The following is a 57326-nucleotide window of genomic DNA, read 5'->3' as shown; positions in this document are numbered from 1 at the left end:
GGTGTCGACGCGGTGGATCGGGGCCTGCGGCAGGATGCGCAGAGCGAGGCGGTCGAGGCGCGCGAGGCGCCCGAGCGCGCGCGGCACGACCTCGGCCGGCGCTTCGAGCTGGCGGGCGCGCAGCGCGAAGGCGGTGTCGCTCATCGGCACCAGCACCATGATGTCGCAGTCGGCGTCGCGTTCGAGGTCGATCGGCGCGAGGTGGGCGGAGTCGGCGAGCACCGCGGCGAGCTCGGCGCGGCGCACCGGCGCGATGCTGACCTCGTAGTCCTTGGGGAAGAATTGCTGGCGGCCGCCGACCGGGTCGATGCAATCCTGCGGGATCGGCCCCCAGGGCGGCAGCACGCGGAAGTACTGGCTCGCGGCGAAGGCACCGCGCAGGCCCGCGCTCTGGCGGCTCGCGAGCACCGCCTGCATGAGTTCGAGGTAGTGCGTCGCAAGATCCTGCTGGATCGCGTTGGGGGTGTTCAGCGCGCGCTGCGGGCGGCGCAGCAGCCCCCGGTCGAGCCACAGGATGCGGCCGCGCTCGACGGCGATGAGGCCCAGCGGCACGGCGTCGTCGGAGGGCAGCGCGAGGCGCTCGCCGCCGGACAGCAGCTCGCGCGCGAGGGTCGCGCGCACGGCGATCTCGTCCTGGCGCGGCAGCGGCAGGGGCAGCGGCATCAGGCGCAGCTCGACGCCTTCGGCCCAAGCGGCGACGTGCGGGCGGCGCGGTGCGGCGAGGTCCTTGGGGAAGGCTTCGGCGACGCCGTCGACGACCTCGGCGTGGGTCAGCGCCAGCGCGTAGAGGCCGCGCGCGTAGCTGCGGAAGCGGCCGTCGTTGAGCGTCGCGATCAGGCCGCTGTTGAGGAGGTCTATCGTCAGCGGCTGGTTGTTGAGTTGCAGCACGCGACCCGAGGGGGCGATGGCGATGCCGGGCTCCACCTGCAGGACGTGGCCGGAACGCAGGCTCAGTTCCAGTCCGCGCACGATGCCGGCGCCGAACACCTGGCCGAGTTCGAGCAGGCGTTCGTCGAGGTAGATCTGGTCGCGGTTGAGGTCGGAGGCCTTCAGCAGCTGGCCGTCGAAGTAATTGGTGCGCGACAGCAGCGGGTCGATGCTGGAGATGCGCTCGCCGGCCGCGTTGGTGGTGCCGATCCGGAGCGGAGTGAAGCGGATGTTGGCCATGGCGGTTCCCTTTTAAGCGCGGATCAGCCGGGCGAGCGCGGCGGCGTTGAAGAGGAAGGGGCGCACGAGGTTGTCGACCTCGATGCGGCGCGGATTGACGATCAGGTCCGGCTCGGGCGCGGGCGGCGTGAGGCGGATCGCGATGCGCGCGAGCAGCGTGCGGGCGAGCACCGCGGGGTCGGTGAGGAAGGCCTGGCGCGCGACCAGCGCCTGGTTGTCGTCGCCGAGCGAATGCAGCAGGCGCGCGCCGAGTTCGAGCTGGGTGCGCGCGGCGCCGGCGGCGGCCTCGACCTGCGCGCGCTCGCGCTCGCCGAGGTTCGCTTCGATCTCGTCATAAGGCTTGATGCGGCTGTGCGCGGCGAAGAGGTGTTCCTCGGTGGGCGCGTCGTCGGGGCGCTCGGCGACGAGTTCGAACAGCACGCAGTCGGCGACGCGGCTGGGTTGCACCGGGTCGGTGCCGGCATTGACCTCGGTCGCGAGCACCGGCTGCAGGCCGCTCGCGCAGTCCTGGTAGCGCATCGTGACCTTCAGCCACAGCAGGTTGTCGGCCGCGGCGTAGCCGTCGCGGATCAGCGCGCCCCACAGGTCATCGTCCTCGTGCTGGGCGGTGAGCCAGGCGCCGAGATCGACGCAGTAGGGCTCGGGCACGCCGATCTCGCGCCCGAGGCCGTCGACGCCGACGCCGGGGCTCACGACGAGGCGCACGCGCACCGGGTCGGTGTCGTTGCCCGGATCCTCGGCGCGGATGCTCACGCGCAGGCCGGCGACCGTGCCGGCGCCGTGCAGCCAGTAGCCGTGGCGCGTCGCGCGGCGCCGGTGGTAGTCCTGCTCGGCGCGCGTCGCCTCCAGCCCGAGCAGCATGCCGGGCTCGTAGCTCACGCGCTTTAGCGCCTCCTCGAAGCGGCCGTCGCCGGCAAGGCTCGCGTCGCAGTTGTCGTCGGGCTGGCTCATGCCCTTTCTCCTTCGCTATTACTCAGCGGGTAATGAGGTGATGTAGGTCGAGAGCAGCACGGACGCTCCCTCCCCTTCAAGGGGAGGGCTGGGGTGGGGATGGGTTGCGCTGTCGGGACCGAAACCCATCCCCCTCCTAACCTCCCCCTTGAAGGGGGAGGAACCACAGCGTGCCGCGGCAGACTTCGCGCCGTCGATCGCCGCGTACTGAAAGGAACATCGTTTATTTGCCCTGACCCACTTGACCGTTGCCAGTGGGATTGGGCTTCGACAGGCTCAGCCCGAACGGTTTTGAGCTGCCCGGTCATCGCCTTGCCTCGCTCGCGGTCGCGTCGATCGCCACGGCCCGCTCCGGATCGAGGGCGACCGGGTTATGCAGCAGATCGCCGCGGCCGAGGCGGGTGCGGTCGAGCACCACGGGTCGGGGCGGCGGCTGGGTTTCAAGCCAGGTGTCGATGCCCAGCAGCGGCGACAGGCCCAGCACGAAGGGATGCTCGCTCCTGCGGATCGCCCATTGCACGGTGGCCGGCACGAGTGCGGGGAGCGCGTCGCGCACGACCGCTTCGAGGCGCTTCGCCGGGCCGTGCAGGATCACCGTCATGCGCCGCGAGGCCTCGTCGAAGAAGCGCGCGACGACTTCCGCCTCTCCCTTGCGCTCGGCCACTTCCGGCGCGAACAGCGCGAGGAATTCGCGCGCCTGGTCGTCCGAGAGGATCAGGCTGTCGCCGACGATGCTGTTGCCGGAAAGCCCCGTGCCGAGCGTCAGCGGGTGGTCGCGGTCGTCCATGTCGATGCCGAGGATGGTCGCCATGGTGCGGCGCAGGCGGAAATGCTCGACCGGGATCACCGCGCCGCGCGCGACCGCGCCGTCGGTGAGGATGTCGAGCGCGAGCAGCAGCCCGCGGTAGCTGCCGTGCGTCTGCTGCATCGTGCCCTGCGCGGCGAGCCAGCGGCGGCGGCGCGCGTCGGGCCAGTGGCGCGGCAGCGTCGTGCCGAGCAGACCGGCGAGCCAGGGCAGGCGCTCGCCAGGCGTCGCGGCGGGGTCGAGCAGGATTTCGCTCGCCGCGATGCGGTCTTCGAGCGGCGTGAGCAGCCCCTCGAAGCTCGCCAACAGGCGTTCGCGGAAGTCGGCGCCGTTGGCGGCGATCGGGTCGGCGTCCTCGAGCGGCAGCGGGCGTTCCTGCTGCTGGAAGTGGTCGGGCAGGTAGTGGGTCTGCCACGAGAAGCGCGGGTAGTAGACGCGTAGCGCGAAGATCGCCGGGCTGTGGCGGCCGTCGCCGTGCAGTGTGATGCGCAGGCGCAGATACCGGCCGCGCACCTCGCGCACCGCGCCGTTGCTGCGCTGGAGCAGAAGTTCGTACAGGCCGGCGTGGCCCGCGTGGTCCTCGCCCTGCGGGGCGCGGCCGGGCGCGAAGGGGAGTTCCGAGGCGTGCGGCGTGTGCATGGCCTGCGGCTGGGCGATCCATTCGTCCGGCAGGTGCTCGCGGTCGTCGCCCGCCTGCACGGCGAAGTCGATGCGGCAGCCGGGCGGGACGCAGGCGTCGAAGCACAGGCGGTCCCACAGCGTGTCGGGCATCGCCGAGTCGAGGATCTCGGTCAGCGTGACCGTGCCGCGCGGCGCGAAGTGCGCCTGGGCGAGGCGGTAGAGGCGGATCGGGCCGTCCTGCGTGAGCGTGCGCACGGCGCCGTCGCGGTGGCGCACGAATCGCACTGCGGCGGGCAGCGGGGCCTCGGAGCGGCGCGGCCAGCGTTCGGCGAGGAGTTCGGCGGTGGCGGCGTCCTCATCGTCCTGCAGGGCGAACAGCGGGGAGTCGCGGCGTTTGCCGCGCTCGGCGCCTTCCTCGAAGGGCAGGAGCAGCAGGAAGCGTCCGTCGCCGATCGCGGCGAGGTCGGTCGCCAGCGGAAGGTTGTCCGGCAGGCGATGGATGCGGAAGTCCTCCGTCGGGCCGGCGGCGAGCGCGCGCGTGAAGACCTGCATGCGCGGCGCGTCGGCGGTGCTGTCGGCGGTTTCGCTCAGCACGTAGAGGCGCTCGTCGTCGGCGGCGAGGCCCAGCAGGCCGCCGTGCGCGGGCAGGTCGACGTCCCACAGCAGGCGCAGCGGATCGGGGTTGGCCTGCAGCGGTTCGAAGCGCTCGGGGCGGCCGACGTAGGGCTGGGGCAGCGGCGTGCCGCCGGCCAGTCCCAGCCGCGTCTCGCCGAGCAGCCAGATGCGGTCGGCGCCGGTGGTCGCCTCCACGCACGCGCGGCGCGGCGCGAAGGGCAGGGTGCAGCGCGTCTGCCAGCGGCGGCGCAGATGCACCGCGGTGAGGCCGTTCGCCGTGCCGCCGTCGCTCCACGGCAGCGCAACGAGGCCGCTGCCGCCGAAGGCAAGGTCGGTGAAGCGGCCGGCGGGGGTATCCACCGGGTCGAGCACCAGCGCTTCGAGGTCGGGCGCGCCGGTCTCGGCGTCGTCGAGGGCGGCGAGCACGGGCTGCCAGTCCGCCGGGGCGCTCGCCGGCCAGCGCAGCGCACATTCGAAGCGCAGGCCGTCGGCGGACAGCCGCCCGAGCTGGCCGTGGTCGTCGAGGATCAGGGGCATCGCCGCAGCGAGCAGCTCGCGTGCGCGCGCCGGTGGCATCTGCGGCAGGCGCGGCGCGTCCTGGCGCGTCAGCGTGAAGGCGCGCTGCTCGACGTCCCAGCTGCACTGGCGGCTTGCGTTGCGGAAATCCGCGGCGCCGTCGAGGAGCAGGAAGCGGGTGCCGTTGCTGTTCATGTCAGCACAGATCCGGAATCACAGGGACAGGGACTGCCCTCGGGCCGTCCTCGGGCGGCCTGCCGGGGCCGAAGCCGCGCGGCGGGGCGGGGCGGTCTTCGCCCGGGCGGATCGCGACGGCCATCAGCTCCGGCAACTGGAAGTCCAGCAGCGGCAGCGCCTGCGCGCCGGTGAGTTCCAGCCACACCGGCGGGTTCTGCTGCTGGTCCTGGTAGAAGAGGCGCAAGGCGTTAACCGCCTCGACGCCCTCGACGCGTCCGGCCTGGGTGCGCAGTTCGTTGATCTCGACCGCCTTGCCGCGCGGCCAGCCTCCGGCGCGCGGGCCGCCCGGCGGCAGTGCCCACAGGTAGCGCAGCAGCGCGCGCTCGACCTCGGCATGCACCTGCTGCTCGGTCGCGGGATCGACGACTTCGAGCGACACCGCGACGGCGACCGGCACGAACTGCGGCGACAGCACGTAGAGCTCGGTACCGAGCATGCAGCGCGCCGCGAGGTAGTCATGCACGTCGGCGAGCAGGCCCGCGTTCGGGCGCGGCGCGGCGGCCATCGCCTGCGGCGCAGGCGGCATCACGAACACGCTGACCACGCCGGGGACGTTGCGGCGCACGGCGGTGAGGCTGGCGCCGGGGAAGAAGCCGGCGACGGCTTCGGCGCGGGCGACGGGATTGATCGGGTTGTCGCGCGCGATCACGCCGAAGTCCTCGGCGGTGACGGCGCGGTCGCGATGGCTGAGGAAGGCCGGTATGCGGCGCTCGGCCTCGTCAAGCGTTTCGGCGTCAACCCCGCCGCGGGTCGGCCATTCGTGGCGCAGTGCGAGGCGGGCGCCGTTGCCGTGGATCTCCTTGATGCTCTCGGGCGGCAGGTTGCCCTGGCTGCCTCCGCCATGGCGGTAGAAGGCCGCGCGGATGCGGGCGTTGGCGGGCGGACGCTTGCCGCGGATGCCGTCGCCGAAGCGCACGCTGCCGTCGGCCGCATCGACGACGAAGACGGTGTCGTCCGGCCCGCTGCCGGCGAAGTGTGCGACTCGTGTCCAGGGACGGAAGGCGTGCAGGTGCTCGACCTCGACCTGCACGCTGGCGAGTTCGACGTCGGCGTGCGGCAGTTCGAAGCGCTGGTCCGGGCGGCCGGTGCCGGCGCCCAGCACGATGTCGCGCGCGATGCCCTGGCCGATCACGTCGACGGCATTCACGCCGAGGTAGCCGAGCGCGAGGTTCGGCTCGTCGGCGCAGGACACGCGCAGCCAGAAGAGGAGCTGACCGGGGCGCAGGTCGGCGGGGGCTTCGGGCGGGGTGTCGCCGAGGCCGGCGAACTGCGGGTCGAGGGCGGCGGTGGCGCGCAGCAGGTCGGCGTTGCGTGGCAGGCGCAGGCGCGCGACGCCGGTCCTGCGCCCGCCGGCCGAGCTGTCGGCGACGACTTCGAGGGGCAGGTACTGCACGTTCTGCGGCGCGTTGTCGGGGTCGGGCCACCACGCGAGTTCCCACGCCAGCTTGCGCGGGCGCAGCCCGGTCGCGAGCAGTCCCTCGAGTTCGGTGAGCGGGGCGAGGCCCACGTTCAGGATGATGCCCGCGAGTTCGCGCCGCACCAGTTCCGCCTGCGCGACGAAGGCGGGCTTGGCGAGGCAGATGCCGAGGTGGAAGGCGCCGTCGCGCGTGCCCGCGGTGGTGAGCGCGTCGTGGCCGGGCACCAGCGTCACCGGGCGGAAGGCGGCCGGTTCGACGCCGTACTGCGCGCGCAGCTGATCCAGGCTGATGCCTTCGGCGGCGAGCGCGGCCTCGTCGAGCGTGCGTTTCACGACGACGCGCAGCGCGAGCGGCGTTGGCTGCACTTCGCCGACCGTCGAGAAGCTCGTCGTGCCGGCCTTGAGCGCCGATTCGGTGGCGATCAGCGGCGGCAGCGAACGGCCGGAGGCGTCGATGCTGACGATGCCGGTCGCCGGCCGCGCGGGGCGCAGCGGAATCTGCAGCAGGTTCAGGAAGGCGCGGCGCTGGCGCTCGGGGATCTGGTTCGCGCGGTAGATGACGGTCTCGGTGAGCCACGCGAAGAGGTCCACCAGCGCATGCACCGGATCGCCCGGTGCGAGCGGCGCCATCTCCGGCACGTGGCGCGCGAGGCGGGCCTGCAGCTCGGTGACCAGCTCGTCGAAGCGTCGGTCGTCGAGGTCGGGGACCGGGAATTGACCAAAAAGTGAAGTGGGAAGCGCCATGGGTTCGGTTCCCTCGTTACATGGGGCGGGAAGGCCGGGTGTCGGTGGGAGCGGCTTCAGCCGCGAATGGACGCCGATTCGCGGCTGAAGCCGCTCCCACTGTCATCCTTCCTGCGGGTTGCGATGTCTTCATGCGCTTCACCCCAGATCCAGCGCCAGTTCGAGCGTCTCGCGACGGCCGTCGGCGAGCAGGCGGTAGCGCACTTCGAGATTCACGTGCGACAGGCGTTCGCGGTCGGGCACCGCGCGCACCTCCTCGATCGTCACGCGCGGTTCCCAGCGCGTCAGCGCACGCAGTGCGGCATCGGCGATCAGCGCGCGGGTGGTCTCGTTGTTCGGGTGGTGGATGAAGTTGCGGATGCCGGCGCCGAACTCGGGGCGCATCAGGCGCTCGCCGGGGCGCGTGAGCAGGATGTTGAGCATCACCTCGCGCACGCTCGCATTGCCGCGCCGCCATTCCGGGGTGCCATCGTCGGCGAGGCCGGCGAGCAGCGGAAAACTCGTGAGCAGGGATTCGGGAGTCGGCATCGTCATTGACCCTTATTTGCCTTTCAGCGCCTTCAGGCACAGCCGCGGCAGCGCGAGGAAGGCCCACGGCAGCCAGCCGAGGAAGAGGTTGAGCAGGTTGATCACGACCATCAGCATCAGCATCGCGCACAGCGTGATCGCGGGCAGGCTGAAGCTGAAGCTCCAGCACGCGCCGGAGCGGTTGCCCGGGCCGTCGCCCTTCATGTCGATGCCGGGGCTGATCTTGCGCAGCACGTCGGCGAGCGACTTCGGCGCCAGCATCGCGACGCCGCGCGGCAGCCCGCGCTTGAAGTCGTCGAGCGAGGGCAGCACGACGGTGGTCGGGCGCTGCGCGTCGGGGTCGAAGGGTGAGGCGACGCGGAACACGCGGCTCGCCGGGCCCCACGCGACGCGCTCGCAGCCGCAGTCGTCCAGCCAGCGCACGAAGGGGAGGGCGACGAAGCGGTCGCCGTCGGTCTGGCCGTAGCGCGGCAGCGGCAGGCCGTCGTCGAAGCGCACCTGCGCGCGTGCCGTGCGCAGCGCGACGAGGCTGCGCAGGTCGGCCGCTTGCTGCTCCGAGATCAGGAGGCGATCGTCGCGCGTGCCGCCGAAGCCGTCGGGCAGCGCGACGCTGCCGGCAACCGCCTCGCGGCGCACGATGCGTGCGAAGAGTTCGACCAGTGCCGGCGCGCTGCGGTCGAGCCAGGCCAGCACGGTCTCGCCGGATACCTGCACGGGCTGCGGCAGGATGTTGTCCCCGAAGACTCGCCACTCGATGCGGTGGAAGCGCAGCTGGCCGAGCAGGGTGCGCAGGCCGGCGTTGTCGCCGTCGGCCGCATCGTCGGTGCGGAACTGCGCGACGAGCGTCTGCAGCAGCTCGATGAAGCCGACGGTTCCGACGCCGTTGTCCATCACCAGCCCGTCATTGTTGTCCCACGCCTTCGCGCCGCGGCTGCCGAGCGGCCAGGGGTGCTCCAGGCCGAAGTCCGGCACCTCGGTGCCATTCGCCTGCGGTAACGGCGCGTCGGCGCTCTCGCGCGCGGAGCCGCCGAGCGGCAGGTAGCCCCACAGCAGCGTGTGGCTGCGTTCGATGCCGCGTGCGTCGCGGCGGCGCACGAGCAGCGGGTGCAGCGGCACGACCTCCTCGCCGGAATAGGGCGGCTCGGGGAAGCGCGGCGGCAAGAGGCCGCGCGCGGTGAGACGGCGCACGTCGTCGGGGTCGTGATCGGGGATCTCGCCGCTGCGCCAGCCCACCGGTTGGCCGTCCGCGATCATCCAGCGCTGCGGCGTGCCGTCGGCGGGCACGCGGCGCACCACCATGCCGGCGCCGAGGATCTTCTTCGGGTCGAAGGCCGGCGCGCCCGGCACGGCGCAGTTCACCTCGGCGCAGGCGAGGTAGAAGCTGCGGTGCATCGGCAGGCGCAGCGTCGGTTCGTCCTTGAAACGGCCGAAGCGGTCCTCGCGGAACCAGGGCTGCGCGGCGGTGCCATTGAGCCGGCCGGCCTGCGCGTCGTTGAGGAAACGTGCGACGAAGTCCTCGTCGAGGTAGCGGTGCAGCGTCAGGCCGTCGCCGTCGTTGGCGAAGAAGGGCGCGACGAGGCGCGGTTGGTGCGCGCCGGCGAGCCCGGCGGGCTTCGGCGCGCGCATCGGCCGCTCGGCGAGGAGGGCAGCGTCGAGGGTACGTGTCACGCTCACCATATGTTCCCCGCCCCCGGCGTGTAGCTCGACGAGATCACCGCGTTGCTGATCAGCGTGTCGCACTGCACGACGCCTGAAAACTTGCTCATGCCGGCATCGACCTTGACCATCCCGGCGGACACCGTCACCTGCGCGGCCTCGATCTTCACGATGCCCGAACCGGTGACCTTGATGTTGCCGGGCGACATCTCGACCTTCTCGCCGCCCTGCTCAATGGTGACCTTGCCGCCGCCCTGGTCGGTGATCGTGAGGTGGTTGCCGGCGGGCGTCTCGATCTTCACCTTCGGCTCCTGGTCGTCGAGCAGCACCTTGATGCCGGCCGGGCTCTGCACGAAGTAGCGTTCCTCGACCGGGCGCGCGTCGTCGGGCTGGCTGCTGCCGCCGCTCCACACCGCGCCGAGCACGATCGGCAGGTCCGGGCTGATGAAGGCGACGACGACCTGCTCGTCCAGGCGCGGCAGCAGGCTCACGCCGTAGCCGCTGCCCGCGCTCGGCACCATCACCGCGGCCCACATCTCCAGCCCGGTCGCCGGCAGGCGCAGCTTCACGCGGCCGCGGTTGTCCGGGTCGGCGTTGTCGAGCACGACGCCGAGGTGCAGGTCCTGCAGGGGGCCGGGGCTGTGGCGCGACATCGTCAGGGATTCCAGTCCGGCCGCTCGACGCGCAGCCGCGTCGCGAGCCCCTGCGCGTTGTCGAAGTGGTGCCAGCACTCGGCGATGCGGTAGCGCCCGGCGAACCGCGGTGACACGCCGGCGAGCTCCACCTCGCGCCCGACGCCCAGCTCCGGCGTGCCGGTGCATACGATCTCGCCGTGCAGGAAGCGCTGCGCGTCGCGGCGGAAGGCGCCCTGCGCGAGCGAGTCGGCCTCGGCCTGGGTGCGCGCGAAGGGATGCGGGCGCGGCGAGCGGCCGTCCCAGCCGAGTTCCTCGAGCGTTGCCGCCGCGGTGCGGCCGGCCGGCGCCGGCGACAGCGCCGCATTGCGACCGCTCGCGGCCGAGTCCGCGGCGAGGTTGTAGCCGTCGGCCAGCACCTCGCGCGGCTGGCGGTTGAGGTCCGCGATGATGCGCACGCGCTGCGCATTGGTGCCGGCATCGATGCGCACCGGGTTCGCGTCGGCCTCCTCGGGCCGCGCGCGCAGCCGCCCGCCCTGCATGCGCAGCGGGATGTCGTGCGGCGCGAGCACGCGCAGCAGGAAGGCGAGGTGGCTCTCGTTGTGCTGCAGCCAGTCCGCGCTGCCGGCTTCGACGCTGACGTCGGCCTGCAGCCCGGCATCGCTGGCGATCTCGCGCACGACGTCGGCCAGGCCCTTGTTCTCGAACACCCGGCTCGCGCGGCTGCGGGCGAGCTTGTGCAGCGGATCCTCGGCGAGGATCACGAGCTGCGGTGCGCCATCGCCGTAGCGCTCCTCGAAGGCGGTGATGTCGCCGGAGAACACCGCGCTCTCCGCCGTCTCGCCGAGCAGGAATTCGATGCGGCTGCCCAGACGCAGGTCGAGGAAGGGATAGCCCGGCTCGCCACCACTGGCCGGCCCCCAGTTGATCACCCGCAGCTCCGCGCTCGCCATGCCGCTCGCCGGCAGATGCACCGACAGCGCGGCCGCCGCCTCGCCCAGCGCGGGGCGGTCGCTGCCCTCCACGCGCACGCGCGGCCGGGCGCTTACGATGGCCGGATTAGTCGATGGCAAGGCGCGCCTCCCGCTCGCGGGTCACGGTCAGTAGGTCGAGCAGCGTCTCGCCCGGCCGGCCCTCGGGCGGGCGCGGCTCGGCGCCGGCGGTCTGCGCCGGGTTGGGTTCGGGCTGCACTTCGGCGACGAGTTCGTCGATGATCACGGGCATCAGCGGCCTCCGGTCGGGATCAGCAGGGTGCCCAGCGCGGTGAAGCGCGGGTTGTCGAGGCCGTTCAGGCCGGCGATGCCGCGCCAGTCGCGCGGGTTCTGGCCCGCGGCCTGGGCCGCGCTGGCAGCGTTCTGGCCCTCGCCGCCGGGCGCGAAGGCGGGCATCGGGCGTTCGGCGGCCTGCACCGAGGGGTCGAGCGCGAACTGGTAGCGGTCCTCCTTGAAGGTCAGCGCGAGGGTCGCGCGCAGCGGGATGCCCTCGGGGGCGAAGAAGTCGAGCGTCTCCGAGTAGCTCGACAGCATCCCGGTGAACTGGAAGCTGCCCCACTGGAAACGGCAGCGCTTGGGCGCCTTGGGCTTCTTCGACTCGGCGTCCTGCGGCTTCATGAAGGCTTCCGCGATGCGCTTCGTCAGCGTGCGCACGTCGGTGTTGGCACTGAGCGTCTCGCGGTCCTCGCGGCTGTCCGAGCCGAGCTTGGCGGCGATGCTGGTGTCGAACACCAGCTCCACCGCGAGCGTCGATTCGCTCTTGTCGATGAACTGCGCCGCCGCGCCGCTGCCTCCGCTGCCGCCCTTGTTGTCGGCCTTCAGCGTGTTGGCGAGCGTCACGCGCAGGGTGGCCGGGTTGAACTGCACGTCGATGTGCTTCGACTCGTCGGTCTCGACCTGATCCCCGTTCATCGGGATCAGCTTGGCACGGGCGATCTGAAGGGCGGGCATGGTTGTCGTCCTCAGAGCCCTTGAATAAACCTACTGCGCGCACCGATTGCGGCGTTACTCACTCGCTCACTCCTCGCCTATCTGTTCGATATGTCTCGTCGTTCGCTCAATCGCGCCTTGCACTCGGCGCCGCTCGCTACGGTTTCTTCAAGGGCTCGAGCCGCGTTCCAGTTCCAGCCCTTCATGCACCAGCTGCAACTCCTCGATCGCGACCTGACTGGCGGTCGAGGAGAGGTCCGGCCCCTTGAACTTGGTCGGCAGCGCGTTCGTGATGCGCCAGCGCAGCAGTGGCTTGTCCGGATCCTCCGGGTGGAAGACGTCGATCGTTCCGCTCACGCGCAGCGCATAGTTCGATTGGCGCGTGCTCATGTCGAACCACTGCCACAGGTCCGCAAGCTCGGTGATGCCGCGCTTGAGGATGACCGGCGCGAAGGTCGTCGGCCCCGAAAGCTGCACCTCGCCCCAGTTGCGCCCGCCTTCCTTCAGCGCCTTGGGCGCCATCGTCGCCTCCAGCCCCGACACCTCGCTGAAGGCGCCGCGGCACAGCAGGTTGCCGCCCGCGCCGTCGTACAGCGCGACGCGGAAGCGGAAGGGGATGAACTCGCGTGGCGCGTCAGCCATCGACGGCCTCGATGCGGGTGTCCGTCACGGCGGCGTGGCGGTCGTGCAGGAAGGTCAGGCGCAGCCGGTCGATCGGGTAGGCCGGCGCGATCTCGATCTCGAACGCGATCGTCGACTCGGCCGACGGAATCGCGCGGATGCGGTAGGCGCTCTCGGGCCGCGCACCGCGCAGTGCCCCCGCCTCGTGCAGGCGTTCGAAGAAGGCGCGCAGCGCGAGCTCCGGGCGCGGATCGCGCGGATCGGTGTCGAACAGCAGCTGCTCGCCCAGCGCCTGCAGTCCGCGCCGCAGCCAGCCCATGAAGCGCATCACCTCCGCCGAACGCCAGTGCTCCTGCGCGCGCTGCGCGGCCGTCATGCGGCGCAGGTCCGCGGCCGGCAGGCAGGGGGCGCACAGCGCCTCGTCATCCACCTGCAGCTTGCCTGCGCGGGTGAGCAGCACCGTCACGCCGGGCGCCTCGCGCAGCGCGGTGGCCTGCTGCTGCGTCACCGGCGGCCACGGCAGCGCCGTGCCGGGCAGCGGGCGACCGGCGATCGAGCGCCATACGCCGTGGCGTTGCGACACGCGCGCCTGCATGCCGGCGACCAGCCCGCAGGGCGAGGCGAGCGGATTCTCCTCGCTGCGCAGGTAGGGCCACAGGAGCTGCAGGTGGCGCAGCTTCTCGGCGAGTTCGACATGCGGCGAGACGGCAGCGCCGCCGCCGGCTTCGCTGCCGATCTCGCCCGCGATGCGCGCAAGGTGCTCGAGGAAGTCGCGCGCCGGCGCGGGCAGCTCGTCCTTCGGGCGCTGGTCCAGCGGCAGCGTCAGCAGGCACTGGATGTCCGGGCGCAGGCGCGCCAGCGTGCGGATGATCGGCGGCACGATGTCGATCGGGTCGAGGGCTGTTTCCGCGCCGAGCAACTCCTCCGAACGGCGGCGCTCGCGATGGGTGTCGTCGATCTCGGTGCCGCAGGGCAGGAACACCGCTTCGGGGTTGCCGAGGCGCACGCGCGGGATGTCGGGCAGCGCGCGCGGCACCAGCAGGCGTTCGAGGTCGGGGAGCGCCAGGATGCCGGCGCGCTCGATCAGCAGGGCACGCTCGAAGGCGCCCAGCTCCGAGGGTTCGATCAGGCTCGCGTTCGGCTGCGGCAGGAAGGCGCGCACGCCCTCGGACTCGGGCACGCGGATGATCCACAGCGTGCGCGTGTCGCCGAAGCCGCGGTCCTCGCCGGCGAAGAAGTCCTGCACCGCCGCCGGCAGCCAGGCCGCGCGGCCGGCCAGCGCGCTGCGGTAGGCGCCGTCGGTGTCGAAGGCCTGCGGGAACAGCGCCTGGAAGTAGCCCAACGAGCGGATCGGGATCGGTAGCCGGTACAGCGCGAACAGCGCGCCGTCGCCGGGTTCGGCCTCGATCGCGCCATCGTCCAGCGCGCGCAGGCGCTCGACCTCGGCCGTGAAGCCCAGCGCCGCGATCTCCGCGAGCACCGCGAGGTCGCGCGCGAGCCGCTTCCATTCGGCGCTGCCGTCGAAGGACGGGCAATGGCCGATCATCACGACCTCGACCGGCGCGAGCCGCCGCGAAGCGGGGCGCGCGTCCAGTTCGATGCGCTTGTCGGCGAGCAGCACGGCCTTACTCCTGCTCGATCGTCTCGACGGAGAGCACCAGCTCTTCGATCGCGACGTCGCCGCCACCCTTCGCGGTGAGCGTCGGCCCGGTCCACTTGATCGGCATCGCGCCGCGCAGCTTCCAGCTCACGACGGTGTCGGCGCGGTCCTCGGACTGCAGCTTCACGACGATGTCGCGCTTGGCCTCCGAGATCTTGCCGGTGCGCCCCTTCTCCAGCCACTCGTAGAGGTTCTGCGCACCGATCACGCCGCGCTTGAGCGTGACGTCGCCCGCCTTGTGGATGCCCGGCACCTTGCGCACGTAGTTCACGCGGTCGTTGCCGGCGCGGTACTCGGCGACCGTGACTTCGGCGTTGAGCCCCGACACCTCGGAGAAGCCCGCCTGCACCTCGCTGCCCTGGCCGGGTTCGAGGTCGACCAGGAAGTTGAACGCGGAATACGGGGTTTCACGAAAAACGGCCATGACTGTCTCTCCTCAAGACTCAGGCGTCGGCCGTCTTCTGGCCGATGCGGAAGATCACGAACTCGGCAGGCTTGAGCGCCGCCACGCCCACCAGGCACACCATGCGACCGTTGTCGATGTCGTTCTGCGTCATCGTCGAGCGGTCGCAGCGCACGAAGTAGGCCTCCTTCGGCGTGCCGCCCAGCAGGCGCCCGTTGCGCCACTCGGAGAACAGGAAGTCCTCGACGCTCGAGCGGATGTTGGCCCACAGCGCCTCGCCGTTCGGCTCGAACACCGCCCACTGCGTCGATTTCTCGATCGAACGCTCGAGGTACAGGAAGTAGCGCCGCACGTTCACGTACTTCCACTCGGGGTCGCTCGAGAGCGTCCGCCCGCCCCATACGCGATGGCCGCGGCCGGCGAAGGAGCGCAGGCAGTTGATGCCGTTGGGGTTGAGCAGCTCCTGCTGGAAGGCGTTGATCTGCTGTTCGAAGCGCAGCGCCCCCATCACGATCTCGTTGGCCGGCGCCTTGTGCACGCCGCGATCGACATCGGTGCGCGCATACACGCCGGCGATGAAGCCCGCCGGCGGCACGGTGATGTCGCGCCGGGAGCCGGTCGGGTCGGGGATCACCACCCACGGGTGGTAGAGCGCGAGGCGCGAATCGTCGAAGTTGCCGGCGAAGGCCCGCACCTCGCTGATGCTCTGCCCCGAGCGCGCATCGACGACGCCGACGCGGTAACGCATGCGGCGGCAGTGCTTCTGCACCTCCATCACCACCGCCTTGTGCCGGTCCTCGTCGGAAGCTGCAGCGGCGGGCGTCATCACGATGGACACGTCCTCGACCATCTCCAGCGCCTTCAGGCCGGTGCTCCCCTTCACCTCGTCGGTCTCGCCGGCGTAGTCGATCGCTTCGGGCTCGCCGCCGTCGCTGCCGTTTGCGAGAGCGATGAGATAGCGCGGCTCGTCGAGCGAACTCGCGCCGGGGTTCAGTGCGCCCGCGTCGCAAATCGAGATCAGCGCGGTCTGGATCGCATCGCCCGTCACGCCGTCGCCGAGCACGCAGGCGACCGGTGAGCTCAGCGCCTCGGCGCGGCGATCAGGATTGGCCGGCAGCAGCGCGGCGAGGCTGCTCGGGCCGTCCGGCGCGGTCGTGAGGCCGGCATAGGTGCGGATCACCTCGCCGTCCTTCCCGCCGTTGCGCACGTCGAGGTCGAAGCTGCGCAGCACGATCATCGCCTTCGCCGCGCCCGGCGCCGCGGCGAGCGCCGCGAGGGGTAGCGTGATCGGATTCGCGACGCCCGGATTGAGCGTCGTGTTGCCGGTGACCGTGAAGGTCTCGCCCGCTGCGTCCAGCGTGCCGCGCAGCACCTTGAGGTCGCCCCAATCGAGGCCCCCGGTGAAGGCGGCGATGTTCGTCACGTCGGCGAGCTGCAGTTCGGCGGAGGTGCCTGCGGCGAGCGGGCCGGACGCCGGCGCGCGGGCGAAGATGCGGGTGAGCCTGGCGTCGGCGGGCAGGTTTGCGGCGACCAGCGCGGTGAGTTCTGCGGCGGGGACCGCTGCCGGATTGTCCGGATCGGCCATCGACACGATCTCGGCGCGGTTGCTCTGGATCGCGAGGTTCGCGCCGTCGAGCTTCACCACCGCACGGACATCGACCGGGAAGTCCCCGTCGGCGATCGCGCCGGTGGCCTTCGCGGCGAGCGCCACGCCGGTCGCCTCGAGGAAGTACAGGTGGTCCGCGCTGGCCGTCTTGGGCGTCTCGCTGCGCAGCAGGTTCTCGCTGTCGCGCCAGCGCAGCTCCAGTGTGTATTCGCCCATCTTGCCGGGGAAGCGGCTGAAGAACTTCACCGTGTTGCCTGCGTCGCCCTTGACCGCCGCGTTGGGCCACACCCCGTCCGCGTCGGCGGCGAGCGCGTTGATGCCCTTCACGACGCGCGCGACGAAGAGCTGCTTGCCGCCGTTGTCGAAGAAGGCGCGCGCCGCGTGCGCCGTATGGTTGAGCACCGTCGCCCCGCCCGCGCCGATCGCCAGGTCCTGCGCGTCGCCGAAGATGCGCTCGAAGTCGGCGTAGCTCGTCAGCACCTCGGGCACGCCGCGCAGCGGGCCGGTGCGGGTCGGGCCCACCAGCGCAGCGACGCTGGTCCCGACGCCCTCGATCGACTTGTTGCGGAAACTCGTCTCCTCGACGAAGACGCCTGGGGCAAGGTACTCGGGCATGTCGCTTCTCCTTCGGTGCCTATGGGGCTCTTGAAAGCAGCGGTTCAGGAAAACTGCAGGACGAGGGCATCCCGTCCGGGGCTCGCCAGGGTGGCGATGCGCCCCGGCGCAATGTCCACCGTGATCTGGGTCTTGAATGCGGCATTGCCGCTGCCCGTGCCGCGCACGCGCGCCGCGGGCAGGGCGTCCGGGTCGGTGCCGCTCGCGGCGGCGCGCACCGTGAGCACCCCGGGGTAGGTCGTCGCCGGGGCATCCTTGGTGAGTGCCGGCAGCCGTTCCAGCGACAGCCGGAATTCGCCGTGGGCATCGCTCTGGGCGACGAAATCGAAGGGCGTCGCGAGTGGCGGCGTCACCCGCAGCGCCAGCAGCGCCCAGGGCACGGGCGAGCCGTCCTCGAGCGTCGTGCGGCCGGTCAGCCCGCCGGCGCGGCCGAAGCGCGTGCCCAACGGCGAACGGAACAGGCGCAGCGCGTGTTCCGCGCGGCGGCCGGCGGAAAGCGCGAAGCGGCGCGGCAGGAAGTGCCCGGCCGGATCGAGCACCTCGCCCGCCACGGCATACAAGGGCTCATCGGCCTCCATTGGCACCGCGAGGTCAGCGGGGCTCGCGGCGCCGTCGATCACGCGCCGCAGTTCGGCCGGAACCTTGCGCCACAGGATCGTGCCCGCGGTCTTGTGGACCAGTTCGAGATCTGACGGCGGATTGTCGAGCCGGATCCGCAGGTTCTGCGCCGGCACGGGCCGCCTCGCTCCCCCCTGCACGCCGCTCGCGTCCACCCACGCGATGAAGTCGCTGGCATGCAGGACGAGGGTCTCGACGATCACTGCGCGCCTCCGCTGCGCTCGTCCATCGGGAACACCAGGGTCCTGACCGCCGGCCCTTCGTCACGGTCGATGTCCGGGGCGAGGCGCACCGTCTTGATCAGGTAGGGCGCCGACAGGCGGTAGTCGCCCGGCAGGCTGTCCCACAGGCGCATCAGGTCCTCGGTGCTCATCTCCTCCGGCAGCACCTGCACCACGTCCTCGCGGCCCCAGTCCGGATCGGCGAGGCTCATGTCCGCGCTCTCGAGCATGAAGCCGCCGCCGAGGATCTGGATCGCCGCGGCGAGGTATTCGATTTCCTGGTCGGTGTGCGTGCACCACGCGATCAGCAGCAGGTGCAGGTTGACCGGCAGCTCGGGGCGCGGCTGGGTGCGCCCGGGCAGCGGTGACAGATGGCGATTACGGCTGAAAGGGTCGACCGAGACGCGGTGAAGGTAGATGCCGAGCGTGTCGGTGTTGGCCTGCGGCTTGCCGGCGAGCGTCTGCGAACCAAGGATCTCGACCTGGGGATTGCCGCCCAGCCGCGCCGCCATGCGGATCGCAAGGCGCTCGCGCAATGCCTGCAGGACCGACAGAATGCCGAGATGCGACGCCACCGTATCCTCCCCCTCTGAAGCGTGAGCTTGCGAGACAGCGTTGCGACGGACCGTTCGTGGACCCTATGAAATCTGGGTCTTCTTGCGAACGGGTTATCAAAATGTCACAGCGTCACGAGCGGGCGCAAACCGGAGATGCAACAAGAAATTGCAGCTAACCGTTGCGTATGGAGGGATATACCGTACGTGCAGTAGGGGTTTGTTACGGGCGTTGCGGTAGGGGTGACGAGGCCAGCACTCATGCGCGAAGGGCGCGGAAATCGTCGCTTTCCTCCGTCCGTGCCTTCCGCGACGCGTCGGTCCGGCGCGCCTGTGGGAGCGGCTTCAGCCGCGAATCAACCGTGCGGGGCTCTCCTGCCGCCGATTCGCGGCTGAAGCCGCTCCCACGGGAAAGCCCGCGCGCCGACTATCCCTGTTACCAGATTCCCAGGTCGGCGAGCTGCCGGCTCGCGGCCTCGGACCAGCCGCGGTTCGCCGCCGGGCTTGCGGGGCTGGGGTGCAGCACGCGCCCGATGCGCGGCCCGCGTCCGTCCAGGGCCGCGGCCGCGCGCGCTTCCGCCCAGGCGCCGACGCCGATCACCCAGTCCGGCGCGAGCGCGTCGATCATGCGGCGCAAGTGCTCGTCGCAGGCCGCCAGCAGCGGTTGCGATTCGGCTGCCGGCAGCTTGTCCGGCGTCACGTTGCGCCCGCCGTCGAAAAAGGCCAGCGGGCAATAGTTGGCGACGAAATGCTCGGCGAAGAAGGCCTCGGCAGTGCCGAAGCGCTCGCGGAACAGGCCCCACAGGCGCCGTCCGCTCACTTCCGAGCGCGCGCAGTCGAAACCTTCGACCGGCCGCTTGGGATTCTCCACCGCCGGCTTGCCGACCGGCCCCGCGAGGCCCAGCCAGTCGCGCACCGTGTCGATCTCGCCGAAGGGCACGCCGGTCTGCGCCATGCCGAAGGGGCCCGGGTTCATGCCGAGGAAGACGATGCGTTTCCTGCCCGCCGCATAACGGCGCAGGTAGTCCTCGTGGATCGCCCACGCATAGTCGAGCGGGTTGTACACGTGGCTCACCGGCGCGGCGAAGCGCATCGCATCCAGGGTGCCCGACAGCGCGCGCGCCGCGGCGATCAGGGAATCGGCAGTAGTCGTGGTCATCATTGCGGAGTGAAGGTTCAGGCGCGTCCGGGCGCCGCCGCGATCGCCTTGGCCTCGCCGTTCCACGGCGCGACGCGGATCAGCAGCAGCATCCCCGGAATCGCGAGGAAGAAGCACAGCCAGAAGAACTCGTACCAGCCCATGCGCTCGACCAGCCAGCCGGCCGAGGCGTTGATGAAGGTGCGCGGCACCGCCATCAGGCTCGTGAACAGCGCGAGCTGGGTCGCCGTGTACGCGGGGTGCGTCGTGCGCGCCATGTAGGCGACGAAGGCCGTCGTGCCCAGGCCCACGCCGGCGGCCTCGGCCGAGATCACGATCGCCAGCGCCGTGAGGCGCGTCGCGTCGGAGGGCGCCGGCCCGATCCACGCGAGCCACACGAAGCCCAGGATGCTCACCACCTGCACGACGCCGAACAGCCACAGCGCGCGGTTGATGCCCAGTTTCAGCATCCAGATGCCGCCGAGGATGCCGCCGATCACCGAGGGCCACAGGCCCGCGTTCTTCGCGATCAGGCCGATCTCGGTCTTGGTGAAGCCCATGTCGAGGTAGAAGGGCGTCGCCAGCGCGGTGCACAGCGAATCGCCGAGCTTGTAGAAGAAGATGAAGCTCAGCACCAGCAGCGCCGAGTGCAGGCCGTGGCGGCCGAAGAATTCGCGGAAGGGTTCGACCACCGCGTCGCGCAGCGTGCGCGGCGCCCCGGCCGCGATTGCGGGCTCCTTCGCCAGCAGCGTCATCGCCACCCCCGGCAGCATGAACAGCGCCGTGATCGCGAACACCTCGCTCCACGGCAGGCGGTCGGCGAGGATCAGCGACAGCGAGCCCGGCACCAGGCCCGCGACGCGGTACGCATTGACGTGGATCGCGTTGCCCAGCCCCAGCTCCAGTTCGGGCAGGATCTCGCGCCGGAAGGCATCCAGCACGATGTCCTGCGTCGCCGACAGGAAGGCCAGCGCCGCCGTCAGCGCGACCACCAGCGTCAGGTTCTCGGTCGGCGACAGCTGCCCGAGCCACGCAATGGCACCGACCAGCCCCAGCTGCGACACCAGCATCCAGCTGCGCCGCCGTCCCAGCCACGGCAGGATGCCGAAGCGGTCCAGCAGCGGCGCCCACACGAACTTCCAGGTGTAGGGGAACTGGATCAGCGCGAAGGCCCCGATCGCCTTCAGCGACAGCCCCTCCGTCTTCAGCCAGGCCGGCACCAGGTTCAGCAGCAGGTACAGCGGCAGGCCCGAGGAGAAGCCGGTGAAGATGCAGATCAGCATCCGGCGGTTGAGCAGGGCATCCATCCAGGCAGGACGGGACGATCTCGGGCCGGCGGGGGGCGGAGCGGAGGAAATGGGCGACACGGGAGGCTTTCGGCGAGGGATCGGCGCATTATCCCAGATTGCCGCAACGCGCGCCGGGGCCGCAGCAGCGGCTTACATTCCGGCCCCGCGGGGCCGCGTGCCGGCGCGGGCTTGCCTGCCTGCCCGACTCGCCCGAGAATGCACGTTCAACGCATAAACACCAAAAAGGAGAGGAGAGAGGGATGACGCAACATATCACCGTGGTTTTCGGCACCGAGCGCGAATACGAGACGATCGTGTCCGACGCGGACGCCGCCGGTCTCGCGAAGGACCAGGCGCGCACCTGGCTGTCGGGCGAGTTCGAGCGGCTCGAATGCACGCCGTCGAACCCGATGGGCAAGATCCTCGTGCTCGACATGATCCTCAACGTCGCCAAATACGGCGGCGAGGAGCGCTTCAAGCAGGGCGGAGACTGGGCGAAGCAGTTCGCCGTCGCCACCGCCGTCGCGCTGGGCCGTCCGACCGTACGGGTCGACGTCCCGAACTTCGTCGTCGGCTGAAAAGCACCCCGGCCCTGGCCGGGGCCCGCATTGTGGGAGCGGCTTCAGCCGCGAATGGGCGCCGCCGCACCCTGCACGGCCAATTCGCGGCTGAAGCCGCTCCCACAGAAAAACTCCGAAGCTGTTCCCACAAACAAACCCCGGGGCCGCTCCTGCAGGGGAAAGCTGCGCCCTCAGCCCGCGCGGCCGAGCCGGTACACCGCGACGCTGGCGAGGAAGTTCGGCTCGTCCAGAATCAGCTTGCCCTCGTCGAAGGCCAGCCGCTCGCGCACCGCGATGCCGTTCATCTCGCACAGCGCGTCGAAATCCGAGATCGTGAAGAAGCGCACGTTGGGCGTGTTGAACCACTGGTGCGGCAGGCTCTCCGACACCGGCATGCGGCCGTTGAGGATGCTCTGGCGATGACGCCAGTAGCCGAAGTTCGGGAAGCTCACCACCGCCTCGCGCGCCACGCGCAGCATCTCCACGAGGATGCCCTGCGTGTTGTGCATCGCCTGCAGCGACAGGCTCATGATCACGTGGTCGAAGAAGCCGTCCTCGATCCCGGCGAGCCCCTTCTCCATGTCCATCTGGATCACGTTGACGCCGTTCCTCGTGCATGCGAGCAGCTTGTCCGGGTCATTCTCGACGCCGTAACCCTGCACCTGGCGCACCTCCGCGAGATGCTTGAGCAGGCTGCCGTCCCCGCAGCCGAGGTCGAGCACCTTCTCCCCCGGCGCGATCCACTGGGTGATGACTTCGTAGTCGTAACGGTAGGACATGGCTAAACCTTGATGCGGTCGAAGTAGGCAGTGAGCAGCGCGTGGTACTGCGCTTCGTCGAGCAGGAAGGAATCGTGCCCGGCGTCGCTCTCGATCTCCGCGTAGCTCACGTTGCGCTGGTTGTGCAGCAGCGCATAGACGATTTCGCGGCTGCGCGCGGGCGAGAAGCGCCAGTCGGTGCTGAAGGACACGACCAGGAAATCCGCCGTCGCGCGCGCCAGCGCCGCCGGCAGGTTGCCGCCGTGCTCGAAGGCCGGATCGAAATAGTCCAGCGCCTTGGTCGCCAGCAGGTAGGTGTTGGCGTCGAAGAAGCCCGCGAACTTGTCGCCCTGGTAGCGCAGGTAGGACTCGATCTCGAACTCCACGTCGTAGCTGTAGATCGCCTTGCCGTGGCGCAGGCTGCGGCCGAACTTGTCGCCCATCGCGTCATCGGAAAGATAGGTGATGTGGCCGACCATGCGCGCGAGCTTGAGGCCGCGCGTCGGCACCACGCCATGCGCGTAGTAGTGGCCGCCGTGGAACTCCGGGTCGGACAGGATCGCCTGGCGCGCGACCTCGTTGAACGCGATGTTCTGCGCCGTGAGCTTGGGCGCCGACGCGATCACCACGGCGTTCGCGACGCGTTCCGGGTATTGCAGCGTCCACGACAGCGCCTGCATGCCGCCCAGGCTGCCGCCGACGATCGCCGCGAAGCGCGTGATGCCGAGCCGGTCGGCGAGCCGTGCCTGCGCCTCGACCCAGTCCTCCACCGTCACGAAGGGGAAATCTGCGCCCCAGGGCTCGCCGGTGGCCGGGTTGATCGACATCGGCCCGGTCGAGCCGTGGCAGCCGCCGAGGTTGTTCACCCCGATGACGAAGAACTTGCGCGTGTCGAGCGGTTTGCCGGGGCCGACGAGGTTGTCCCACCAGCCGATGTTCTTAGGCGCGTCGGCATAGTGGCCGGCGACATGGTGCGAGCCGGACAGCGCGTGACACACGAGCACCGCGTTGCTGCGGTCCGCGTTCAGTTCGCCATAGGTCTCGTAGACCAGCTCGTATTCGGGCAGCGTGCCCCCGCTGCGCAGCGGCAGCGGGTCGGTGAACCGCGCCCGCTGCGGGACGACGACTCCGACGGATTGGGGTTGGATCATGGTCGTGTTCTTGTAAACGAAAAAACCCAGCCGGCTGCGAAACGCGGACTGGGTCGTCCTCGCTTTAGCCGGATTTATTGAGCGCCCGCAAGCTGTGGTTCAAATCGGCGCTAAGGCACAAAAATTAGCGTGCGCGGGATCAATTGTCAAACGCCCGCGTCCTGTGGGAGCGGCGTCCTGTGGGAGTTTCCTGTGGGAGCGGCTTCAGCCGCGAATGGGCGGATCACTCCGCAATACCGCTGCTTCGCGGCTGAAGCCGCTCCCACACGAAGCCGCTCCCACACGAAGCCGCTCCCACACGAAGCCGCTCCCACACGAAGCCGCTCCCACGGCCACGCCTCACCCCGCCAACCGCATCACCGCATCCCGCACCTTCGCCTGCTCGTCCATCTTGAGGATGCGCTGCACGCGCGGCGCCAGCTCATTGAGGTCGGCGCGCAGCACCTGCTGCTTGATCTCGAGGATGTGGCCGGGGTGCATCGAGAAGTTGCGCAGTCCCATGCCCAAGAGCAGCAGCGTGTAGGCCGGGTCGCCCGCCATCTCGCCGCACACCGACACCGGCAGGCCGAAGCGCGCGCCCGCCTGGATCGTGCCGGCGATCAGCTTCAGCACCGCCGGGTGCAGCGGGTCGTACAGATGCACGACCGCCTCGTCGGAGCGGTCGATCGCCAGCGTGTACTGGATCAGGTCGTTGGTGCCGATCGACAGGAAGGACAGGCGGCGGATGAACATCCCCAGCGCCAGAGCCGCCGCCGGCACCTCGATCATCCCGCCGATCTCGACGCGTGGATCGTACTTCAGCCCCTCCGCGTCGAGCTCCGCCTTGGCCTTCGCGATCAGCTGCAGCGACTGGTCGATCTCGTGCGCGTGCGCGAGCATCGGGATCATGATGCGCAGCTTGCCATGCACCGAGGCGCGCAGCAGCGCGCGCAGCTGCGTCAGGAACATTTGCGGTTCGGCCAGGGAGTAGCGGATCGCGCGCAGCCCCAAGGCCGGATTCGGCTCGAAGCGCGCACTGACGCCGTTCAGCGCCTTGTCGGCGCCAACGTCGAAGGTGCGGATCGTCACCGGCTTGCCCGCCAGCGACTTCAGCACCGTGCGATACGCCTCGTACTGCTCGTCCTCGTCGGGCAGCGAGTCGCGGCCGATGAACAGGAACTCGGTGCGGTACAGGCCCACGCCGTCGGCATTGACCGCCTTGACCTGGTTGAGGTCCTTGGGCCCCTCGATGTTCGCCAGCATCTTGACGTCCTCGCCGTCGAGGGTGGTCGCGGGCGTGTCCTTGAGGCGGTTGAGCTTCGAGCGTTCCAGCTCCAGCTCGCTGCGGCGCAGGCGGTATTCCTCGACGATGCGCTCGTCGGGCGCAACGATCACGACCCCGCGCGTGCCGTCGATGATCAGCAGCTCGTCCTCCTCGACGAGCTGGCGGATGTGGTGCAGGCCCACGACCGCCGGGATGCGCAGGCTGCGCGCGACGATCGCCGTGTGGCTGGTCGGGCCGCCGACGTCGGTGACGAAGCCGCCGATGTTGTGATCGCGGAAACCGATGGTGTCGGCCGGCGAGAGGTCGTGCGCGACGATGATCGTGCCCAGCCCGTCGCGACGCTTCGGCGGCAGGTGTCCGGGGTGGCCCAGCAGCACCTTCACGATGCGCTCGATCACCTGCACGACGTCGGCCTTGCGCTCGCGCAGGTAGGGGTCCTCGATCTGCTCGAACTGCTCGACCACCATCTCCATCTGCTGCACCAGCGCCCATTCGGCGTTGCAGCGACGTTCGGCGATCAGCGTGCGGGCGCCGTCGATCAGCATCGGGTCGCCCAGCATCATCAGCTGCAGGTCGACGAAGGCGCCGACCTCGCTGTGCGGCTGGCCGGCCGTGGCTGCAGCCTTCAGCCCCACCAGCTCGCCCTGCACGGTCGCCACCGCCTCGTTCAGGCGCTCCACCTCCTCGGGCAGGTACTTCGCCGCGACGTGGTAGTGGTTCACCTCCAGCATCGCGTGCGACACCAGATGCACGTGGCCGATCGCGATGCCCTGCGAGACGGGGAGCCCGTGGATGGTGAAGGGCATCGGCTTATTCCCCTTCGCCGAAGCGGTCCGCGATCAGGCCGAGGATCGCCTCCAGCGCCTTGTCCTCGTCCTGGCCCGCCGTCTCGACCGCGATCGTCGCGCCGCGCGCGGCGGCGAGCATCATGACGCCCATGATGCTCTTGGCGTTCACGCGACGCCCGTTGCGCTCGAGCCAGATGTCGGCCCCGAAGCTGCTTGCGAGCTGCGTCAGTTTTGCCGACGCACGTGCATGCAGGCCCAGCTTGTTGATGATTTCGACTTCCGCTCTCGGCATGTCCCTCTCACTTCATGTGCAGCACGCCCTCGCAGCCGCCGGTGATGGCGCGTTCGACGAGCGTGTTCATGTCCCTTTCCCGGTAGGTCAGCACCCGCAGCAGCATCGGCAGGTTCACGCCGGCGATGCCTTCGACGCGCCCTGGTTCCAGCAATTTCAGCGCGACGTTTGCGGGGGTGGCGCCATAGATATCGGTGAGTATCACGACGCCATGGCCCTTGTCGACCGTTGCGAGCAAGCGCCGCGCCTCGGGCAGGATGTCCAGCGGATCGTCCTGGCCCGACAGGCCGAGCTGGATGACGTTGTCGGGGCGCTTGTTCAGCACGTGGCAGGCGCACTGGATCAGCGCCTCGCCGAGCGTGCCGTGGGTGATGAGGAAGATGCCGATCATGGTGTCGTCGCGCTAGTTCAGGGGATTCTAGCCGACGTGCTCCCTGCCGCGCGTATCTTCGGGCACGGCGGCGACCCGGCGGCGGGGCGCGCCGTGCTCAGCGACCGAGTCGCGCGAGCGCCTGCCGGCAGGGCGATCCCGGCGTTTCACCGGGGTCGACGAAGGGGAGGATGGCCGCGAACGGCGTGACGAAGCCGAGCGCAATGCCGGCCAGCGCCCTGGTCGCGAGCGGGCCGGCTTCCGGCCGTACGCGCGGTGTCTCGAAGGTGCCGGCGACGCGCACCGGTGTGCGCAGCGTGAAGGGCGACACGTTGCGCGGCTTCGCCGTGAAGCGCAGGTCGAGCGCCTCGCGCGCGAGATCGACGTCGCCGTCGACCAGCACCAGGGTCACGGGCGTGTCGATCAGCGCGACGCGCGGACTCAGCCGGCCGCCGCGCGCAACGACGTCGGCGACGGCGCAGTCCAGGGGCAGCGCCTGGTCGCCACCCAGCGCGAGGCCGAGGCCCTGGGCGACGTCGAGCCCCATGATCTCGATCAGCAGCCGCGAGATGCTGCCGTCGCGCACGCCTGTGGTCAGTTCGCCGTCGAGGGTTCCGAGCAGGGCCGCCGTGGACCGGCCGTGCCCGGTCAGCCTCGCGCGGCCGTGAAACACGCCGGTGAAGTACGGCGGCTGGGTTGATTCCCCGCCACTGCCGCGGGCGGCCTGGGCCCGCGTCCGCGCGACGCCGATCCAGTCTTCCAGGCGGATGCCCTCCCAGCTCAGGTTCGCTGCCCATTGCGGCGGACGGTGGTCGGCATCGACGGCAATCTCGCCACGCAGGCGTCCCCTTGCCGTGTTCGCATCGAGCTCGCTGAGTGCGAGCCGGCCCTTGTGCAGGCTCAGCGTCGCACGCAGCGGGGAGATCGGCTGCGAGAAGGCGGTGCCGAGATCGACATGGCCGAGATCCACCGCGATGCGCGCGTCCATGGTCTTCAGCGCAGGAAGGTCCAGATCGCGTTCCGGGATGACTCGCCCGGGCGGAGGGGGCGCGCGGCTGCCGTCGGGATTGCGGGTGCCGAACGCCGGTGCAAGATCGGCGAGGACGAAACGCTTGCCGCGCAGCTCGCCCTCGAGCCGCGGCGTGTCCGCGCGTGCGTGGTAGGTGAAGACGCCCTGGACGGCGCTCTCGCCGACCTGTGCGTCGACGACGCGGGCACGCCACAATTCGCCGTCCTTTTCCAGCGTGCCGCGCAGCGAGAATGGGTCGGTGGTCGGCAGCAGCACGCCAAAGAGCTCTCCGAGCACGCCGAGCGAGGCGCCGCGCGCTGCAATCCTGCCTTTCAGGTCGCGGCCGCCGGCGAGGTCCGCCACGGAGCCGTTGAACTCCGCGTGCACGCCGCCATAGTCGACGCGGCCGCTGACCGGCACGGGGTGTGCGTCCTCGCCTTGCGCGGCGAGCTGCAGGAAACCGGCTGCGCCGAGCTCCCCGTCGAGCGTGCGCCCGCGTAGCCGTCCGCGAACGGTCGCGCGTGCAGTGGGCGCCGCCTGTCCGGCGCCTTCATTGGTGGAGAAGAGCGCCCTGAGCGCCGTCCTGGCCGGCACGTCGTCGAATTCGATCGTGCCGTTACGCACCGCCAGCGCATCGACCTGTGGCGGTGGCGCGCTCGCCTGTACGGCAGTGCGTCCGCCGATCTGCCAGGTCGCGGCGCCGTCGGCACGGCGCTTGAGCCGCGCGTCGAGCCGGTCGACGTCGATCGCGGCGATGCGCAGCGGGTGCGACTCGCTCAGCCTCAACAGGTCGCCGTAGCGCAGGGTCACCGCGAGGCCGTCGGCCTGGACCAGATGGGGCGCATCGAAGCCTTCCGGCGCCGCGATCCACACGCCACCGGTGCTGACGCGGACAGTGCCGAGAAGATGAACGCGAAATGGCGCGCTGATGCGGACCGGGCGCTGGAAGCTCCGCGTGAGGGCGGATTCGAGCGGGGCGCGCAGGAAGGGCCAGCCGAGGAACTCTCCCAGCGCGAGGGCCGCGGCCACGGTAGCCAGGATTGCCAACATTGCCCGGCGGACCGGATGCGTTCGCGAAGTGTGGGTCATCGCGGATGCTTGCTGTGGGCGATGCATGTATGACCGCCGCACCCCCGACGGGAGTTTCCCGCCGAGCGTTCTTGTTACCGATGCGCAGTGCCGTGTGGCGTGGTGATCAGAGGTTGTGGCAGGTGATGCACAGCATGTGGTCGCCACCCGCGCCGCGCACATAGTCGGCGGCGTGCTGCGGGTCGGTCGGGCTCAGGCCGTGCTCGATGTGGCAGGACGCGCAGTCGATCACCCACGTGTCGGTGGTCGCGGAGTTCTTCGGTTTGCCTTTCGAGCGCGTAGTCGTTCCGCTGCCGGACGTGCCGGACAGGACGCTGCTGCTGAACAGCTGGATCTCGTCGGGATCGGGCAAGCCGTTGGCGTTGCGGTCGAAGAACAGGATGCCGGTCGTCGTCGTGGTGGCCGGCAGGTTGTAGTCGGCACGGATCGGGTAGTTCACCCGCACGGGGTGATGTCCGGGGTTGACGAAATAGGCGGTCAGATCGGGGGTGGAGCCGTCGATGCCCGTCGCGTAATGACAGGTGCGACAGTCCGAATAGTCGGCGTGCGCGGTCCCGGCGCCGAAAAGCGCCGCAGTTGCCGCCAGCAGCAAGGAAAAGCCCCGCGTCGTAACCAAGACCAGCCGCCCGTGAAAAAGGCTCCCCAAGAGGGGATACGAGCGGGCGAATATACCGACGGGCTAATTTGTGCGCAACAAGTTATGCGTATCGAGTCGAAATAAACGCGAATCGACTATGCGGTGGGGAATTTGGCCCGGTCTTCACCGGGCCGCGAAAGGTCTTATGCCAGGCCCTGGCTCGCGAGGTACTCCTCGTAGGTACCGCGGTAGTCGACGATGGTGCCGTCGAGCTTGATCTCGATGATGCGGGTCGCCAGCGAGGACACGAACTCGCGGTCGTGCGAGATGAACACCAGCGTGCCGGTGAACTTTTCCAGGCCGGTGTTGAGCGACTCGATCGATTCCATGTCGAGGTGGTTGGTCGGCTCGTCCATCAGCAGCACGTTGGGGCGCGACAGCATCAGCTTGCCGAACAGCATGCGGCCTTGCTCGCCGCCCGAGATCACGTTTACGGGCTTGCGCACCTCGTCGCCGGAGAACAGCAGGCGGCCCAGCGTGCCGCGGATCAGCGTCTCGAGGTCCTCGCCGGTCGCGGCCGCGGTGACGCGCGCGTATTCCGAGATCCAGTCGGTGAGCTTCTCGGTGCCGGCGAAGTCGGCCGAGTGGTCCTGCGCGTAGTAGCCCGGCTTGGCCTTCTCGGCCCACTTGATGCTGCCCTTCTGCGGCTGCAGGTCGCCGACCAGCAGCTTCATCAGAGTGGTCTTGCCGACGCCGTTCTCGCCGATGACCGCGACCTTCTCGCCCGCCTCGATGGCGATCGAGAACTTGCCGATGAGCGGCTTCTCCATGCCTTCGTAGGCGAAGGACAGGTTCTCGACCTCGCACGCGAGGCGGTGCAGCTTGTCCTTGTCGTCGTAGTCGAAGCGGATCCAGGGGTACTGGCGGCTGGACGGCTTGACGTCCTCGGGCTTGAGCTTGTCGATGAGCTTGAGGCGGCTGGTGGCCTGCTTGGCCTTGGACTTGTTGGCCGAGAAGCGGCGCACGAATTCCTGCAGGTCCTGGATCTTTTCCTTTGCCCGGGCATTGGCGGCGCTCTGGCGCTCGCGTGCGAGGGTCGACGCCTCCATGTAGTCGTCGTAGTTGCCGGCGTACACGGTGATCGTGCCGTAGTCGAGGTCCGCCATGTGCGTGCACACCTGGTTCAGGAAGTGGCGGTCGTGCGAGATGATCACCATGGTGCTGTTGCGCTCGTTGAGCACGTCCTCGAGCCAGCGGATGGTGTTGATGTCGAGGTTGTTGGTCGGCTCGTCGAGCAGCAGGATGTCGGGGTTCGCGAACAGCGCCTGGCACAGCAGCACGCGCAGCTTCCAGCCCGGCGCGACGTTCTTCATCGGGCCGTTGTGCAGTTCCGTGCCGATGCCCACGCCCAGCAGCAGTTCGCCCGCGCGCGACTCGGCGGTGTAGCCGTCGTACTCGGCGAACTTGCCCTCGAGCTCGGCCGCGTGCATGTAGTCTTCCTCGGTCGCCTCGGGGTTCGCGTAGATCGCGTCCTTCTCCGCCATGCAGGCCCACATCTCCTCGTGGCCCATCATGACGACGTCGAGCACGCGCATGTCCTCGTAGCCGAACTGGTCCTGGCGCAGGTAGGCCATGCGCTCGTGCGGATCCTTCGAGACGTTGCCGGCACTCGATTCGAGCGCGCCGCACAGGATCTTCATGAAGGTCGACTTGCCCGCGCCGTTCGCGCCGATCAGGCCGTAGCGATTGCCTTCGCCGAACTTGACGGAGACATTCTCAAACAGGGGCTTGGCCCCGAACTGCATGGTGATGTTGGCGGCGACGAGCACGGCGGATCCTGATTTTCAGTTAAAACAAAGCTTTGCATTATAGCGCAGATGGGGCTAGGTCGCCGCGACGGATCCTTTTGGGGGCCGGGCACGCCGCTCGCCGCAGCGCCTGCGCCATGCCATGCGGGCGACGATGACTTTGCGCAAATACTCTGCCAAATCAGTCGGATAGATACGACCTTTGCCATATATACGACATAAGCGGAGAGGAATAGAGTGCACTCACCGGCACTCATCCTGGGCCGGGGGCCGACGAGGCGGCGCGGCCGGTCGGGAGGGGGAGGAATCGTGGACGGCGAGCAAGGGTCGCAGCTGCGCAGGGGCGACAATCCGCTTTACGCGGTGCTGCTGCTCGCGTGGGTGCTGTTCAGCGTATCCCTGTTCGCGCTGGTGTTGCGCGGAACATGGGAAGAGATCCGCACCGAGTTCCAGGCGGATGCCGAGGCGGACATCGAGCTGTTGCGCGACCGCCTGCGCACCAACGACGCCCTGCTGTCGGGATTCGCCGCATTTCTCGACGTGTTGGGCGCACCGGCGCGGGAGCAGATCGCCGGCTACGCGAGCCGCCTGCTGGGCGAACATCCGCACATCTACATGCTCGAAGTGGTCGAGAAGGTGCCGGCGCATGCGCGGAATGATTTCGAGCGGGCGCTCGCCGCGCAAGCCGGCCCCGGTGCGCGGATCGGCACCTTCACCTACCAGGATGGAAGACGGTGGCAGCCCGTCGGGGAGAAGGCCGCCTATTTCCCGATCAGCTTCCGGTGGCCCGAAACGCCCGAGTCGCTGCCGGTGCTCGGGCTCGATCTCGATTCGGTGCCGCACCTGCGCGAGGCACTGCTGCGCGCCGAGGCGGGGCACGGAGCCGTGTCCACGCGCCCGTTCGCGCTCATCGAGGGGCCGCTCGCCTACGTGGTGATGAGGCGCACCGACACGGTGCGCTCCGTCATGCGGGTTCCGGGCGCCGAGCAGCGTTATGCATTGCTGGTGGTGAAGGCCGATTCGATGGTTCCCGGCCGTCGCAATCCGCGGACCGCGCATGTGCTGCGCATGCTGGGTGAGACGGGCCCGCAGGATCCGCCGTTGTACGCGGTCCTCGCCGCGCAGCCGATCGGTGCGCTGGAGCGCCGCCTGTTGCCGAAGTTCACCCTGAACGTCGAGGACGTCAGCACCTCGCAGCCCGTACGCCTGACCGTGACGCGCCAGTTGCGCTTCCGGGACATCCGCAGCGAGCCGCTGCTGCTGGCGATCGGTCTGGCCCTGTCCACGCTCGCCGTGCTGGTGCTGTACCTGCGTCGCCACCGTGCGGCGGTCGCGCGCGAGCGCGAGAGCCTGGATCGCGCGACCCACAGCGCGCTGCACGATCCGCTGACCGGCCTGCCCAATCGGCGCCTGTTCTACGATCGCGTCGGCCACGCGAGCGCCCACTGGCGGCGCACCGGCGAAGGGTTTGCGCTGTTCTTCGTCGATCTGGATCGTTTCAAGGAAGTGAACGACGGCCACGGTCATGACGTCGGCGACGCGGTGCTGGGCACGGTCGCCGGGCGCATGCGCGACAGCGTGCGCGAGACGGATACGGTGGCGCGCATCGCCGGCGACGAGTTCGTCGTGCTTCTGCCTGGCGTGACGGATCTTGCGACCGCCGAACCGATTGCCGCGAAGCTGCTCGGCGCCGTGGCACAGCCGGTCGAACTGCGCGACGGGATTGTGGTGGAGATCACCGCCAGCCTGGGAGTGAGCGTTTGCCCCGAGCACGGCAGCGAGCCCGAGGAGCTGATTCGTCACGCGGATGCGGCGATGTACGGCGAGAAGCGGGCCGGGCGCACCGCGCCGGAAGGCACCGCGATGGCCGCTGAGGAGCATGCGGACCCGAGGGCGCCGCGCCTGCGCGTGGTCCGCAAGTTCGTGCGCGGGCAGGGAGGCGCCGTCATCGGGGGCGGCAGGAAGAAGGCTTCGCGCGGCGTTTGATCCCCGAGTTGCGGAGCGTGGGCCGCTGCAGGCGTCAGAGCAGTCTGGCGATGAAGCACGGCGCGTCGGCCTGCGCGCCTGCGGGCAGGGGCAGGCGCACGCGGCGGCCGGCCCCGGGGATGCGCCCGAGCGCTTCGCCTTCGAGGTTTTCGAGCCGTTCCAGCGGGGCGATGATGTTGCCCTGCGGCTGGACGAATTCGAGCCGGTCGCCGATGCCGAAACCGTTCTTCACTTCGATTTCCGCGAGGCCGCTCGCCGGGTCGACGCCCAGCACCTCGCCGACGAACAGGCTGCGCCCCGATTCGGAGTGGCCGCGCATGTAGTTCTGGTGTTCGGGCGTGTGGTGGCGCTGGTAGAAGCCGTCGGTGTAGCCGCGGTTCGCGAGGCCTTCGAGTTCGCCCAGCAGGCGCAGGTCGAAGGGGCGGCCGGCCACGGCGTCGTCGATCGCGCGGCGGTAGCCCTGGCTCGCGCGTGCGACGTAGTAGGGGCTCTTGGTGCGGCCTTCGATCTTGAGCGAATCGACGCCGATGGCGACGAGCCGTTCGATGTGCTCGATCGCGCGCAGGTCCTTCGAGTTCAGGATGTAGGTGCCGTGCTCGTCTTCCTCGATCGGCATGAGCTGCCCGGGGCGGGTGCCCTCCTCGAGGAGGTAGACGCGCGAGGACGCTTCGTGGCGTGCACCGCCGCCGAGCGCGCTGCCGGCCGCATCCGGCGAGCCTTTGCCGCTGGCGTGCAGGTCGCCGGAGCCGTCCTCGTTCGCCTCGTGCACCTTGTAGTCCCAGCGGCAGGAGTTCGTGCAGGTGCCCTGGTTGGGGTCGCGGTGATTGAAGTAGCCCGACAGCAGGCAGCGGCCGGAATAGGCGACGCACAGCGCGCCATGCACGAAGACTTCCAGCTCCATGTCGGGGCAGGCCTGGCGGATGTCCTCGATCTCGTCGAGCGAGAGTTCGCGCGACAGGATGATGCGCTCGACGCCGACCGAAGCCCAGAAGCGCACCGCGGCGTAGTTGGTGGTGTTGGCCTGCACCGACAGATGCACGGCGACCTCGGGCCAGCGCTCGCGCACCATCATGATGAGGCCGGGGTCGGCCATGATCAGCGCGTCGGGCTTCAGCGCGATCACCGGCTCCATGTCGGCGAGGAAGCTGCGCACCTTGCTGTTGTGCGGGTAGATGTTGCTGACGAGGTAGAAGGCCTTGCCCGCGGCGTGCGCCTCGTCGATGCCAGCGGCGAGCGCGTCGAGCTTGTCGAAGCTGTTGTTGCGCACGCGCAGCGAGTAGCGCGGCTGGCCGGCGTAGACCGCGTCCGCGCCGTAGGCGAAGGCGGTGCGCATCATCTGCAGGGAACCGGCGGGTGCGAGGAGTTCGGGCGAGGTACGTGCGGAGGCGGGGGGGGAGGTCGTCATTGTTGTAATGGCTGCGTGCTGCCGGGGGAAGCGCGCAAGGATAACCGGAAACGACTCCGGCGCCCGCAGGCGCCGGAGGGGGCGGCCCGGTATTAACGGGGCCGCCGTGCGGGGCTCGGGCCCCGCGGCTGATCAGGCCGACTTCTTGGCCTTGGTGGCGGGGGCCGGTGCCGGTGCGCTCACCGCATCGACGGCGGCGCGGGCGGTTGCCGTGACGTTGGCTTCGGTGAACTGGATGACCTTGCGGGTCGCCTTATTCACGGTGTCGTAGGCCTGGTTGGCCGCGGCGATTGCCGACTGCACTGCGGCGACGGCGGCTTCGGAACCGGCCGGGGCGGACTTGGCAGCTTTTTCGAGCGCGACGCCGATGGCCTTGTTCACTTCCGAGTACTGGGTCTCGTACGGTGCGGCGGCTTCCTCGACGCCCTGCGCGAGGATCTCGTAGCTGCTGCGGAACCAGGCCAGCGTCTTCTCGGCCGTCGGGCGGACGAGCGAGGCGGAAACGGCCACCAGCTCGTTCGGGGTCTTGATCGACAGCAGGGCCTGCACTGCGGCGATGCCGTCTTCGAGGGCGCTGCGGCCGGCATTGATGTTCAGCGCGGTGAGGCGCTCGAAGGTGTCGAAGCTGCTGCGGGTGGACGCTTCGACGGTGGCGAAGGCGTTCTTGGCGGCGCTGGCGAAGGTGTCGGTCGTGGCGATCATGGTGTTTTCTCCTGTTGGGGCGGGGTCATCGTCTGCTGGCCCACTGCTGCCGGCAGGTTTGCTGCATTGCACAATTCCATTGTAGCGAGTCGGAACCTCACGTCAAGAAAAATTTTGTGCACCGCAGCAATTTCTCCCTGCAACGGGGTGCCGGAGCTCCGGCTCAGGGCTGGATGTCTTGCCCGGCGTGGTGTTCCGGCTGGTCATGGGTGAAGCGGCCGGTGCGCAGGAAGCTCAGAACCTGGTCGGCGCAGCGTGCCGACAGGAGCATCTCCATGTGGCTCACGTGCAGTGTGACGGCGTCGCGCGCGCCGGCGACGCGGGTTTCATCGACCGTGACGATGCCGTCGTGCGGCCGCGGCAGGCCGACCAGGAGACCGGCGAGCCCGAGCGGCCGGGAGCCCGAGATCACTCCGATGTCGACGCCGGGGAGCGCGGGCCGTGGAGCCGTGAGCCAGTCGTGCAGCGAACGGCCGATGAGGGCGGACATGCCGGGCACGCGCAGCAATCCGGTGGCGCTGCGCGAGGAGGTCCAGGGCGGACCCATGAGCACGCAGCGGCGCACGCGCGGGTCGGGATGACGGGCGAGTGCGCTCGCGAGGATGATTCCGCCCAGGCTGTGGCCGACGAGGTGGATGGACCTGCCGGGCAGCGTGGCGAGGAAGCGCGAAAAGGCATCGGCGTTGGCGGCGAGGCCCTGTCGCACCGAGGGGTAGGACCACGCGTGCGTGACGAAACCGCTGCGTTGGAGGCGGCGGCGCAGCAGGCCGAACACGAGCCCGTGCATCCACAGGCCGTGAACGAGCACGACGGTTTCGGCAGCGGGGTTCATGCGGGGCGACTGTAGCGGAATTCGCCCTGCCGCACGATACCCCGGCCGGATCCGCCGGCGAGGGGGCTGCCGCTCAGGCGGCGCCGCCCATGCCCAGCGGCGCGGGCGTGAGGCTGAGGATGCGCTGGTAGAGCGTTTCGGCCTCGTCCTTGGGCTTGATGCCGAAGAGCGGGTTGTCGTTCTCGCGGAAGGCGATGGCGATGCCGGCCCAGTCTTCCGCCGTGAGCACGCGTTCGGCGATGGGGATCAGGGCGTCTTCCTCGGTGCGCAAATGGTCCCACTCGAACTCGGCGTAGCGCTCGGCGGTGTCCCAGAAGGCTTCGCCGGCCTTGGCGTCGCCGCCCTGGAAGGCGATGAGCTGCTTCTTGAGGTCCTCGACCATGGGGTAGCCCAGGTTGTGCTCGCGCTCGAGGCGGGCGATGAGTCCGTCCGCTTCGCGCGTGCGGCGCTGCACGGCGGCGAAGAGGTACTTGTCCTCCTTCGGGTGGTGCCAGCGGTCGGGGTAGGACACGATGTAGTCGAGGATCGCGCGCAGCAGCGGGAAGTTGGGCGCCTCACCCTTGCGCATGCCCTTGACGAGGTAGCGCAGCGAGTAGAGCACGGCGCTGATCGCGAGGTGCTCGTCGCGGATGATCTGGACCGCTTCAGGTTTCACATTTGTCTCCGGTTTTCCTTGTCTTGTGCGGGCCCGTGCCGGGCGTGGACAGGGTTCATGGCAGAGGACGGGTTTGTCGTGGGAGCGGCTTCAGCCGCGAATCGGCGGCTTCGCCGGAGGAAGCATCCGTTCGCGGCTGAAGCCGCTCCCACAAGACCGCGCCTATCGCCCTTTGATTACACGCGCTCGAACGCGAGCGCGATGCCCTGGCCCACGCCGATGCACATGGTCGCGAGGCCGTAGCGGCCGCCGGTGGTCTCGAGCTGGTTCAGCGCCGTCGTGACCAGGCGCGCACCCGAGGCGCCGAGCGGGTGGCCGATGGCGATGGCGCCGCCGTTCGGGTTCACGTGCTCGCCGTCGTCGGGCAGGCCCAGCTGGCGCAGTACGGCGAGGCCTTGGGCGGCGAAAGCCTCGTTCAGCTCGATGGTGTCGAATTCGCCGATGTCCATGCCGAGGCGGGCGATGAGCTTCTGCGTCGCGGGCGCGGGACCGATGCCCATGATGCGCGGGGGCACGCCGGCAGCCGCGGAGCCGAGGATGCGGGCGCGCGGCGTGAGGCCGTGGCGGCGCACGGCGTCCTCCGAGGCCAGCAGCAGCGCGCAGGCGCCATCATTGACGCCGGAGGCGTTGCCGGCGGTGACGCTGCCGTCGGGGCGCACGACGCCTTTCAGCTTGGCGAGGCCTTCCAGCGTGGTGTCGGCGCGCGGGTGCTCGTCGACGCTGAAGATCACCGGGTCGCCCTTCTTGCGCGGAATCTCGACCGGCAGGATCTCACGGCCGAAAAAGCCGCGCTCGTTCGCCGCCGACCAGCGCTGCTGGCTGCGCAGTGCGAAGGCGTCCTGGTCGGCGCGCGAGACGCCGAATTCCTGCGCGACGTTCTCGGCGGTCTCGGGCATCGAGTCGATGCCGTATTGCGCCTTCATCAGCGGGTTCACGAAGCGCCAGCCGATGGTCGTGTCCTCGATCTTGGCGCTGCGCGAGAAGGCGCTGTCGGCCTTGCCCAGCACGAAGGGGGCGCGGCTCATGCTCTCGACGCCGCCGGCGATCATCAGCTCGGTCTCGCCGGAGGCGATCGCGCGCGCCACCATACCCAGCGCGTCGAGGCTGGAGCCGCACAGGCGGTTGACGGTGGTGCCGGGCACTTCGACCGGCAGGCCGGCGAGCAGCGCGGCCATGCGCGCGACGTTGCGGTTGTCCTCGCCGGCCTGGTTGGCGCAGCCGTAGATTATGTCATCGACGGCGGCCCAGTCGACCGACGCATTGCGCGCGACGAGGGCCTTGATCGGCAGCGCGGCGAGGTCGTCGGCGCGCATGGAGGAGAGGGTGCCGCCGTAGCGGCCGAAGGGGGTGCGGATGGCGTCGCAGATGTAGACGTGGCGGGGCATGTCGGTGGGGTCTCCTCTCTTTATGTCAGGGGCGCGCCATCTCGTGCGGGCGCGCCGCGTGCCATTGTGGGGCCAAACGGCCCGGCAGCGTCGGGCGCTGCGTTTGCTCCGGGGCGGCAGCCCGTGTTGCGTATGGCGGAAAAGCCCGAGGCGCCTTCCGCCGCATGCATCGATGCCGGGGTAGCGAAATCGACGGCATACGGCGGAAGGCGCTTCGCTTTTCCGCCCTACGGGCTACGTATCTTTAATACGTCTCGACGTGGAAGCGCGCCTTCGACAGCAGCTGCGGGCGCAGCGCGTCCCAGTCGGCGCCCTTCGCGCGGCAGATGTCGCGGAAGGCTTCCAGCACGCCGGCTTCCATGCCCTTCAGGCCGCAGATGTAGATGTAGCAGTTGTCGTCCTGCAGCATCTGGAACACCTTGTCGGCGCGCTCGCGGATCGCGTCCTGCACGTAGCGCTTGGGCTCGCCGGGCACGCGCGAGAAGGCGAAGTTGATGTCGATGAACTCCTTCGGCAGCTTCTGCAGCGGGCCGAAGTAGGGCAGTTCCTCGGGGGCGCGGGCGCCGAAGAAGAGCACCAGCTCGCCGCCTTCCTTGCGGTCCATGCGGCGGCGGCGGCGCTCGGTCATCGCGCGCATCGGCGCGGAGCCGGTGCCGGTGCAGATCATCATGATCGACGAGCCGGGGTGGTTGGGCATCAGGTAGGTCGAGCCGTAGGGGCCGGTGACCTGCACCTTGTCGCCTTTCTTCAGGTCGCATACGTAGTTCGATGCGACGCCGCGGGTCGGATTGCCTTCGTGGTCCTCGACGACGCGCTTCACCGTCAGGGACAGGTTGTTGTAGTGCGGGCGCTCGCCGTCGCGCGGGCTGGCGACGGAATACATGCGCAGCAGGTGCGGCTTGCCCTTCTCGTCGACGCCGGGCGGGATGATGCCGATGGACTGGCCTTCGAGCACCGGGAAGGGCGTCGTGCCGAAGTCGAGCACGATGTGGTGGATGTCGCTCGAGGCGTCCTCGGCGGTGAGGCGGTAGTTGCCGGTGACGGTCGCGGTGATCGGGTTCGCCGGCGTGTAGAGGTTCACGTAGGGGTGCGATGCGGACCACGGGGCCATCGCCGGGCCGCCCTGGCCGGCGGTCGCGACTTCGGTGATCTGCTGCACTTCGGCGGGCAGTTCGGCCGCGCCCATGACCGTCGCCTCGAACTGGTCGAGCTCGGTGGTGTCGGGCAGGTAGTCCCACGAATACTGGTCGGCGAGGCTGTGGGGCGTGGCCTTGTCGACATTGCGCCAGGAGTCGATCGCGCCCGTCGGACAGGGCGAGATGCAGGCCAGGCAGCCGTTGCAGGTCTCGAACTTGACGACGTAGTTGCGGCTGTCGTGGGTGATCGCATCGACCGGACAGATCTCCTCGCAGGTGTTGCAGCGGATGCAGATCTCGGGATCGATGAGGTGTTGCCTGGCGAGGTTGGCGTGCTCTGCGGGCGCGTTCATGGTTGTCTCTCTCCACGGGGCGGGGGGCGGGCGAGACCCGCTTCCCGGCGTATTACTTTATTTGAGCGGGTGATGGCGGGATCCGCTGCGCTCCTCCCGCCCTACGTCCGCGGCATGGCCGTAGGGCGGGTGAAGCCGCAGGCGTAACCCGCCGATCGTCGCTTAATTAAAGCGAACGTACTCGAAATTGACGGGCTGGTTGTTGATGCCACGGGCCGGCGCTGCGATCCAGTTGGCGAACTTGCCCGGCTCGAGGCAGCGGCCCATCAGCGAATGCACGTACAGGCGGTCGCTCTCGGTCGGCAGCCAGTTCTTGTGCTGGTGCGTCCATTCGGCTTCCGAGATCAGGCGGCCGTCGGGGCTGACATGCACGTCGGCGAACATGCCGATCTTGCGGTGGAAGCCCTTGTGCGGCAGCGTGAAGCGGAAGTCGAAGCCGAACTTCGCCGGGATGCGGTTCCAGCGGTCGACGCCGGCCTGCACGTCGGTGATCCAGTCGTCGCGCAGGCGCTCGTTCAGTGCCGACAGCGCGGGGACGTGGCGGGTGAGGATCTTGTCGCCGGCCACATCCATGACCTCGTATTCCGAGTTCTGCAGCTTGTGGTCGTCGCCGATCTTCTCTTCCTCGAAGCGCCCCTTGAGGCCGTTCGTGTAGTAGGTCGCGGCGTTGGACGAGATCTCGGCGCCGTACAGGTCGCTGGTGACGCTGTAGTGGAAGTTGAGGTACTTCTGCAGCGTCGGCAGGTCGATGACGCCGGCGGCGCGCAGCTTGGCGGGGTCGTCGGTGCCGAGTTCCTTCATCACTTCGCAGGTGCGCTGGATCACGCGGGCGATGCCCGATTCGCCGACGAAGAGGTGGTGCGCCTCCTCGGTGAGCATGAACTTGCAGGTGCGCGCCAGCGGGTCGAAGGCCGATTCGGCGAGCGAGGCGAGCTGGAACTTGCCGTCACGGTCGGTGATGAAGGTGAACATGAAGAACGAGAGCCAGTCGGGGGTCTTCTCGTTGAACGCGGTGAGGATGCGCGGGTTGTCCTCGTCGCCCGAGCGGCGCTCGAGCAGGGCCTCGCCTTCCTCGCGGCCGTCGCGGCCGAAGTGCGCGTGCAGCAGGTAGACCATGGCCCACAGGTGGCGGCCTTCCTCGACGTTCACCTGGAACAGGTTGCGCAGGTCATAGAGCGAGGGGGCGGTGAGGCCGAGGTGGCGCTGCTGCTCGACCGATGCCGGCTCGGTGTCACCCTGGGTGACGATGATGCGGCGCAGGGTCGAGCGGTATTCGCCCGGGACTTCCTGCCACACGTCCTGGCCCTTGTGCTCGCCGAAGGTGATCTTCTTCTCGCCTTCCTGCGGTGCGAGGAAGATGCCCCAGCGGTAGTCGTGCATCTTGACGTAGCCGAAATCGGCCCAACCCTTGGGATCGACGCTGACCGCGGTGCGCAGGTACACGTCGTAGTTGCTCGAATTCTCCGGGCCCATGTCGTCCCACCAGTTCAGGAAGGACGGCTGCCACTGTTCGAGGGCGCGCTGCAGGGTCTTGTTCTCGTTGAGGTTGACGTTGTTGGGGATGCGTTCGCTGTAGTTGATCATCTCTGTACTCCTCCGATTTCGGGTGGGGCCGCGCCGTCGGGGGCGTCGTGCCTCGCTTATTGCTGCTCGCTTTTGCCAAGACTCCCCGCCGCGCCAGGGCGCCGGATGCAACGGCAGGGGGACGGCCTGCCGCGCGGCGCGGGAACGATTCGTATGCCTTACACGCGGTTCCAGTCGAACTGCGCCTTCTTGCCCGAGCCGAAGAGCTTCAGCGCGCCGTTCTCGCCGACCGCGTTGGGGCGGTTGAAGATCCAGTTCTGCCAGGCCGACAGGCGGCCGAAGATGCGGGTGTTCATCGTCTCGACGGGACCGAAGCGCAGGTTGGCTTCGAGGCCGGTGAGCGCGTCGGGCGACAGCGCGGCGCGTTCCTCGATGGCGATGCGGACTTCCTCGGCCCAGTCGAGGTCATCGGGGATCGCGGTGACGAGGCCCAGCTCCATCGCCTCGGCGGGCGACAGCAGGCTGCCCTGCTTGGCCTTCACGGCGGCGACCGGGGCTTCCTCCTGGTAGAAGCGGGCGTCGATGCGCGACAGGCCGTTCACCATCGGGAAGGTGCCGAAGTTCATCGCCGACAGGCCGACGACGTTCTTGGCTTCGGCGGCGTCGAGCATGTAGCTGCGGTCGGCGGCGAGCGCGATCTCGAGCAGCGTGCCGGCGAAGCAGGAGCCCGGCTCGATCAGCGCGTACAGGCTGCGCGAGGACACGTCGATGCGGGCGAGCGTGCGGCGCAGCATGCCGATGGTCTCGCGGACGAACCAGTTGTCGCGGTTGGCGTCGATGGTGGCGTCGATGTCGAGCACGACCTGGGCGTCGCCTTCGGTGCGCAGCTGCCACAGGCCGACGTCGAGGTGGTTGGTGCGCAGGTTCAGGATCGCGTCGTCGAGCTCGCGTGCCATCTGCAGCGGCCACCACTTGATGCCCTGCGCCTCGATCTCGGCGGCGGTCTTCGCGGTGACGGCGGCGGGGGCGCGCACGGTCAGGGTCACGGTGCGGCCGTCGGCGTCGATCGTCGCATCGACGAATTCGTAGTGGTAGCCTTTCTCGTCGACCGTGCGCTCGAGCGTCGTGAGCTTCACGCCCTTGGCGCCGGCGGGGCGGTCCGAGGTCTGGGCGAGCGCCTTGGCGCGGGCCTGGATGTGCTCGGCGAACTGTTGCTGCTTGACGACGTCGTCGACCAGGCGCCAGTCCTTGGCACGCTGGCCGCGCACGCCTTCCGAGATCGTGCAGAAGATGTCGGCGTGGTCGCGGCGCACGCGGCGCTTGTCGGTGACGCGGGTCAGGCCGCCGGTGCCGGGCAGCACGCCCAGCAGCGGCACTTCGGGCAGCGAGACCGAGGAGTTGCGGTCATCGACCAGCACGATCTCGTCGCAGGCAAGCGCCAGCTCGTAGCCGCCGCCGGCGGTGGTGCCGTTGCACGCGGCGAGGAACTTGAGGCCCGAGTACTGGCTGGAGTCCTCGATGCCGTTGCGCGTCTCGTTGGTGAACTTGCAGAAGTTCACCTTCCACGCGTGGGTCGACAGGCCCAGCATGTAGATGTTGGCGCCGGAACAGAAGATCTTCGGCTTGCCCGAGGTGACGACCACGGTGCGCACTTCCGGGTGCTCGAAGCGCACGCGCTGCAGCGCGTCGTGCAGCTCGATGTCCACGCCCAGGTCGTAGGAGTTGAGCTTCAGCTTGTAGCCCGGGCGGATGCCGCCGTCCTCGTCGATGTTGAGCGTCAGCGTGGCGATCTCGCCGTCGGTCGCGAGCGACCAGTGGCGGTACTTCGACGGCTCGGTACGGTAATCCACCAGTTCTGCGACCGGCTTGTTCGCGACTGCTTGCATGGTCTGTCTCCTCTCTCTCTGTTGAAGTTGCTCAGCCCATCACGAGCTGGCGCAATTTGATGAAACTCTGGTCCACCGTTTCACCCGAGGTGTCGAGCACGGTGTCGGCCTTGGCGTAGAGGGGCAAGCGCGCCTCGAGGATGCGCTTGAGGTCCTCCATCGCCTCGTCGTTGCCCGCCATCGGGCGCAGGTCGCCCTGGGCCATCACGCGGGACATGTGTTCTTCCGGCTGGGCCTTGACCCACACGGTCATGCACTGCGACAGCAGCATCTCGAAGCTTTCCGGCTGCGACACGACGCCGCCGCCGACCGAGATCACGGCGCGCGGGTTGTCGCGCAGCACGCGCTCGAGGGTGCGCTTCTCGATGCGGCGATAACCGGACTGGCCGTACAGCGAGAAGATCTCGCGCCCGGGGATGCCGGTTTCCTTCTCGATCTCGCGGTCGAGCTCGATGAAGGGCATGTTTTCTTCCTGCGCGAGGCGCTTGCCGAGCGTCGACTTTCCGGCGCCGCGCAGGCCGATCAGCGCGACGCGCTTGCGGCGCACGGCTTCCTCGTGGCCGAAGTCGCGCATCAGGCGGAACACCACTTCTTCCAGGCGGTGCTGCGGCAGGCGCTCGAGGAAGCGGCGGATGAGGCGCTTCTCGACGGTGTCTTCGGTTTCCGGCGCGAGCAGCTCGATCAGCGAAACGTTGAGCGCGCGGGCGATGTTGTGCAGCAGGACGATGGACACGTTGCCGTCGCCGCCTTCGAGGTGGGCGAGGTGGCGTTCCGAAACGCCGGCTTCACGCGCCACGAGCTTTCTCGTCATGCCACGGCGGTCGCGGATCTCGCGGACGCGCTTGCCGAGCGTCGGCAGGATATTGCCTTCGGCGGCCTGGTCGGCCGTCTGGAGCTCTTCCTGCTGCTGTTCGGTGGTGGGTTCGAGGCTCATCTGGGTTCCTTGTCTGCAGCGAACTGCATCGGTTGAGTTGAACAATAGTGCATCAGATTCGTTGCGTCAACATCTAAAGTGCAGTTTTGTTTGTGGTGCACTGCGTTAATCTGCAGTTTTCGTCCAGTATAGAAGGTGCTTCGTCGCTCCGCTGTGTCAAAAACTGCATCTATGTTTAAGTGTTGCTGAGAAAAGTGGAAGTAAAGTGCTTGACGGAGAAAATTGCGCGTGTATTCTATCTCCACCGATTGCGCTCCGGCGCGACGCCAGAACATCAGACATCCGGCGCAGACCGCGATGCCTCAACAGAGAGAGGAGACAAACAGGTGAAGCTGGCCAATTACGTATACGGGCAATGGATCGAAGGCGCGGGCGAAGGCGCGGCGCTGACGGACCCCGTCACCGGCGAGGCGCTGGTGCGGGTTTCGTCCGACGGCATCGACGTCGCACGTGCACTGGAGTTCGCCCGCACCGCAGGCGGGGCGGCTCTGAAGGCCCTGACGTACGAGGAGCGCGCCGCGAAACTCGCCGCGATCGCCGAGCTGCTGCAGGCGAAACGTGCAGAATATTTCGACATCTCGCTGCGCAACTCGGGCGCGACCGAAGGTGACGCATCCTTCGACGTCGATGGCGCCATCTTCACCGTCAAGAGCTACGCCCGCGCCGGCAAGGCGCTGGGCGCCGGGCGTCACCTGAAGGAAGGCGGCCGTGTCGCACTCGCGAAGACGGACGTGTTCCAGGGCCAGCACTTCCTGATGCCGCTGACCGGCGTCGCGGTGTTCATCAACGCGTTCAACTTCCCCGCCTGGGGCTTGTGGGAGAAGGCCGCGCCGGCGCTGCTCGCGGGCGTGCCCGTGTTCGCCAAGCCGGCGACCCCGACCGCGTGGCTCGCGCAGCGCATGGTCGCCGACGTTGTGGAAGCGGGCATCCTGCCGCCGGGCGCGATCTCCATCGTGTGCGGTGGAGCCCGGGACCTGCTCGATCACGTCACCGAATGCGACGTCGTGTCCTTCACCGGCTCGGCCGACACCGCGGCGCGCATGCGCACGCATCCGAACGTCGTTGCGCGCTCGGTACGGATCAACATCGAGGCCGACAGCGTGAACTCGGCGATCCTCGGCCCGGACGCGCAGCCCGGCACGCCGGAATTCGATCTCGCGGTGAAGGAGATCGTGCGTGAGATGACGGTCAAGACCGGCCAGAAATGCACGGCAATCCGCCGCATCCTCGCGCCCGCGGGTGTTTCGCGCGCGCTCGCCGATGCAGTGTCGGGCAAGCTCGCCGGCTGCAAGGTGGGGAACCCGCGCAGCGAGGGTGTGCGCGTCGGGCCGCTGGTGAGCAAGGCGCAGCAGGCCGCGGCCTTCGAGGGCCTGGCGAAGCTCAGGCAGGAATGCGAGGTCGTGTTCGGCGGCGATCCGGATTTCGAGCCGGTCGATGCCGACGCGGCGGTGTCCGCCTTCGTGCAGCCGACCCTGCTGTACTGCGACAAGGGGCTGGCGGCGCGCCACGTGCATGACGTCGAGGTCTTCGGCCCGGTCGCGACCATGGTGCCCTACGCCGACACGCGTGACGCCGTCGCGATCGCGCGTCGCGGCCACGGCTCCCTCGTCGCCTCGGTATATTCGGGCGACGCGGCCTTCCTCGGCGAACTGGTGCCGGGGATCGCCGACCTCCATGGCCGCGTGATGGTCGTCGATGCCGCGGTGGGCGCGAACCACACCGGCCACGGCAACGTGATGCCGACCTGCCTGCACGGCGGTCCCGGGCGCGCCGGCGGCGGCGAGGAGTTGGGCGGTCTGCGCGCGCTGGCGATGTATCACCGCCGCTGCGTCGTGCAGGGCGGCCCCGCGGTGCTGGAAGCCCTGTCGCGTGACGCAGTCGACGCTGCGTTGCTCGGCGCATGAACTATAAAACATACACGCATCCCGCCCCCTGACCCCAACACCCAGTTCCGACGGAGAGACGGAGACATGACCCCAGACCAGTTCCAGGCCCTGATCGCGAAGGTGACCGACGAGATTGCCGGCCGCCCGCTCGACGGCCAGCTCGCCGATTTCCTCAACGAACGCTTTCCGGCGAACGGGCCGGAGTTCCAGGCCATCGCCAAGGCCTGCAGCGATGCGGTTGCCGCCGGCTGGATGTGCGAGCGCGAGCACGGCGGCATCAGGTTCGGGCGCGTGATCAAGCCGACCGACGCGATCCACGGCTTCAGCGTCGACGTCGTCGAGATGCAGGACGTCGTCGGCCCGCAGCACGCGCACCCCAACGGCGAGATCGACATGATCATGCCGCTGGAAGGCGACGCGAAGTTCGACGGTCATGGAGCGGGCTGGTTTGTCTATGAAGCGGGCAGCGTGCACCGTCCGACCGTGATGGGCGGGCGCGCGTATGTGCTGTATCTGCTGCCGCAGGGCGCAATCGAGTTCACGAAATCGTAGGGCTTTACCGCCGGGCTTTAGCTGTGGGAGCGGCTTCAGCCGCGAATCGGCGGTTTCGCAAGCCCCCACGGCCCATTCGCGGCTGAAGCCGCTCCCACAAGGTGCCCACGAGCACCGGTAAGCCAGGCCACGACGGCCACCGAATGAACAACGCCGGCACCAAGACCGGCCAGGAATACCCCCGGCCCCCGGCCGGAAGAACGGAGGAGAGTAAGGAATGACCACGCTCAGCGCAGCGGACCACAGCACGAGTCCGCCCACGATCACCCTGCCGCGCCAGTACAACGCCGCGGACGACCTTATCGGCCGCAACCTCGACGCCGGCCGCGGTAGCAAGATCGCCTACATCGACGACAACGGCCGCTACAGCTACGATGAACTCGCGGCGCGCGTGAACCGCTTCGCCAACGCCCTCGGTGCGCTCGGCATCACCCGCGAGCAGCGCATCCTGATGTGCGTGCACGACACCATCGACTTCCCGACCGTGTTCCTCGGCGCGATCAAGGCCGGCGTCGTGCCGATCGCGGTGAACACGCTGCTCACGCAGTCCGACTACGAATACATGCTCAGCGACAGCCGCGCGCGCATCGCCGTCGTGTCGGCGCCGCTGTACGACACCTTTGCGCCGCTGCTGGGCAAGGTCGAGTCGCTCGAGCGCATCGTCGTCGCCGGCGGCGAGGGGCCGGACTCGGTCGCCGCCCTGATGGCGAACGCCTCCGACAAGTTCGAGGCGGTCGCGACGACCTGCGACGACCCCTGTTTCTGGCTCTACTCTTCCGGTTCGACCGGCGCGCCCAAGGGCACCGTGCATATCCAGTCCAGCCTGATCCACACGGCCGAGCTGTACGCGAAGCCCATCCTCGGCATCAAGGAAAGCGACGTCGTGTATTCCGCGGCCAAGCTCTTCTTCGCCTACGGCCTCGGCAACGGCCTGACCTTCCCGCTATCGGTCGGCGCGACTGCCGTGCTGATGGCCGAGCGCCCCACGCCCGCCGCCGCCTTCAAGCGCCTGCGCGAGCAGCAGCCGACGATCTTCTACGGCGTGCCGACCCTGTACGCGTCGATGCTGGCGGATGCCGACTGTCCGACGCGCGAGGAGCTCGCGATCCGCATGTGCACCTCGGCCGGCGAGGCGTTGCCGGAAGACATCGGTCGGCGCTGGACCGAGCGCTTCGGCGTCGAGATCCTCGACGGCATCGGCTCGACCGAAATGCTGCACATCTTCCTGTCGAACCGCCCCGGCGACGTGCATTACGGCACCACCGGCAAGCCGGTGCCTGGCTACCAGGTGCGCCTGGTCGACGACGAGGGCAATGTCGTCGAAGGCGCGGACGAGCCGGGCGAGCTGCAGATCTCCGGGCCGACCAGTGCGGTGATGTACTGGAACAATCGCGAAAAGACGCGCGCGACCTTCCAGGGGCCGTGGACCCGCAGCGGCGACAAGTACTCGCGCAATGCCGAGGGCTACTACGTGTATGCCGGGCGCAACGACGACATGCTCAAGGTGAGCGGTATCTACGTGTCGCCGATCGAGGTCGAATCCTGCCTGATCCAGCATCCGGCGATCCTCGAGGCGGCGGTCGTCGGTCACGAGGACGAGGAGCGCCTGATCAAGCCCAAGGCCTTCATCGTGCTCAAGCCCGGTTTTCAGCGTTCGGAGCAGCTCGCGGCCGAGATCAAGGCGCACGTGAAGGCGCACCTCGCGCCGTACAAGTATCCGCGCTGGATGGAGTTCGTCGATGAGCTGCCGAAGACGGCGACGGGCAAGATCCAGTGCTTCAAGCTGCGTGCAATGGCTGGAAAGTAGGACATAGGGCGGGAGAAGCCGAAGGCGCATCCCGCCACCCCAAGCGTCGGAATGGCGGGATGCGCTTCGCTCCTCCCGCCCTACATGACCGAGGAATTACAAGGGCAAAGCCCCACCCATCCCCCGTGGAGGAGACACCATGAAAAATGCACGAATGAACCGCCGTACCCTGATGCAGGCCATGCTCGGCGTGATTGCCGGCGCACTCGTACCGCTGGGCGCCGCGCAGGCCGCCGAGAAGATCAAGGTCGGCCTGATGCTGCCCTACACCGGCACCTACGCCGCGCTGGGCACCGCGATCACCAACGGCTTCAAGCAGTACGTGCAGGAGCAGGGCGGCAAGCTCGGCGGCTACGAGGTCGAATATTCCGTCGTCGATGACGAGTCCGATCCGTCCAAGGCGACCGAGAACGCGTCCAAGCTCGTGAAGCGCGACAACGTCGACGTGCTGGTCGGCACCGTGCATTCGGGCGTCGCGCTGGCGATGGCCAAGGTCGCGCGCGACACCAAGACGCTGCTGATCATCCCCAACGCGGGCGCGGACGAACTGACCGGCCCGCTGTGCGCGCCCAACGTGTTCCGCAGCTCCTTCTCCGCATGGCAGCCGGCCTACGCGATGGGCAAGATCGTCGCCGAGCGCGGTCACAAGAACGTCGTCACGGTGACGTGGAAGTACTCCTTCGGCGAGCAGTCGGTCGCGGGTTTCAAGGAAGCCTTCGAGAAGGCTGGCGGCAAGGTCGCGAAGGAACTGTATCTCCCCTTCCCGAACGTCGAGTTCCAGCCCTTCCTGACCGAGATCGCCTCGCTGAAGCCCGACGCGGTGTTCGTGTTCTTCGCCGGCGGCGGTGCGGTCAAGTTCGTCAAGGACTACGACGCGGCGGGCCTGAAGAAGTCCATCCCGCTGTACGGCTCGGGCTTCCTCACCGACGGCACGATCGACGCGATGGGCGGCTCGGGAGAAGGCCTGCTGACGACTCTGCACTACGCCGACAACCTGACCAACCCGAAGGACCAGGCCTTCCGCAAGGCCTACGCGATGAACTACAAGATCCAGCCCGACGTGTATGCGGTGCAGGGCTACGACGCCGCGCAGATGCTGAAGACCGGCCTCGATTCGCTGAAGGGCGGCAAGTTCGACAAGGACGCGGTGATCAAGGCGATGGAAACGGCGAAGATCGACAGCCCGCGCGGCGCCTTCACGCTGTCCAAGGCGCACAACCCGGTGCAGGACATCTACCTGCGCAAGGTCGAGGGGCGCGACAACAAGCTCGTCGGCGTGGCCGAGAAGGCGCTGGCGGATCCCGCGCGCGGCTGCCGCATGTAAGTCTTAGCAGCTCCTTCCGTAGGCTCCATTCCAACATATCCGGGCGCCCTCAACAAGCGTCCGGAGGGGAAGACTCATGGATTTCGTATCCTTCCTGATCCAGGTGCTGAACTCGCTGCAGTACGGCCTGCTGCTGTTCCTCGTGGCCAGCGGGCTGACGCTGGTGTTCGGCATCATGGGCATCATCAACCTCGCGCACGGCAGCTTCTACATGGTCGGCGCCTACCTCGCGTTCGCGCTCACGAGCCTGACCGGCAACCTGATGCTGGCGATCGCGCTGGGGTTGCCGCTGGCCTTCGTGTTCGGCGCGATCCTCGAATGGGCGCTGTTCTCGCACCTGTACAAGCGCGACCACCTCGAACAGGTGCTGCTGACCTACGGCCTGATCCTGATCTTCGAGGAGCTGCGCAGCCTCGCCGTCGGCGACGACGTGCATGGCGTGACGATCCCCGAGCTGTTCTCGGCATCGATCCCGCTCTCGGATAACCTCAGCTACCCGCTGTATCGGCTGGTGATCTCGGTCGTGTGCCTCGCGCTCGCGGGCGGGCTGTACTGGCTGATCCAGAAGACGCGCCTCGGCATGATGATCCGCGCCGGCAGCCACGACCGCGACATGGTCAAGGCGCTCGGCATCGACATCAACCTGCTGTACCGCACCGTGTTTGCCCTCGGTGTCGCGCTCGCGGCGCTGGCCGGCATGCTCGCCGCGCCGATCTCCTCCGTCTATCCGGGCATGGGCAGCAGCGTGCTGATCATCTCCTTCGTGATCGTCGTGATCGGCGGCGTCGGCTCGGTGTGGGGCGCGCTCGTCGCGGCGCTCGTGATCGGCTTCGCGGACACCTTCGGCAAGGTGCTGCTGCCCGATCTCGCGGGCCTGATGGTCTATCTCGTGATGGCCGTGGTGCTGCTGTGGCGCCCCGAAGGCATCTTCAAGAAGGCTTGAGAGGAAGGACAAGACCATGAATTCCCGTACCTCCACAATCTTCAAGCTCGCGGTGATGGCCGGCGTGCTGGCCTTCCCGGCCTTCGGCTCGGACTTCTACGCCGAGATGGTCGCCAAGGTGCTGATCCTCGCGATCTTCGCGATGAGCCTGGACCTGCTGGTCGGCTTCACCGGCCTCGTGAGCTTCGGCCACGCCGCCTACTTCGGCATCGCCGCCTATGCAGTCGCGCTGATGACGCCGAAGTACGACCCGGCGAACCTGTGGCTGGCGCTGCCGGCGTCCATCCTCGCGGCGGCCGCGGCGGCCTTCGTCATCGGGCTGTTCGTGCTGCGCACCAAGGGCATCTACTTCATCATGGTGACGCTCGCCTTCGCGCAGATGGCCTACTACGTGTTCCACGACACGCCGCTGGGCGGCGGCTCGGACGGCATCTACCTCAACTTCAAGCCGGATGCGACGATCGCGGGCTGGGTGCCGTTCGACCTCAACGAGCCGCATCACCTGTACTACTTCGTCGTCGCCGCGATGCTCGCCGTGTATGGTCTGCTGAAGCTCGTGCTGCGCTCGCCCTTCGGCCGCGTGCTGGTCGGCATCCGCAGCAACGAGCACCGCATGCTCTCGCTCGGCTACGCGACCTTCCGCTACAAGCTCGCGGCCTTCACGCTGGCGGGCGGCCTCGCCGGCTTCGCGGGCTTCCTGTACGCAGTGCTGTTCGGCTTCGTCACGCCCGAGTATCTGTCGTGGCACAAGTCGGGTGACGTGCTGCTGATGGTGATCCTGGGCGGCATGGGCAACCTCGCCGGCGCGATCGCCGGGGCTGCCGCACTGGTCGGGCTGCAGGAAATCTTCACCGGCATGACCAAGCACTGGCAGCTGCTGATGGGCCTCACCATCGTCGCGGCGGTGCTCTTCATGCCGGGCGGCATGGCCGCGACACCCGCCCGCATCATGGCGCGCATCAATGGGGGAAAGACCAATGAGTGAAGTCCTGCTTGCCGCCGAGGGCATGACCCGCCGCTTCGGCGGGCTGCTCGCGAACCGCGATGTCAATATCCAGCTCGAGCGTGGCGTGCTGCATGCGCTGCTCGGCCCCAACGGCGCGGGGAAATCGACCTGCATCAACATGCTGTCGGGCGACCTGCCGCCGTCCGAAGGCACGATCCGCTACAAGGGCGAGGACATCACCGCGCTCACGTCCTACCAGCGCTCGAAGATCGGCATCGGTCGCAGCTACCAGCGCACCAACATCTTCCCCAAGTTCACGGTGCTGGAGAACTGCCGGCTGGCCGCGCAGTCGCGCAAGCCGCGTCCGTGGAGCCTGCTGACCAACGCACTGCGCATGCCCGAAGCGGTCGAACGGGCACGTGCGGCGATCGCCGAGGCCGGCCTGTCGGGCCGCGAGGACCGCGTCGCCGGCACGATGTCGCACGGCGAGCAGCGCCAGCTGGAGATCGCGATGGTGCTCGCGACCGACGCCGAGGTGCTGCTGCTCGACGAGCCGCTCGCCGGCATGGGCTCGGAGGAGTCGGCGCAGATGGTCACGCTGCTCAACCGCCTGAAGGCGACGCGTGCGATCCTCCTCGTCGAGCACGACATGGACGCGGTGTTCGCGGTCGCCGACCGCATCACCGTGATGGTCAATGGCCAGGTGCTGGAATCGGGCTCGCCGGAGCAGATCCGCAACAGCCCCGACGTGCAGGCGGCCTATCTGGGACACGAGGCGGAGCATGAATGACATGTCCATGATCAGAGTGAACGCAGCGGCCGACCCTGCCGCCAATCCTGCCGGGCAGGCGGTGCCCGACGAGCGCGAGATGCTGCTGGAGGCGATCGGCCTGCACACCTACTACGGCTCCAGCCACATCCTGCACGGCGTGAATTTCCACATCCGCAAGGGCGAGGCGCTCGGGCTGATGGGCCGCAACGGCATGGGCAAGACGACGCTGATCCGCACCATGATGGGTTTCCTGACGCCCAAGGCGGGCGGCGTGCTGGTGCGCGGCCAGCGCATGACGGGCGGGCCGACGCACAGGATCGCGAAGCTCGGCATCGCCTATGTGCCCGAAGGCCGCGGCATCTTCCCCAACCTGACGGTCCGGGAGAACCTGATCATGGCCGCGCGCGCCGGCGTCGACGGCCAGCGCGACTGGACCTTCGACCGCGTCATGGCGACCTTCCCGCGCCTTGCCGAGCGCATCGAGAACGGCGGCGGCAATCTTTCCGGCGGCGAGCAGCAGATGCTCACGATCGGCCGCGCGCTGATGACGAACCCGGATCTCCTGATCCTCGACGAGGCCACCGAAGGTCTCGCGCCGCTGATCGTGCGCGAGATCTGGCGCGTGATCCGCGAGATCCGCGACAGCGGCATCGCCACCGTGATCGTGGACAAGAACCACTCCGCGGTGACCGCGCTTACCGACCGCTCGATGATCCTCGTGAAAGGCCAGGTCGTGTTCGATGGTCCGAGCACGGAGGTGCGCAATAATCCCGAGCTCATCAAGAAACACCTGGGGGTCTGAATGAAGCAAGTGCTGGTCTGCGGCAAGCATCTCGAATACGTCCGGCTGCCTTCCGCGCACCCGCGCGACGGTGCGCCCGCGATCGTGTTCCTGCACGAAGGGCTGGGCTCGGTGTCGATGTGGCGCGACTTCCCGCAGAAGGTCGCGGATGCGACCGGCTGCGAGGCCATCGTCTATTCGCGCGCGGGCTACGGCCGTTCCGATGCGGCGGAGCTGCCGCGCACGACGCGCTACATGCACGACGAAGGCCTCACTGTGCTGCCGGCCCTGCTCGATGCGCTGCAGCTCGACCGGCCCATCCTCCTTGGCCACTCCGACGGCGGCTCCATCGCGCTGATCTGTGCGGGTGGTACCGGCACCCCGCTCTCGGGCGTGGTCCTGATGGCACCGCACGTGCTGGTCGAGGACATCTCGGTGACCAGCATCGCGCAGGCCAAAGTCGCGTGGCAGAGCACCGACCTGCCGGCGCGCCTGGGCAAGTACCACGCCGACGTCGAGGCCGCCTTCCGGGGCTGGAACGACATTTGGCTGCACCCGGATTTTCGCGCGTGGAACATCGAGGAGTACGTGCCGCGCGTCGCCTGCCCGGTGCTCGCGATCCAGGGCGAGGACGACGAGTATGGCACCATGGACCAGATCGATCGCATCGCCGCGCAGGCGCGCGACGTGGATCTCGTCAAGCTCGCCGACTGCCGCCACTCCCCGCACAAGGACCAGCCCGCGGCCGTGATCGAGGCCGTCGGCGAATTCGTGAACCGCATCCTGGACTGAACCGCCATGATCTTCGAATGCAAGAAATCCATCCGTTTCCACCACTGCGACCCGGCCGGCATCGTCTTCTACCCGCAGTGCCTGGTGCTGTGCAATGAGGTGGTCGAGGACTGGTTCGACCGCGGCATCGGCGTGGACTTCTACAAGCTGCACGCGGAGATCCGCCGCGGCGTGCCGATGCGCCACCTCGAAGTCGACTTTTTCGCACCGAGCATGCACGGCGATGAGCTCACCTTCACGCTCTACGTCGCGCGCATCGGCGGCAGCTCGATGGACATCGTCACGACCGCGTCGATGGGCGAGCAGGTGCGCTTCCGCGCGAAGCAGACGGTCGTGTGGGCCGACCTCGGCGGCGCCCCGCGCGCGACCTTGATCGACGACGAATGGCGCGAGCGCTTCGGGCGCTATCTGGAACCGCCGAAGGACTGACGTGACGCGCTTGTGGGAGCGGCTTCAGCCGCGAATCGGCGCACGGAGATGCCGCATCGGCCCATTCGCGGCTGAAGCCGCTCCACAGTGATGGTCACCGAACCCGTCGCAACGAAGGAAACACGATGGACTACAGCCGCTACACCAACCTGAAGGTCGAACTCCACGCTCACGGCATCGCCGAGGTGATCCTGGGTGAACCGGGCAAACTACCCGCCGCGGACGCGACCGGCCACGGCGAGCTCGCCGACATCTGGCGCGACCTCGACCGCGATCCCGCCGTGTCCGTGATCGTCGTGCGCGGCCAGGACAAGGGCTTCTCGGCCGGCGGCACACTGGATCTGGTCGCCGCGATGGTCGACGAGTTCGAGCATCGCGCCCGCGTGTGGAAGGAAGCGCGCGACATCGTCTACAACATGATCAACTGCTCCAAGGTGATCGTTTCCGCGATCAACGGCCCGGCGGTCGGCGGCGGGCTGGCGGTGGCGTTGCTGGCGGACATCTCGATCGCCGCGAAGAACGCGCGCCTCATCGACGGCCACACCCGCCTGGGCGTCGCGGCCGGCGACCACGCCGCGATCATCTGGCCGCTGCTGTGCGGCATGGCCAAGGCCAAGCTGCATCTGCTGCTGTCGAACGAGGTGAGCGGCGAGGAAGCCGAGCGCATCGGCCTCGTGTCGATGGCGGTCGAGGCCGAGCAACTGCGCGACACCGCCTTCGACATCGCCAGAAAACTCGCCGCCGGCCCCCAGACCGCCTTGCGCTGGACCAAGCACAGCCTCAACAACTGGCTGCGCCAGGCCGGCCCGATCTTCGACAACTCGGTGGCGCTGGAGATGCTCGGCTTCACCGGCCCGGAAGTACGCGAAGGCCTGGCCGCGGTGCGCGAGCGCAGGACGCCGAATTTCCCGGCCGGTTCCCCGATATGACATGAAACCCGTAGGGCGGGAGGAGCCGAAGGCGCATCCCGCCACGCGGCGGTGCCGACCCGACCCCCTTGGCGGGATGACTCCCGCCCTACGAAACCCCAACGGCGCCGCAGAGCGCCTGGCAACACCCCACCCCCGACGAAAGACAGAGAGAGGACCACCATCATGACCATCTACCAGTGCAGCGCCTGCTACTTCCCCTACAACGAGGCCGACGGCCTGCCCGACGACGGCATCGCGCCCGGCACCAAGTGGGAAGACGTGCCCGAGGGCTGGGTCTGTCCCGACTGCGGCAACGGCAAGGAACACTTCAACCCGGCACCCGAGCAGGAAGGCTGAGGCAACGTAATCAGCGTCCTGCCTGAAGGCGTGCGTGGTCGCACGCCTTGTCGCGGTGCTTATCACCGCGCCGGGATGGACGGGCGCTTCGACACCTGATCCCCTGCGGGGCAGGGCAGCGATGCCTAGCCCCGAACTCCTGTAAACCGTCCTCCCTCGACGCGTCACGCACCTGTAGGAGCGGCTTTAGCCGCGAATCGGCGCCCATTCGCGGCTGAAGCCGCTCCCACAGGGCCGCGTCCGTCACGCACGGTTCTTCCCCCGGCAATCGTTCCCGCTAACCCCTCGCGGGCCTCCTGAACTGCACTTCGCTGCATGCGAATGAATAATTGTTCATTCATCTCTTGATTTCGTGAAAATCCGGATGTAGAGTGAACGAACATTCAGTCAGTTGATGGACATCAAACAGACTGGAGCGAAGGCAGGACCGGATGGGGATTGGAAGGATTTGGCCGGAAAGGCTCCCCGACAGGGCGGATGGCCCGGATGGCCCGGAGCGCGCGGGGCAATTACAAGGAGACGGATTCATGAACGACGGATTGTTTGACCAGTTCAAGGAGTGGTACGAGAAGCGCCATGACTACGCCCGCGCGTGGAAGGCGCGCACTGGCGGCCAGGTAGTCGCAACGATGTGCACCTACACGCCGGAAGAGCTGCTGATCGCGGCCGGCATGCTGCCGGTGCGCGTGCTCGGCGCGCACGAGCCGCAGAACGTGACCGAGCCGCACATCTTCGGCATGTTCTGCCCGTTCTGCCGCGACTCGCTGGCGCAGGGCCTGCTGGGCCGCTTCGACTACGCCGAAGGCGTGACCCTGACCCAGTCCTGCATCCAGTACCGCCAGGCCTACAGCTCCTGGCGCCAGAACGTGCCCACCGTGAAGTGGGACTACTACGTCGCGATGCCCAACGACGTGCAGTCGCCGCATTCGCGCAAGGCGCACCGCGCCGAAGTGCAGGCGTTCCGCGTGTTCCTGCAGACGCTCACCGGCAAGACGATCACCGACGACATGCTGCGCGAGGCGCTCGCGGTGATGGACGAGAACCGCCGCCTGCTGCGCCAGCTGTTCGACTACCGCAAGGCCGACGAGCCCAGGGTCACCGGCGTCGAGGCGCTGTACGCGTCGATCACCGCGCAGTTCATCGACAAGCGCGAACACAACGAGATGCTGCGTAAGGTGCTCGCCGCGCTGCCCAAGCGTGAGGTGACGCGGCCGACGGGCGCGCGCTTCATGACCATCGGTTCGGAGAACGACGACGTGGCCTTCATGGCGATGGTCGAGTCGGTCGGCGCCACCATCGTCATCGACGACCAGTGCTCCGGCACGCGCTACTTCTGGAACGCGTCGAAGAACGACGACGACGTCGTCAAGGCGATCGCCGAGCGCTACTGCGACCGCCCGGCCTGCCCGACCAAGGATTACCCGTCGCACACGCGTTTCCAGCACGTGCTGGATCTCGCCAAGGAATACAAGGTGCAGGCGGCTGTCTTCCTGCAGCAGAAGTTCTGCGATCCGCACGAGGGCGACTACCCGGACCTGAAGCGCCACCTCGAGGCCAACGGCATCCCGACGCTGTTCCTCGAATTCGACATCACCAACCCGATCGGCCCGTTCCGTATCCGCATCGAGGCGATGCTCGAGACGCTGAGCGAAGAAGAACTGTTCTGAGAGCTTGTGAAGAAATCGTCGCGAGCAGGGTCGAGTGCAAGGCGCGAGCGAGCGAACGACGAGACATATCAGATGGATAGGCGAGGAGTGAGCGAGTGAGCAACGCAGCAATCGACCCGCGCAGCAGATTTATTCGCAAGCTCTGAGCCCGACAGGAGACATGAGATGGACACCAAGGCGATCTACCCGACCGAACAGCTCAAGCTGTGGGGCAAGGCCAAGCAGCTGCGCGAGCAGTACTACCACAACTACGCCCGCGCCAAGGAAAACGGCGGCATCCGCTGGTCCGCGGCGGGCTGGTCCTTCGACGCGATCCCGACCTCGCTCGGCGACGACGTCTATCCGCTGACTGGCGAGCCGTATTCGGCCGGCGTGTCGCTCGACAAGAAGTTCACCCAGCGCTGCCTCGACGCCGCCGAGTCCTACGGCTTCGCCCGCGACATGTGCTCCTACATGCGCATCTACTGGGGCAGCATGCACCTGGATGAATACTTCTACGGCGGCAAGTGGCCGACCTCGGACTTCATCTTCCAGACGCAGATCTGCTGCTCGCACGCGAAGTGGTACCAGCACGTCGCGCACGTGAAGAAGATCCCCGACTTATATGTCGACGTGTCGGTCGGCGCGTACAAGGACCTCACGCCCGAGCGCCTCGACTACGTCACGAGCCAGCTGCACGATTCGATCGAGTTCGTCGAGAAGGCGACCGGGCGCAAGTGCGACGACGAGCTGCTGATCCGCGCGATCAGGAACGAGATGCGCTCGACCAGCCGCTGGGCGCAGATCTGCGAGCTGCAGAAGGCGCGGCCCGCGCCGCTCGACGAGAAGACGATGTACTCGCTGTATGTGCTGTGCATCCTGCACAAATCCTCGCAGTGGTGCGCGGACTTCATGGACGAGCTGTACGACGAGGTGAAGGACCGCGTCGCGCGCGGCATCGCCGCGGTGGCCAACGAGCGCTGCCGTCTGATGTCCGACACGCAGCCGCCGTGGCCCTTCCTCAAGATCTTCCGCTATCTCGAGAGCTACGGCGCGGTGTCGATCGGCTCGCTCTACACCTTCGGCCTCGAAGGCACGTGGGAGTACAAGGACGACGGCTCCTGGGGCGCGCGCACCGTGCCGTGGGAGAAGGGCATCGAGATGAAGGACCGCGACACGG

At 68.6% G+C, this 57326-nt stretch carries 51 protein-coding genes (2 of these 51 running past the window's edge); 16 read left to right on the top strand and 35 right to left on the bottom strand.

The features are described 5' to 3' along the window. From GO615_RS01865 to GO615_RS01780, 18 genes are all read right to left on the bottom strand, one after another. Nucleotides 1–1167, bottom strand: the 5' end (the start) of a protein-coding gene (locus GO615_RS01865) for a coiled-coil domain-containing protein (RefSeq protein WP_169125341.1). 1347 nt of this gene lie to the left of the window's left edge; 1167 of the gene's 2514 nt are visible here — the first part of the coding sequence; its start codon is at nt 1165–1167; its stop codon lies beyond the left edge, outside the window. Between the two features lie 12 nt (nt 1168–1179). Next, nucleotides 1180–2118, bottom strand: a complete 939-nt coding sequence (locus GO615_RS01860; protein WP_169125340.1) for a hypothetical protein — start codon at nt 2116–2118, stop codon at nt 1180–1182. A 304-nt stretch (nt 2119–2422) separates the two neighbouring features. Further along, complete coding sequence (locus GO615_RS01855) at nt 2423–4870, bottom strand: hypothetical protein (RefSeq protein WP_169125339.1); 2448 nt, start codon at nt 4868–4870, stop codon at nt 2423–2425. A gap of 1 nt (nt 4871) precedes the next feature. Continuing rightward, nucleotides 4872–7073, bottom strand: coding sequence for a putative baseplate assembly protein (locus tag GO615_RS01850; RefSeq protein ID WP_169125338.1), 2202 nt, complete (start codon nt 7071–7073; stop codon nt 4872–4874). Between the two features lie 138 nt (nt 7074–7211). Next, complete coding sequence (locus GO615_RS01845; RefSeq protein ID WP_246262099.1) at nt 7212–7607, bottom strand: GPW/gp25 family protein; 396 nt, start codon at nt 7605–7607, stop codon at nt 7212–7214. A gap of 6 nt (nt 7608–7613) precedes the next feature. After that, nucleotides 7614–9278: a hypothetical protein gene (locus GO615_RS01840; RefSeq protein WP_169125337.1), complete on the bottom strand. Its 1665-nt coding sequence runs from the start codon at nt 9276–9278 to the stop codon at nt 7614–7616. Next, nucleotides 9272–9910, bottom strand: a complete 639-nt coding sequence (locus GO615_RS01835; RefSeq protein WP_169125336.1) for a phage baseplate assembly protein V — start codon at nt 9908–9910, stop codon at nt 9272–9274. Before GO615_RS01835 ends, GO615_RS01840 begins: the two co-directional genes overlap by 7 nt. A gap of 2 nt (nt 9911–9912) precedes the next feature. Continuing rightward, nucleotides 9913–10962 carry a phage late control D family protein gene (locus GO615_RS01830; protein WP_169125335.1) on the bottom strand — a complete coding sequence of 350 codons (1050 nt, stop codon included), beginning with the start codon at nt 10960–10962 and terminating at the stop codon, nt 9913–9915. Beyond that, nucleotides 10949–11113, bottom strand: coding sequence for a hypothetical protein (locus tag GO615_RS01825; RefSeq protein ID WP_169125334.1), 165 nt, complete (start codon nt 11111–11113; stop codon nt 10949–10951). Before GO615_RS01825 ends, GO615_RS01830 begins: the two co-directional genes overlap by 14 nt. Beyond that, nucleotides 11113–11832 (bottom strand): CIS tube protein, encoded by a 720-nt coding sequence (locus GO615_RS01820; RefSeq protein ID WP_169125333.1) that lies wholly within the window; start codon nt 11830–11832, stop codon nt 11113–11115. The genes GO615_RS01825 and GO615_RS01820 overlap by 1 nt, the downstream gene beginning before the upstream one ends. Nucleotides 11833–11979: 147 nt before the next feature. Next, a complete protein-coding gene (locus GO615_RS01815) occupies nt 11980–12453 on the bottom strand; it encodes a phage tail protein (protein ID WP_169125332.1) in 474 nt (157 codons plus the stop codon). Beyond that, nucleotides 12446–14053 (bottom strand): hypothetical protein, encoded by a 1608-nt coding sequence (locus tag GO615_RS01810; protein WP_169125331.1) that lies wholly within the window; start codon nt 14051–14053, stop codon nt 12446–12448. The genes GO615_RS01815 and GO615_RS01810 overlap by 8 nt, the downstream gene beginning before the upstream one ends. Nucleotides 14054–14057: 4 nt before the next feature. Beyond that, complete coding sequence (locus tag GO615_RS01805) at nt 14058–14516, bottom strand: phage tail protein (RefSeq protein ID WP_018988766.1); 459 nt, start codon at nt 14514–14516, stop codon at nt 14058–14060. Nucleotides 14517–14535: 19 nt separating this feature from the next. Continuing rightward, entirely contained in the window at nt 14536–16716 is a 2181-nt protein-coding gene (locus tag GO615_RS01800; protein WP_169125330.1) for a phage tail sheath family protein, read from the bottom strand. Nucleotides 16717–16760: 44 nt separating this feature from the next. After that, nucleotides 16761–17537, bottom strand: coding sequence for a hypothetical protein (locus tag GO615_RS01795; protein ID WP_169125329.1), 777 nt, complete (start codon nt 17535–17537; stop codon nt 16761–16763). Further along, a complete protein-coding gene (locus GO615_RS01790; protein WP_169125328.1) occupies nt 17534–18130 on the bottom strand; it encodes a Pvc16 family protein in 597 nt (198 codons plus the stop codon). Before GO615_RS01790 ends, GO615_RS01795 begins: the two co-directional genes overlap by 4 nt. A 415-nt stretch (nt 18131–18545) precedes the next feature. After that, nucleotides 18546–19268 (bottom strand): uracil-DNA glycosylase family protein, encoded by a 723-nt coding sequence (locus GO615_RS01785; protein WP_169125327.1) that lies wholly within the window; start codon nt 19266–19268, stop codon nt 18546–18548. A gap of 17 nt (nt 19269–19285) precedes the next feature. Further along, a complete protein-coding gene (locus GO615_RS01780) occupies nt 19286–20554 on the bottom strand; it encodes an AmpG family muropeptide MFS transporter (RefSeq protein ID WP_169125326.1) in 1269 nt (422 codons plus the stop codon). 242 nt (nt 20555–20796) lie between these two features. On the opposite strand from GO615_RS01780, the gene GO615_RS01775 reads away from it, so the two are divergent. Next, entirely contained in the window at nt 20797–21114 is a 318-nt protein-coding gene (locus GO615_RS01775) for a hypothetical protein (RefSeq protein ID WP_169125325.1), read from the top strand. Nucleotides 21115–21287: 173 nt separating this feature from the next. On the opposite strand, the gene metW is transcribed toward GO615_RS01775, so the two are convergent. The 8 genes from metW to GO615_RS01735 form a co-directional block, all read right to left on the bottom strand. Then, the gene (metW, locus tag GO615_RS01770; RefSeq protein ID WP_169125324.1) at nt 21288–21875 is read right to left on the bottom strand and encodes a methionine biosynthesis protein MetW; all 588 of its coding nucleotides are present in this window, start codon (nt 21873–21875) and stop codon (nt 21288–21290) included. Between the two features lie 2 nt (nt 21876–21877). Further along, nucleotides 21878–23005 carry a homoserine O-succinyltransferase MetX gene (gene metX, locus GO615_RS01765; protein ID WP_169125323.1) on the bottom strand — a complete coding sequence of 376 codons (1128 nt, stop codon included), beginning with the start codon at nt 23003–23005 and terminating at the stop codon, nt 21878–21880. A 339-nt stretch (nt 23006–23344) separates the two neighbouring features. Then, nucleotides 23345–25075 carry a phosphoenolpyruvate--protein phosphotransferase gene (ptsP, locus tag GO615_RS01760; RefSeq protein ID WP_169125322.1) on the bottom strand — a complete coding sequence of 577 codons (1731 nt, stop codon included), beginning with the start codon at nt 25073–25075 and terminating at the stop codon, nt 23345–23347. 4 nt (nt 25076–25079) lie between these two features. Next, nucleotides 25080–25349, bottom strand: a complete 270-nt coding sequence (locus GO615_RS01755; protein ID WP_169125321.1) for an HPr family phosphocarrier protein — start codon at nt 25347–25349, stop codon at nt 25080–25082. 7 nt (nt 25350–25356) lie between these two features. Further along, a complete protein-coding gene (locus GO615_RS01750; RefSeq protein WP_169125320.1) occupies nt 25357–25740 on the bottom strand; it encodes a PTS sugar transporter subunit IIA in 384 nt (127 codons plus the stop codon). Nucleotides 25741–25837: 97 nt separating this feature from the next. After that, a complete protein-coding gene (locus GO615_RS01745) occupies nt 25838–27778 on the bottom strand; it encodes an AsmA family protein (protein WP_246262098.1) in 1941 nt (646 codons plus the stop codon). 145 nt (nt 27779–27923) lie between these two features. After that, the gene (locus tag GO615_RS01740; RefSeq protein WP_169125318.1) at nt 27924–28433 is read right to left on the bottom strand and encodes a hypothetical protein; all 510 of its coding nucleotides are present in this window, start codon (nt 28431–28433) and stop codon (nt 27924–27926) included. 164 nt (nt 28434–28597) lie between these two features. After that, entirely contained in the window at nt 28598–30223 is a 1626-nt protein-coding gene (locus tag GO615_RS01735) for an ABC-F family ATPase (RefSeq protein WP_169125317.1), read from the bottom strand. A 288-nt stretch (nt 30224–30511) separates the two neighbouring features. On the opposite strand from GO615_RS01735, the gene GO615_RS01730 reads away from it, so the two are divergent. Further along, entirely contained in the window at nt 30512–32188 is a 1677-nt protein-coding gene (locus tag GO615_RS01730; RefSeq protein ID WP_169125316.1) for a diguanylate cyclase domain-containing protein, read from the top strand. Between the two features lie 34 nt (nt 32189–32222). Here the strand turns inward: GO615_RS01730 and trhP are convergent, their stop codons facing one another. The 9 genes from trhP to GO615_RS01685 all read right to left on the bottom strand — a co-directional run bounded on the left by trhP (nt 32223) and on the right by GO615_RS01685 (nt 43000). Next, nucleotides 32223–33593, bottom strand: coding sequence for a prephenate-dependent tRNA uridine(34) hydroxylase TrhP (gene trhP / locus GO615_RS01725; RefSeq protein ID WP_169125315.1), 1371 nt, complete (start codon nt 33591–33593; stop codon nt 32223–32225). A 132-nt stretch (nt 33594–33725) separates the two neighbouring features. Beyond that, entirely contained in the window at nt 33726–34295 is a 570-nt protein-coding gene (locus tag GO615_RS01720) for a phasin family protein (RefSeq protein ID WP_169125314.1), read from the bottom strand. Between the two features lie 163 nt (nt 34296–34458). Next, nucleotides 34459–35127, bottom strand: a complete 669-nt coding sequence (locus GO615_RS01715; protein ID WP_169125313.1) for an esterase/lipase family protein — start codon at nt 35125–35127, stop codon at nt 34459–34461. 73 nt (nt 35128–35200) lie between these two features. Next, nucleotides 35201–35782, bottom strand: a complete 582-nt coding sequence (locus tag GO615_RS01710; protein ID WP_169125312.1) for a hemerythrin domain-containing protein — start codon at nt 35780–35782, stop codon at nt 35201–35203. Nucleotides 35783–35958: 176 nt separating this feature from the next. Next, nucleotides 35959–37167 carry a 3-oxoadipyl-CoA thiolase gene (gene pcaF, locus GO615_RS01705; protein WP_169125311.1) on the bottom strand — a complete coding sequence of 403 codons (1209 nt, stop codon included), beginning with the start codon at nt 37165–37167 and terminating at the stop codon, nt 35959–35961. Between the two features lie 244 nt (nt 37168–37411). Next, complete coding sequence (gene boxA / locus GO615_RS01700) at nt 37412–38656, bottom strand: benzoyl-CoA 2,3-epoxidase subunit BoxA (protein ID WP_169125310.1); 1245 nt, start codon at nt 38654–38656, stop codon at nt 37412–37414. Nucleotides 38657–38818: 162 nt separating this feature from the next. Next, on the bottom strand, nt 38819–40240 hold the full coding sequence (gene boxB / locus GO615_RS01695) for a benzoyl-CoA 2,3-epoxidase subunit BoxB (protein WP_169125309.1): 1422 nt from the start codon (nt 40238–40240) through the stop codon (nt 38819–38821). Nucleotides 40241–40398: 158 nt separating this feature from the next. Beyond that, nucleotides 40399–42066 carry a 2,3-epoxybenzoyl-CoA dihydrolase gene (gene boxC / locus GO615_RS01690; RefSeq protein WP_169125308.1) on the bottom strand — a complete coding sequence of 556 codons (1668 nt, stop codon included), beginning with the start codon at nt 42064–42066 and terminating at the stop codon, nt 40399–40401. Nucleotides 42067–42097: 31 nt separating this feature from the next. After that, nucleotides 42098–43000, bottom strand: a complete 903-nt coding sequence (locus tag GO615_RS01685) for a helix-turn-helix transcriptional regulator (RefSeq protein ID WP_169125307.1) — start codon at nt 42998–43000, stop codon at nt 42098–42100. A 326-nt stretch (nt 43001–43326) separates the two neighbouring features. Between GO615_RS01685 and GO615_RS01680 the strand changes: the two genes are divergently transcribed. The 14 genes from GO615_RS01680 to bzdO form a co-directional block, all read left to right on the top strand. Then, a complete protein-coding gene (locus GO615_RS01680) occupies nt 43327–44904 on the top strand; it encodes a 3,4-dehydroadipyl-CoA semialdehyde dehydrogenase (RefSeq protein ID WP_169125306.1) in 1578 nt (525 codons plus the stop codon). Nucleotides 44905–44970: 66 nt separating this feature from the next. Continuing rightward, nucleotides 44971–45438, top strand: a complete 468-nt coding sequence (locus GO615_RS01675) for a DUF4863 family protein (RefSeq protein WP_169125305.1) — start codon at nt 44971–44973, stop codon at nt 45436–45438. Nucleotides 45439–45655: 217 nt separating this feature from the next. After that, entirely contained in the window at nt 45656–47245 is a 1590-nt protein-coding gene (locus GO615_RS01670; RefSeq protein ID WP_169125304.1) for a benzoate-CoA ligase family protein, read from the top strand. Between the two features lie 172 nt (nt 47246–47417). After that, nucleotides 47418–48569, top strand: coding sequence for an ABC transporter substrate-binding protein (locus tag GO615_RS01665; protein WP_246262106.1), 1152 nt, complete (start codon nt 47418–47420; stop codon nt 48567–48569). Nucleotides 48570–48645: 76 nt separating this feature from the next. Beyond that, nucleotides 48646–49512: a branched-chain amino acid ABC transporter permease gene (locus GO615_RS01660; protein WP_169125302.1), complete on the top strand. Its 867-nt coding sequence runs from the start codon at nt 48646–48648 to the stop codon at nt 49510–49512. A 16-nt stretch (nt 49513–49528) separates the two neighbouring features. Next, nucleotides 49529–50497, top strand: a complete 969-nt coding sequence (locus GO615_RS01655) for a branched-chain amino acid ABC transporter permease (RefSeq protein WP_169125301.1) — start codon at nt 49529–49531, stop codon at nt 50495–50497. Next, nucleotides 50490–51248 (top strand): ABC transporter ATP-binding protein, encoded by a 759-nt coding sequence (locus tag GO615_RS01650; RefSeq protein WP_169125300.1) that lies wholly within the window; start codon nt 50490–50492, stop codon nt 51246–51248. The genes GO615_RS01655 and GO615_RS01650 overlap by 8 nt, the downstream gene beginning before the upstream one ends. A 79-nt stretch (nt 51249–51327) precedes the next feature. Then, nucleotides 51328–52032, top strand: a complete 705-nt coding sequence (locus GO615_RS01645) for an ABC transporter ATP-binding protein (RefSeq protein WP_169125352.1) — start codon at nt 51328–51330, stop codon at nt 52030–52032. Continuing rightward, nucleotides 52033–52803, top strand: coding sequence for an alpha/beta fold hydrolase (locus GO615_RS01640; RefSeq protein ID WP_169125299.1), 771 nt, complete (start codon nt 52033–52035; stop codon nt 52801–52803). 6 nt (nt 52804–52809) lie between these two features. Beyond that, nucleotides 52810–53232 carry a benzoyl-CoA thioesterase gene (locus GO615_RS01635; RefSeq protein ID WP_169125298.1) on the top strand — a complete coding sequence of 141 codons (423 nt, stop codon included), beginning with the start codon at nt 52810–52812 and terminating at the stop codon, nt 53230–53232. Between the two features lie 125 nt (nt 53233–53357). Continuing rightward, a complete protein-coding gene (locus GO615_RS01630) occupies nt 53358–54161 on the top strand; it encodes an enoyl-CoA hydratase/isomerase family protein (protein ID WP_169125297.1) in 804 nt (267 codons plus the stop codon). 165 nt (nt 54162–54326) lie between these two features. Further along, a complete protein-coding gene (locus GO615_RS01625) occupies nt 54327–54500 on the top strand; it encodes a rubredoxin (RefSeq protein WP_169125296.1) in 174 nt (57 codons plus the stop codon). Nucleotides 54501–55027: 527 nt separating this feature from the next. Further along, nucleotides 55028–56167: a benzoyl-CoA reductase, bzd-type, subunit N gene (gene bzdN / locus GO615_RS01620; RefSeq protein ID WP_169125295.1), complete on the top strand. Its 1140-nt coding sequence runs from the start codon at nt 55028–55030 to the stop codon at nt 56165–56167. 165 nt (nt 56168–56332) lie between these two features. Next, nucleotides 56333–57326 carry the 5' portion of a benzoyl-CoA reductase, bzd-type, subunit O gene (bzdO, locus tag GO615_RS01615; RefSeq protein WP_169125294.1) on the top strand. It continues 317 nt past the right edge of the window, so 994 of the gene's 1311 nt are visible here — the first part of the coding sequence; its start codon is at nt 56333–56335; the stop codon falls past the right edge of the window.

It is taken from the genome of Aromatoleum evansii, from assembly GCF_012910805.1.
Classification (GTDB): domain Bacteria; phylum Pseudomonadota; class Gammaproteobacteria; order Burkholderiales; family Rhodocyclaceae; genus Aromatoleum; species Aromatoleum evansii.
The sequence above is the reverse complement of the archived record's forward strand: the minus strand, read 5'-3'. Positions and strand labels throughout refer to the sequence as shown.

What these genes read in the sequence shown, in the direction of transcription:
- GO615_RS01860 (WP_169125340.1), bottom strand. Translation starts at nt 2,118, where the DNA reads ATGAGCCAGCCCGACGACAACTGCGACGCGAGCCTTGCCGGCGACGGC.
- GO615_RS01855 (WP_169125339.1), bottom strand. Translation starts at nt 4,870, where the DNA reads ATGAACAGCAACGGCACCCGCTTCCTGCTCCTCGACGGCGCCGCGGAT.
- GO615_RS01850 (WP_169125338.1), bottom strand. Translation starts at nt 7,073, where the DNA reads ATGGCGCTTCCCACTTCACTTTTTGGTCAATTCCCGGTCCCCGACCTC.
- GO615_RS01845 (WP_246262099.1), bottom strand. Translation starts at nt 7,607, where the DNA reads ATGACGATGCCGACTCCCGAATCCCTGCTCACGAGTTTTCCGCTGCTC.
- GO615_RS01840 (WP_169125337.1), bottom strand. Translation starts at nt 9,278, where the DNA reads ATGGTGAGCGTGACACGTACCCTCGACGCTGCCCTCCTCGCCGAGCGG.
- GO615_RS01835 (WP_169125336.1), bottom strand. Translation starts at nt 9,910, where the DNA reads ATGTCGCGCCACAGCCCCGGCCCCCTGCAGGACCTGCACCTCGGCGTC.
- GO615_RS01825 (WP_169125334.1), bottom strand. Translation starts at nt 11,113, where the DNA reads ATGCCCGTGATCATCGACGAACTCGTCGCCGAAGTGCAGCCCGAACCC.
- GO615_RS01820 (WP_169125333.1), bottom strand. Translation starts at nt 11,832, where the DNA reads ATGCCCGCCCTTCAGATCGCCCGTGCCAAGCTGATCCCGATGAACGGG.
- GO615_RS01815 (WP_169125332.1), bottom strand. Translation starts at nt 12,453, where the DNA reads ATGGCTGACGCGCCACGCGAGTTCATCCCCTTCCGCTTCCGCGTCGCG.
- GO615_RS01805 (WP_018988766.1), bottom strand. Translation starts at nt 14,516, where the DNA reads ATGGCCGTTTTTCGTGAAACCCCGTATTCCGCGTTCAACTTCCTGGTC.
- GO615_RS01800 (WP_169125330.1), bottom strand. Translation starts at nt 16,716, where the DNA reads ATGCCCGAGTACCTTGCCCCAGGCGTCTTCGTCGAGGAGACGAGTTTC.
- GO615_RS01785 (WP_169125327.1), bottom strand. Translation starts at nt 19,268, where the DNA reads ATGACCACGACTACTGCCGATTCCCTGATCGCCGCGGCGCGCGCGCTG.
- GO615_RS01780 (WP_169125326.1), bottom strand. Translation starts at nt 20,554, where the DNA reads ATGGATGCCCTGCTCAACCGCCGGATGCTGATCTGCATCTTCACCGGC.
- GO615_RS01775 (WP_169125325.1), top strand. Translation starts at nt 20,797, where the DNA reads ATGACGCAACATATCACCGTGGTTTTCGGCACCGAGCGCGAATACGAG.
- metW (WP_169125324.1), bottom strand. Translation starts at nt 21,875, where the DNA reads ATGTCCTACCGTTACGACTACGAAGTCATCACCCAGTGGATCGCGCCG.
- metX (WP_169125323.1), bottom strand. Translation starts at nt 23,005, where the DNA reads ATGATCCAACCCCAATCCGTCGGAGTCGTCGTCCCGCAGCGGGCGCGG.
- ptsP (WP_169125322.1), bottom strand. Translation starts at nt 25,075, where the DNA reads ATGCCCTTCACCATCCACGGGCTCCCCGTCTCGCAGGGCATCGCGATC.
- GO615_RS01755 (WP_169125321.1), bottom strand. Translation starts at nt 25,349, where the DNA reads ATGCCGAGAGCGGAAGTCGAAATCATCAACAAGCTGGGCCTGCATGCA.
- GO615_RS01750 (WP_169125320.1), bottom strand. Translation starts at nt 25,740, where the DNA reads ATGATCGGCATCTTCCTCATCACCCACGGCACGCTCGGCGAGGCGCTG.
- GO615_RS01745 (WP_246262098.1), bottom strand. Translation starts at nt 27,778, where the DNA reads ATGTTGGCAATCCTGGCTACCGTGGCCGCGGCCCTCGCGCTGGGAGAG.
- trhP (WP_169125315.1), bottom strand. Translation starts at nt 33,593, where the DNA reads ATGACGACCTCCCCCCCCGCCTCCGCACGTACCTCGCCCGAACTCCTC.
- GO615_RS01720 (WP_169125314.1), bottom strand. Translation starts at nt 34,295, where the DNA reads ATGATCGCCACGACCGACACCTTCGCCAGCGCCGCCAAGAACGCCTTC.
- GO615_RS01715 (WP_169125313.1), bottom strand. Translation starts at nt 35,127, where the DNA reads ATGAACCCCGCTGCCGAAACCGTCGTGCTCGTTCACGGCCTGTGGATG.
- pcaF (WP_169125311.1), bottom strand. Translation starts at nt 37,167, where the DNA reads ATGCCCCGCCACGTCTACATCTGCGACGCCATCCGCACCCCCTTCGGC.
- boxA (WP_169125310.1), bottom strand. Translation starts at nt 38,656, where the DNA reads ATGAACGCGCCCGCAGAGCACGCCAACCTCGCCAGGCAACACCTCATC.
- boxB (WP_169125309.1), bottom strand. Translation starts at nt 40,240, where the DNA reads ATGATCAACTACAGCGAACGCATCCCCAACAACGTCAACCTCAACGAG.
- boxC (WP_169125308.1), bottom strand. Translation starts at nt 42,066, where the DNA reads ATGCAAGCAGTCGCGAACAAGCCGGTCGCAGAACTGGTGGATTACCGT.
- GO615_RS01685 (WP_169125307.1), bottom strand. Translation starts at nt 43,000, where the DNA reads ATGAGCCTCGAACCCACCACCGAACAGCAGCAGGAAGAGCTCCAGACG.
- GO615_RS01675 (WP_169125305.1), top strand. Translation starts at nt 44,971, where the DNA reads ATGACCCCAGACCAGTTCCAGGCCCTGATCGCGAAGGTGACCGACGAG.
- GO615_RS01670 (WP_169125304.1), top strand. Translation starts at nt 45,656, where the DNA reads ATGACCACGCTCAGCGCAGCGGACCACAGCACGAGTCCGCCCACGATC.
- GO615_RS01665 (WP_246262106.1), top strand. Translation starts at nt 47,418, where the DNA reads ATGCAGGCCATGCTCGGCGTGATTGCCGGCGCACTCGTACCGCTGGGC.
- GO615_RS01660 (WP_169125302.1), top strand. Translation starts at nt 48,646, where the DNA reads ATGGATTTCGTATCCTTCCTGATCCAGGTGCTGAACTCGCTGCAGTAC.
- GO615_RS01655 (WP_169125301.1), top strand. Translation starts at nt 49,529, where the DNA reads ATGAATTCCCGTACCTCCACAATCTTCAAGCTCGCGGTGATGGCCGGC.
- GO615_RS01650 (WP_169125300.1), top strand. Translation starts at nt 50,490, where the DNA reads ATGAGTGAAGTCCTGCTTGCCGCCGAGGGCATGACCCGCCGCTTCGGC.
- GO615_RS01645 (WP_169125352.1), top strand. Translation starts at nt 51,328, where the DNA reads ATGCTGCTGGAGGCGATCGGCCTGCACACCTACTACGGCTCCAGCCAC.
- GO615_RS01640 (WP_169125299.1), top strand. Translation starts at nt 52,033, where the DNA reads ATGAAGCAAGTGCTGGTCTGCGGCAAGCATCTCGAATACGTCCGGCTG.
- GO615_RS01635 (WP_169125298.1), top strand. Translation starts at nt 52,810, where the DNA reads ATGATCTTCGAATGCAAGAAATCCATCCGTTTCCACCACTGCGACCCG.
- GO615_RS01630 (WP_169125297.1), top strand. Translation starts at nt 53,358, where the DNA reads ATGGACTACAGCCGCTACACCAACCTGAAGGTCGAACTCCACGCTCAC.
- GO615_RS01625 (WP_169125296.1), top strand. Translation starts at nt 54,327, where the DNA reads ATGACCATCTACCAGTGCAGCGCCTGCTACTTCCCCTACAACGAGGCC.
- bzdN (WP_169125295.1), top strand. Translation starts at nt 55,028, where the DNA reads ATGAACGACGGATTGTTTGACCAGTTCAAGGAGTGGTACGAGAAGCGC.